General features: G+C 59.7%; 55 protein-coding genes and 1 pseudogene (1 of these 56 cut by a window edge). 38 read left to right on the top strand and 18 right to left on the bottom strand.

Annotation, left to right across the window (positions count from 1 at the left end):
• From BLT00_RS17595 to BLT00_RS17540, 12 genes and pseudogenes are all read left to right on the top strand, one after another.
• Positions 1–178: the end of a hypothetical protein gene (locus tag BLT00_RS17595; RefSeq protein ID WP_139199615.1), read on the top strand. It extends 959 nt beyond the left edge of the window; only the last 178 of its 1137 coding nucleotides appear in the window; its start codon lies beyond the left edge, outside the window; its stop codon occupies positions 176–178.
• Between the two features lie 168 nt (positions 179–346).
• Positions 347–475, top strand: a pseudogene (locus tag BLT00_RS32180) (IS5/IS1182 family transposase); the annotation flags it as partial.
• A 333-nt stretch (positions 476–808) separates the two neighbouring features.
• On the top strand, positions 809–1927 hold the full coding sequence (gene gmd, locus BLT00_RS17585) for a GDP-mannose 4,6-dehydratase (RefSeq protein ID WP_092145037.1): 1119 nt from the start codon (positions 809–811) through the stop codon (positions 1925–1927).
• A gap of 2 nt (positions 1928–1929) precedes the next feature.
• Positions 1930–2904, top strand: a complete 975-nt coding sequence (locus tag BLT00_RS17580) for a GDP-L-fucose synthase (RefSeq protein WP_092144877.1) — start codon at positions 1930–1932, stop codon at positions 2902–2904.
• Between the two features lie 101 nt (positions 2905–3005).
• A complete protein-coding gene (locus BLT00_RS17575) occupies positions 3006–4415 on the top strand; it encodes a mannose-1-phosphate guanylyltransferase/mannose-6-phosphate isomerase (RefSeq protein ID WP_092144875.1) in 1410 nt (469 codons plus the stop codon).
• On the top strand, positions 4416–5171 hold the full coding sequence (locus BLT00_RS17570; RefSeq protein ID WP_256572776.1) for a glycosyltransferase family 2 protein: 756 nt from the start codon (positions 4416–4418) through the stop codon (positions 5169–5171). It abuts the gene before it with no gap.
• Positions 5087–6130 carry an NAD-dependent epimerase/dehydratase family protein gene (locus BLT00_RS17565; RefSeq protein ID WP_256572775.1) on the top strand — a complete coding sequence of 348 codons (1044 nt, stop codon included), beginning with the start codon at positions 5087–5089 and terminating at the stop codon, positions 6128–6130. The genes BLT00_RS17570 and BLT00_RS17565 overlap by 85 nt, the downstream gene beginning before the upstream one ends.
• Positions 6131–6164: 34 nt before the next feature.
• On the top strand, positions 6165–7181 hold the full coding sequence (locus tag BLT00_RS17560) for an MraY family glycosyltransferase (RefSeq protein ID WP_092144872.1): 1017 nt from the start codon (positions 6165–6167) through the stop codon (positions 7179–7181).
• 113 nt (positions 7182–7294) lie between these two features.
• Positions 7295–9289, top strand: a complete 1995-nt coding sequence (locus tag BLT00_RS17555; protein ID WP_092144870.1) for a polysaccharide biosynthesis protein — start codon at positions 7295–7297, stop codon at positions 9287–9289.
• A 114-nt stretch (positions 9290–9403) separates the two neighbouring features.
• On the top strand, positions 9404–9739 hold the full coding sequence (locus tag BLT00_RS17550) for a ComEA family DNA-binding protein (protein WP_063322342.1): 336 nt from the start codon (positions 9404–9406) through the stop codon (positions 9737–9739).
• 154 nt (positions 9740–9893) lie between these two features.
• A complete protein-coding gene (locus tag BLT00_RS17545; protein ID WP_092144868.1) occupies positions 9894–10547 on the top strand; it encodes a GntR family transcriptional regulator in 654 nt (217 codons plus the stop codon).
• A 15-nt stretch (positions 10548–10562) separates the two neighbouring features.
• On the top strand, positions 10563–11414 hold the full coding sequence (locus BLT00_RS17540; RefSeq protein ID WP_092144866.1) for an urea carboxylase-associated family protein: 852 nt from the start codon (positions 10563–10565) through the stop codon (positions 11412–11414).
• 198 nt (positions 11415–11612) lie between these two features.
• Here BLT00_RS17540 and BLT00_RS17535 read toward each other — a convergent pair whose 3' ends face one another.
• Entirely contained in the window at positions 11613–11780 is a 168-nt protein-coding gene (locus BLT00_RS17535) for a DUF2897 family protein (RefSeq protein ID WP_014337248.1), read from the bottom strand.
• Positions 11781–11900: 120 nt separating this feature from the next.
• Positions 11901–13265: an ethanolamine permease gene (gene eat / locus BLT00_RS17530; RefSeq protein WP_092144864.1), complete on the bottom strand. Its 1365-nt coding sequence runs from the start codon at positions 13263–13265 to the stop codon at positions 11901–11903.
• Between the two features lie 393 nt (positions 13266–13658).
• Here eat and kdpF point away from each other — a divergent pair, with 393 nt between their 5' ends.
• The 6 genes from kdpF to BLT00_RS17500 all read left to right on the top strand — a co-directional run bounded on the left by kdpF (position 13659) and on the right by BLT00_RS17500 (position 21874).
• Entirely contained in the window at positions 13659–13748 is a 90-nt protein-coding gene (gene kdpF / locus BLT00_RS17525) for a K(+)-transporting ATPase subunit F (RefSeq protein WP_063322338.1), read from the top strand.
• 8 nt (positions 13749–13756) lie between these two features.
• On the top strand, positions 13757–15451 hold the full coding sequence (gene kdpA, locus BLT00_RS17520) for a potassium-transporting ATPase subunit KdpA (protein ID WP_092144862.1): 1695 nt from the start codon (positions 13757–13759) through the stop codon (positions 15449–15451).
• 10 nt (positions 15452–15461) lie between these two features.
• Complete coding sequence (gene kdpB, locus BLT00_RS17515) at positions 15462–17516, top strand: potassium-transporting ATPase subunit KdpB (RefSeq protein ID WP_092144860.1); 2055 nt, start codon at positions 15462–15464, stop codon at positions 17514–17516.
• A 204-nt stretch (positions 17517–17720) separates the two neighbouring features.
• Complete coding sequence (gene kdpC, locus BLT00_RS17510) at positions 17721–18266, top strand: potassium-transporting ATPase subunit KdpC (protein WP_092144858.1); 546 nt, start codon at positions 17721–17723, stop codon at positions 18264–18266.
• A gap of 193 nt (positions 18267–18459) precedes the next feature.
• Positions 18460–21111 carry a sensor histidine kinase gene (locus BLT00_RS17505; protein ID WP_092144856.1) on the top strand — a complete coding sequence of 884 codons (2652 nt, stop codon included), beginning with the start codon at positions 18460–18462 and terminating at the stop codon, positions 21109–21111.
• A gap of 64 nt (positions 21112–21175) precedes the next feature.
• Positions 21176–21874: a response regulator gene (locus tag BLT00_RS17500; protein ID WP_092144854.1), complete on the top strand. Its 699-nt coding sequence runs from the start codon at positions 21176–21178 to the stop codon at positions 21872–21874.
• Positions 21875–22052: 178 nt separating this feature from the next.
• On the opposite strand, the gene BLT00_RS17495 is transcribed toward BLT00_RS17500, so the two are convergent.
• Complete coding sequence (locus tag BLT00_RS17495) at positions 22053–23090, bottom strand: patatin-like phospholipase family protein (protein WP_003199314.1); 1038 nt, start codon at positions 23088–23090, stop codon at positions 22053–22055.
• 207 nt (positions 23091–23297) lie between these two features.
• Here BLT00_RS17495 and BLT00_RS17490 point away from each other — a divergent pair, with 207 nt between their 5' ends.
• The 3 genes from BLT00_RS17490 (at position 23298) to BLT00_RS17480 (ending at position 25601) form a co-directional block, all read left to right on the top strand.
• Positions 23298–23588: a hypothetical protein gene (locus BLT00_RS17490; protein WP_057448452.1), complete on the top strand. Its 291-nt coding sequence runs from the start codon at positions 23298–23300 to the stop codon at positions 23586–23588.
• A 105-nt stretch (positions 23589–23693) separates the two neighbouring features.
• Entirely contained in the window at positions 23694–24455 is a 762-nt protein-coding gene (locus BLT00_RS17485) for a CHAD domain-containing protein (protein WP_092144852.1), read from the top strand.
• A 348-nt stretch (positions 24456–24803) separates the two neighbouring features.
• Positions 24804–25601: an acyl-CoA thioesterase gene (locus BLT00_RS17480; protein WP_092144850.1), complete on the top strand. Its 798-nt coding sequence runs from the start codon at positions 24804–24806 to the stop codon at positions 25599–25601.
• Between the two features lie 27 nt (positions 25602–25628).
• On the opposite strand, the gene BLT00_RS17475 is transcribed toward BLT00_RS17480, so the two are convergent.
• The 3 genes from BLT00_RS17475 to BLT00_RS17465 form a co-directional block, all read right to left on the bottom strand.
• A complete protein-coding gene (locus BLT00_RS17475; protein ID WP_092144848.1) occupies positions 25629–26003 on the bottom strand; it encodes a terminase in 375 nt (124 codons plus the stop codon).
• 248 nt (positions 26004–26251) lie between these two features.
• Positions 26252–27733, bottom strand: coding sequence for a methyl-accepting chemotaxis protein (locus tag BLT00_RS17470; protein ID WP_092144846.1), 1482 nt, complete (start codon positions 27731–27733; stop codon positions 26252–26254).
• Between the two features lie 232 nt (positions 27734–27965).
• Entirely contained in the window at positions 27966–28772 is an 807-nt protein-coding gene (locus BLT00_RS17465) for a TatD family hydrolase (RefSeq protein ID WP_092144844.1), read from the bottom strand.
• A 236-nt stretch (positions 28773–29008) separates the two neighbouring features.
• Between BLT00_RS17465 and BLT00_RS17460 the strand changes: the two genes are divergently transcribed.
• The 3 genes from BLT00_RS17460 to BLT00_RS17440 all read left to right on the top strand — a co-directional run bounded on the left by BLT00_RS17460 (position 29009) and on the right by BLT00_RS17440 (position 32338).
• Complete coding sequence (locus BLT00_RS17460) at positions 29009–30430, top strand: MltF family protein (protein ID WP_092144842.1); 1422 nt, start codon at positions 29009–29011, stop codon at positions 30428–30430.
• A 100-nt stretch (positions 30431–30530) separates the two neighbouring features.
• Complete coding sequence (locus BLT00_RS17455) at positions 30531–30965, top strand: DoxX family protein (protein ID WP_092144840.1); 435 nt, start codon at positions 30531–30533, stop codon at positions 30963–30965.
• 1064 nt (positions 30966–32029) lie between these two features.
• Positions 32030–32338 (top strand): hypothetical protein, encoded by a 309-nt coding sequence (locus tag BLT00_RS17440; protein ID WP_063322325.1) that lies wholly within the window; start codon positions 32030–32032, stop codon positions 32336–32338.
• An 8-nt stretch (positions 32339–32346) separates the two neighbouring features.
• On the opposite strand, the gene greB is transcribed toward BLT00_RS17440, so the two are convergent.
• Genes greB through BLT00_RS17425 form a run of 3 tightly spaced genes read right to left on the bottom strand, consistent with a single transcriptional unit; the run spans position 32347 to position 36066 of the window.
• On the bottom strand, positions 32347–32844 hold the full coding sequence (gene greB / locus BLT00_RS17435) for a transcription elongation factor GreB (protein WP_092144836.1): 498 nt from the start codon (positions 32842–32844) through the stop codon (positions 32347–32349).
• A 34-nt stretch (positions 32845–32878) separates the two neighbouring features.
• Positions 32879–35383: an ABC transporter permease gene (locus tag BLT00_RS17430; protein WP_092144834.1), complete on the bottom strand. Its 2505-nt coding sequence runs from the start codon at positions 35381–35383 to the stop codon at positions 32879–32881.
• Positions 35383–36066, bottom strand: coding sequence for an ABC transporter ATP-binding protein (locus BLT00_RS17425; protein WP_063322323.1), 684 nt, complete (start codon positions 36064–36066; stop codon positions 35383–35385). Before BLT00_RS17425 ends, BLT00_RS17430 begins: the two co-directional genes overlap by 1 nt.
• A gap of 10 nt (positions 36067–36076) precedes the next feature.
• On the opposite strand from BLT00_RS17425, the gene BLT00_RS17420 reads away from it, so the two are divergent.
• The 3 genes from BLT00_RS17420 (at position 36077) to BLT00_RS17410 (ending at position 38170) form a co-directional block, all read left to right on the top strand.
• Complete coding sequence (locus BLT00_RS17420; protein WP_063322322.1) at positions 36077–36682, top strand: arylesterase; 606 nt, start codon at positions 36077–36079, stop codon at positions 36680–36682.
• A gap of 56 nt (positions 36683–36738) precedes the next feature.
• The gene (locus BLT00_RS17415) at positions 36739–37032 is read left to right on the top strand and encodes a hypothetical protein (protein WP_003199347.1); all 294 of its coding nucleotides are present in this window, start codon (positions 36739–36741) and stop codon (positions 37030–37032) included.
• 166 nt (positions 37033–37198) lie between these two features.
• On the top strand, positions 37199–38170 hold the full coding sequence (locus tag BLT00_RS17410) for a L,D-transpeptidase family protein (RefSeq protein WP_063322321.1): 972 nt from the start codon (positions 37199–37201) through the stop codon (positions 38168–38170).
• 141 nt (positions 38171–38311) lie between these two features.
• Here the strand turns inward: BLT00_RS17410 and oprI are convergent, their stop codons facing one another.
• Positions 38312–38563: an outer membrane lipoprotei OprI gene (oprI, locus tag BLT00_RS17405; RefSeq protein WP_003183784.1), complete on the bottom strand. Its 252-nt coding sequence runs from the start codon at positions 38561–38563 to the stop codon at positions 38312–38314.
• Positions 38564–39198: 635 nt separating this feature from the next.
• Here oprI and BLT00_RS17400 point away from each other — a divergent pair.
• Positions 39199–39480: a GNAT family N-acetyltransferase gene (locus BLT00_RS17400; RefSeq protein WP_003199362.1), complete on the top strand. Its 282-nt coding sequence runs from the start codon at positions 39199–39201 to the stop codon at positions 39478–39480.
• Between the two features lie 164 nt (positions 39481–39644).
• Here BLT00_RS17400 and BLT00_RS17395 read toward each other — a convergent pair whose 3' ends face one another.
• A complete protein-coding gene (locus tag BLT00_RS17395; RefSeq protein ID WP_003199364.1) occupies positions 39645–40721 on the bottom strand; it encodes a 3-deoxy-7-phosphoheptulonate synthase in 1077 nt (358 codons plus the stop codon).
• Between the two features lie 267 nt (positions 40722–40988).
• On the opposite strand from BLT00_RS17395, the gene BLT00_RS17390 reads away from it, so the two are divergent.
• The 4 genes from BLT00_RS17390 to cysB all read left to right on the top strand — a co-directional run bounded on the left by BLT00_RS17390 (position 40989) and on the right by cysB (position 44550).
• Positions 40989–41942, top strand: a complete 954-nt coding sequence (locus tag BLT00_RS17390; RefSeq protein WP_063322320.1) for a putative 2-dehydropantoate 2-reductase — start codon at positions 40989–40991, stop codon at positions 41940–41942.
• A 20-nt stretch (positions 41943–41962) separates the two neighbouring features.
• The gene (locus BLT00_RS17385; RefSeq protein ID WP_063322319.1) at positions 41963–42868 is read left to right on the top strand and encodes a 5'-nucleotidase; all 906 of its coding nucleotides are present in this window, start codon (positions 41963–41965) and stop codon (positions 42866–42868) included.
• 96 nt (positions 42869–42964) lie between these two features.
• The gene (locus tag BLT00_RS17380; protein WP_014337270.1) at positions 42965–43465 is read left to right on the top strand and encodes a universal stress protein; all 501 of its coding nucleotides are present in this window, start codon (positions 42965–42967) and stop codon (positions 43463–43465) included.
• Between the two features lie 110 nt (positions 43466–43575).
• On the top strand, positions 43576–44550 hold the full coding sequence (cysB, locus tag BLT00_RS17375; RefSeq protein WP_003199376.1) for an HTH-type transcriptional regulator CysB: 975 nt from the start codon (positions 43576–43578) through the stop codon (positions 44548–44550).
• Between the two features lie 7 nt (positions 44551–44557).
• Here cysB and BLT00_RS17370 read toward each other — a convergent pair whose 3' ends face one another.
• Both BLT00_RS17370 and BLT00_RS17365 read right to left on the bottom strand, forming a co-directional pair.
• Positions 44558–45040, bottom strand: coding sequence for a GreA/GreB family elongation factor (locus tag BLT00_RS17370; protein ID WP_025212614.1), 483 nt, complete (start codon positions 45038–45040; stop codon positions 44558–44560).
• Between the two features lie 2 nt (positions 45041–45042).
• Positions 45043–45429: a hypothetical protein gene (locus tag BLT00_RS17365; RefSeq protein WP_092144832.1), complete on the bottom strand. Its 387-nt coding sequence runs from the start codon at positions 45427–45429 to the stop codon at positions 45043–45045.
• A 120-nt stretch (positions 45430–45549) separates the two neighbouring features.
• Here BLT00_RS17365 and earP point away from each other — a divergent pair, with 120 nt between their 5' ends.
• Positions 45550–46683, top strand: coding sequence for an elongation factor P maturation arginine rhamnosyltransferase EarP (gene earP / locus BLT00_RS17360; protein WP_092144830.1), 1134 nt, complete (start codon positions 45550–45552; stop codon positions 46681–46683).
• A gap of 48 nt (positions 46684–46731) precedes the next feature.
• Entirely contained in the window at positions 46732–47301 is a 570-nt protein-coding gene (locus BLT00_RS17355) for an elongation factor P (protein WP_003199385.1), read from the top strand.
• A 222-nt stretch (positions 47302–47523) separates the two neighbouring features.
• On the opposite strand, the gene BLT00_RS17350 is transcribed toward BLT00_RS17355, so the two are convergent.
• The 3 genes from BLT00_RS17350 to BLT00_RS17340 all read right to left on the bottom strand — a co-directional run bounded on the left by BLT00_RS17350 (position 47524) and on the right by BLT00_RS17340 (position 49798).
• The gene (locus BLT00_RS17350) at positions 47524–48537 is read right to left on the bottom strand and encodes an alpha/beta hydrolase (protein WP_092144828.1); all 1014 of its coding nucleotides are present in this window, start codon (positions 48535–48537) and stop codon (positions 47524–47526) included.
• Positions 48538–48572: 35 nt separating this feature from the next.
• Positions 48573–48992, bottom strand: a complete 420-nt coding sequence (locus tag BLT00_RS17345; RefSeq protein WP_092144826.1) for an organic hydroperoxide resistance protein — start codon at positions 48990–48992, stop codon at positions 48573–48575.
• 344 nt (positions 48993–49336) lie between these two features.
• Positions 49337–49798, bottom strand: a complete 462-nt coding sequence (locus BLT00_RS17340; RefSeq protein WP_039010909.1) for a MarR family winged helix-turn-helix transcriptional regulator — start codon at positions 49796–49798, stop codon at positions 49337–49339.
• 147 nt (positions 49799–49945) lie between these two features.
• On the opposite strand from BLT00_RS17340, the gene BLT00_RS17335 reads away from it, so the two are divergent.
• Positions 49946–50695 (top strand): sulfite exporter TauE/SafE family protein, encoded by a 750-nt coding sequence (locus tag BLT00_RS17335; RefSeq protein WP_063322314.1) that lies wholly within the window; start codon positions 49946–49948, stop codon positions 50693–50695.
• Here BLT00_RS17335 and BLT00_RS17330 read toward each other — a convergent pair.
• Complete coding sequence (locus BLT00_RS17330; RefSeq protein ID WP_027912697.1) at positions 50685–51539, bottom strand: LysR substrate-binding domain-containing protein; 855 nt, start codon at positions 51537–51539, stop codon at positions 50685–50687. The two genes, BLT00_RS17335 and BLT00_RS17330, sit on opposite strands and share 11 nt — an antisense overlap.
• 97 nt (positions 51540–51636) lie before the next feature.
• On the opposite strand from BLT00_RS17330, the gene BLT00_RS17325 reads away from it, so the two are divergent.
• Both BLT00_RS17325 and BLT00_RS17320 read left to right on the top strand, forming a co-directional pair.
• Positions 51637–51855 carry a DUF1127 domain-containing protein gene (locus BLT00_RS17325; protein ID WP_063322313.1) on the top strand — a complete coding sequence of 73 codons (219 nt, stop codon included), beginning with the start codon at positions 51637–51639 and terminating at the stop codon, positions 51853–51855.
• 64 nt (positions 51856–51919) lie between these two features.
• Positions 51920–53149, top strand: coding sequence for a winged helix-turn-helix domain-containing protein (locus tag BLT00_RS17320; protein ID WP_092144824.1), 1230 nt, complete (start codon positions 51920–51922; stop codon positions 53147–53149).
• Between the two features lie 128 nt (positions 53150–53277).
• On the opposite strand, the gene BLT00_RS17315 is transcribed toward BLT00_RS17320, so the two are convergent.
• Entirely contained in the window at positions 53278–54624 is a 1347-nt protein-coding gene (locus BLT00_RS17315; protein ID WP_003199400.1) for a class II 3-deoxy-7-phosphoheptulonate synthase, read from the bottom strand.
• 142 nt (positions 54625–54766) lie between these two features.
• Between BLT00_RS17315 and BLT00_RS17310 the strand changes: the two genes are divergently transcribed.
• The gene (locus tag BLT00_RS17310) at positions 54767–55522 is read left to right on the top strand and encodes a spermidine synthase (protein WP_003199402.1); all 756 of its coding nucleotides are present in this window, start codon (positions 54767–54769) and stop codon (positions 55520–55522) included.
• Positions 55523–55648 lie beyond the last annotated feature (126 nt).

The raw sequence follows: 55648 nt of genomic DNA, 5'->3' as shown, positions 1-55648 counted from the left end.
CGGAGATGCGGTCAATATTTTACTTGGTTTGGCGGATGAGGTGGTGGGGCGCTCGGATTTTCCCGACAGTGATTATATGGCGTCCTACGATTCGTTCTTAGGATACGAGTATAGATCGTTAGGTAAACGAGTATTATTCCTGAAAGATGGGTGGTCTCTAAGCAATTTTTCTACGTAGTAAAAATTATATTTTTAAGACATAACGCGTGATTAATTGTGCTGTTTTTTTTCTGGAGTCGTTGTTGTTAAAATTTATCATTCTGCACTGCGGGGCTCTGAAAAAATCTTCCTCACCTTATGAGGTATTCACCTCGTGCCAATCGAACGGTTGAATTCCGATGAAAGAATGTCCTCCGTCGATGCCGAGTATACTTGCGAACGTACTCTGCCCCGCCGCGAGTGTTTCCTGATCGAAATGGATCAGAGCTTGCCGTGGAAGGGGTTGATTGCCTTGATGGAGCCGTACTATCGAAAAGTGAAGGTGATCGTTTTCTATATAAAACACATGAGCAAGGTTTTGATCGATCACCTGCGACGCAAGTAGAATACGACACGGCGCAAGTCAGGGCCAAAGAAACCTATTTCTAGCCCTCAAGCATCAGGTGCGCTTGCAATTCGGATCGTCGTCGTGAAACGGTGCAGCTTAGCGGGGATAGAGACTTAAGAGCAGAAATGGTCTGTTTATGATTGAGTCAGCATTTTTGGACCCGAGCAGAGGGGTTCAAGAATCGTGTACTGCGGACCTTCCTTAAGACGGATTCGTCTGTCGTTGCTGGAGTTAAATAAAATGGCTGGGAGAGTGAGGTGTATGAAAAAAGCTTTAATTACCGGGGTTACAGGGCAGGATGGCTCTTATCTGGCGGAGTTTTTGCTCGAAAAAGGCTACGAAGTCCACGGCATCAAGCGTCGTGCCTCATCCCTAAACACTCAGCGCGTAGATCATATTTACCAGGACCCCCACGTTGATAACCGCAACTTTGTCCTCCACTACGGTGATTTGAGCGATTCTTCGAACCTCACTCGCATCATCCAGGAAGTACAGCCGGATGAAGTCTACAACCTGGGGGCTCAATCCCACGTTGCAGTGAGTTTCGAGTCGCCTGAGTATACGGCTGATGTCGACGCCATGGGAACGCTGCGGATTCTGGAGGCCATTCGCTTGCTAGGATTGGAAAAGAAGACCCGTTTCTATCAAGCCTCGACATCCGAGCTATACGGTTTGGTACAGGAAATCCCGCAAAAAGAGACAACACCTTTCTATCCACGCTCTCCGTATGCGGTGGCGAAGCTCTATGCTTATTGGATCACCGTGAACTACCGCGAAGCCTACGGCATGTACGCCTGTAACGGGATCCTGTTCAACCATGAATCCCCGCGCCGTGGTGAGACTTTCGTAACGCGCAAAATCACGCGTGCTCTGGCAAATATTTCCCAAGGACTGGAACAGTGCCTGTTCCTGGGTAACATGGATGCGCTGCGAGATTGGGGGCATGCCAAGGATTATGTCCGCATGCAATGGATGATGTTGCAGCAGGAGCATCCTGAGGATTACGTGATCGCCACAGGTGTCCAGTATTCGGTACGCGAATTCGTGCGCTGGTCTGCCGCTGAGCTGGGGATTACGTTGCGTTTTGAGGGTGAGGGCGTAGAGGAATGCGCCATGGTGGAGCGCATTGATGGAGAGTTGGCACCGGCGTTGAACGTCGGAGATGTTATCGTCCGTGTGGATCCACGTTACTTCCGACCTACCGAGGTCGAAACCTTATTGGGTGATCCAAGCAAAGCTAAGAAAAATCTTGGTTGGATACCCGAAATCACCGTACAGGAAATGTGTGCGGAAATGGTCCGTGAAGACCTTAAGGTGGCTCAGCGTCATGCCTTGCTCAAGCTGCACGGCCATGATGTTCCGGTCGCTTTGGAGAATTGATAATGTCTCGCGAATTAAACCAGACCGTTTTCGTTGCCGGCCATAGGGGTATGGTGGGCTCAGCCATCGTGCGTCGGCTCCAAGCTCTAGGTTATCGCTCCATTCTTTGCGCCGGTCGTGACGAGTTGGATCTGTTGGATCAGCAGGCAGTACGTGCTTTTTTTGTAAAGAACAATATTGGTCAAGTCTATCTGGCGGCAGCAAAGGTGGGTGGGATTCATGCCAACAACACATTCCCTGCTGACTTCATCTACGACAATTTGATGATTCAGGCGAACGTGATTCGGGCTGCCCATGAGTCAAACGTTCAGCGGTTGTTGTTTCTCGGATCTTCCTGCATTTATCCCAAGCAGGCGGAGCAGCCGATGAAGGAAGAGGCCTTGCTTACGGGCATTCTGGAGCCGACTAACGAGCCGTATGCAATTGCCAAGATTGCCGGGATCAAGCTGTGCGAGAGCTATAATCGTCAATACGGTCGGGATTATCGCAGCGTTATGCCAACTAACCTTTATGGACCGCATGATAACTATCATCCGGAAAACAGTCATGTAATCCCTGCATTGCTTCGTCGTTTTCATGAAGCGGTTCAGACCGGTCAGGCCGAAGTGGTCATCTGGGGAAGTGGTAACCCGATGCGGGAGTTCCTGCATGTTGATGACATGGCCGCAGCCAGCGTTCATGTGATGGAGCTTGATAACGCCACGTATCAGGCCAATACCCAGCCGATGCTGTCCCATATTAATGTAGGGACGGGGAAAGACTGTACGATACGGGAGCTCGCGCAAACCATCGTCAAGGTCACTGGGTTCAAGGGGCAGCTGTCTTTTGATACTAGCAAGCCTGATGGCACGCCACGTAAATTAATGGATGTATCCCGGCTTGGCGCGCTGGGGTGGCAAGCAACGATTGATCTTGAGGAGGGGCTGACCGACGCCTATAAATGGTTCGTAGAGCATCGGCTGGAGGCCAGGTATTGATGGGATTCTAGTCTGGATTTGTATCGCCGCCAACGCCCTAAATCTATGAATAATAAAAACTAATAGCCAATCTTGATCGCAGCAGTAAAGGACACCCCTGTATGTTTCTTCCGGTAATCATGGCGGGCGGTTCGGGATCTCGCCTCTGGCCCCTGTCTCGCCAGCTCAATCCCAAGCAGTTTCTGCCTTTGGTTGATACCGAGCAATCGTTGCTTCAGTCGACAATCAAGCGGCTGGAGGGGCTTGATCATCATCTGCCGATACTAATCTGCAATGAACAGCACCGGTTCCTTGCTGCGGAACAATTGCGGCAACTGGAAATGGAGGAGGCCCGGATTCTGCTTGAGCCGGTGGGGCGCAATACTGCACCGGCTATTGCGCTTGCAGCATTGCAAGCGACTGCTTCCGGGGATGATCCGACTCTACTGGTCCTTGCTGCCGATCATCTTATTCAAGATGTTGAAGCGTTCCACACCTGTATTGGCCATGCCTTGGCGCTGGCTGAAACGGGTAAGCTGGTGACGTTCGCGATTTTGCCTACTCATCCAGAAACCGGTTTCGGATATCTGGAAAGGGGCAAGGAGCTTGCCCTCGGCGGTTACATTGTTAGCCGGTTTGTGGAAAAGCCCGACTCAGCAACTGCTCAGAGATACTTGGACAGCGGACAATATTTTTGGAACAGCGGCATGTTTATGTTTCGAGCCAGCCGTTATCTGGATGAGTTGGAGCGTTTTGCACCGGATATCCTCCGTGCTTGCCGTGCCTCATTTGCAGGTGCCCAGCAGGATATGCACTTCACCCGTGTCGATGCCCAGGCGTTCGGTGCATGCCCGGAGAACTCAATTGACTACGCGGTGATGGAGCGTACTTCCGATGCGGTGATGGTACCACTTGATGCTGGATGGAGTGACGTGGGGTCGTGGTCAGCACTTTGGGACACTGCCGATAAAGATGCCCATGGCAACGTGCTCAAAGGCGATGTGCTAACTGAAGGTACAAGTAGCAGCTACGTACATGCGACTCATCGACTTGTCGCAGCCATTGGTGTTGATGATCTTGTAATCGTTGAAACCAAGGACGCAGTGCTCGTTGCACATAAGGGAGACGTCCAGGACGTAAAAAAAATTGTCGATCAATTGAGACATTGTAAGCGCGCTGAATATGCGAATCATCGCGAAGTCTATCGTCCATGGGGCGTTTATGACTCCATAGACAATGGGCCGCGTTATCAGGTTAAGCGTATCACGGTCAATCCTGGTGCGAAGCTATCGGTACAAATGCACCATCATCGGGCAGAGCATTGGATAGTTGTAAGCGGGACTGCACGTGTAACCAATGGTGATAAGAGCTATCTTGTCACGGAAAATCAGTCTACCTATATCCCTGTGGGGCAGGTCCACGCGTTGGAAAATCCAGGCGTGATACCGTTAGAGTTGATTGAGGTTCAATCAGGCACCTATTTGGGAGAGGATGATATTGTCCGGTTTGAAGATATATACGGTCGGAGTTAGGTGGTATTGAAAATCTCGATAATTACTGTTTGCTATAATGGTGTCGATACGATTAGGGATACCATTGAGTCCGTTCTTGCGCAGCAATATAAAAATATCGAATACATTATCGTGGATGGCGCCTCGAAAGATGGAACTCTGGATATAATATCAGAGTATGAGGGGCGGATAGCTAAGGTGATAAGTGAGCCGGATAAGGGTATATATGATGCCATGAATAAAGGTGTCTGGGCCGCAACGGGTGACTACGTTGGTATATTGAACTCTGATGATTTTTTTGCCGGAGATAATGTTATCCAGGATCTGGTTGTGCATTTACAAAATAATCCGGATGCGGATGCCACTTACGCGGATCTTGTTTTTGTACAGCGTAAACAGACTGACGTTGTTACCCGGAAATATTCTTCGGCAGGTTTTTCTCCGTGGAAAATTCGTTTTGGTTTTATGATCCCTCATCCGACTTTTTATGCGCGACGCGAGCTTTTTCAGCGGTTCGGTGATTATAAATTGGGCTATCGCGTTTCAGCTGATTTTGAACTAATGGCGCGGTTTTTCTCTAAAAATGTAAAAATGGTAAGGCAGAACGCGGTCATGGTTAAAATGCGGGACGGCGGGATAAGTACAACTGGTTTTTGGTGGCGAATTCACCAGAATCTGGAAATAGTCAGGGCTTGCAAAGAAAATGGTATTTATACCAACATTCTGCTGGTGGCTATGAAGGTTCCGTTCAAATTGGCAAGCTATCTAAGAAAATGAGACCTACCAAACGGGTTTTACTTACAGGTAGTACGGGCTTTGTTGGAAGCAGACTACATGCAGTTCTCGGTTCTACCTATTCGGTTGTAGCGGCATCCCGCTCACCGCAGATCGCTTCGGACGGTTCCCAAACTATCGGTGTCGGTGATCTTTCGAGCGAAACTGGATGGGCTCACGTTTTACAGGGCGTTGATTGTGTTGTGCATGTCGCTGGTCGAGCTCATAAGCTGAATGATAAACGTGAAGATCCCTTGTTGGAGTTTAGGAAGGTAAATGTTGAGGCGAGTCTCAATCTGGCGCAACAAGCCTACGAAGCGGGTGTGAAGCGATTTGTTTTTATCAGTTCAATCGGCGTCCATGGAGCGAGTACTACGGCAGGGAGGTCTTTGGATGAGCTCTCTCCATTAATACCCCATGCCGATTATGCACTTTCAAAATTGGAAGCAGAGAAGGGGCTCAAGGATATTTCGATAAAAAATGGTATGGAGCTGGTTATTGTTCGTCCGCCATTGATTTATGCCGGGCATGCGCCAGGGAATTTCGGGGCTTTGTTAAAGTTAGTTTCTAGCGGCTTACCACTTCCTTTCTGGGGTGTCAAAAATAAGCGCAGTATGATTGCTTTAGAAAATTTGGTGGATCTGGTGTCGCTATGCGTTGTGCATCCGGCCGCTGCTAATCAAACCTTTCTCGCGTCTGATGGGATTGATGTGTCGACTCCTCAAATTATTCGTTATCTCGCAAAGGGAATGGGATATGAGGCGAGATTGTTCCCAGTGCCTGACGGAGTGATTAGTAGCGTCGCCCGATTATTAGGGCGTAAAACGACATATGATCAGCTCTATGGCTCTCTTGTCATTGACTCTAGTAAAGTCCGCAGTCTCTTGGGGTGGACACCTCCGATAGCTCCTGAAGAGGCGCTATTCAAGGCTGGGAGAGATTATTATTCTCGCGCTCGTTGAGCTTCCTAATGATATAACGGAAACTATTCATTCAATGTCTCCTTGGTTAATAATTCCTCTCGCGGCTGTACTATCGCTCTCCTTAACCGGTGTTTTGCGTAGATATGCCCTAGTTCGAAGCATTATCGACATTCCCAACGCCCGTAGCTCACATACAGTCCCCACCCCTCGCGGTGGCGGCTTGGCAATCGTCCTCAGCTTCCTATCAGCCTTGCCCATATTGGCAGCTACCGGCTTCCTGCCCTGGTCAACCATGTGGGCAATGCTGGGAGCGGGATTTGGGACCGCTGTGCTGGGATTCTTGGACGATCACGGTCACATCGCTGCCCGATGGCGGTTGATCGGTCATTTCGCGGCATCAATTTGGGCGTTGTATTGGTCAGGCGGTCTGCCGACAATCAGCTTGTTTGGTCTTGAACTTGAATTAGCTTGGTTTGGGCACGTGCTGGCAGTCTTCTATCTGGTCTGGATGCTTAACCTCTATAATTTCATGGATGGTATCGATGGCATTGCCAGCGTCGAGGCGATTTGTGTTTGTCTTGGAGTCTGCCTGCTTTATTGGTTGGGCGGCTTTGAGACCTTGATTGTTGCACCACTGGTACTCGCGATGGCGGTGTCAGGTTTCCTGTACTGGAATTTCCCTCCCGCACGCATTTTCATGGGCGACGCGGGAAGCGGATTTCTCGGTATCATCCTGGGTTTGTTGTCGTTGCAGGCGACCTGGGCGTCTCCCAAACTGCTTTGGGTCTGGCTGATTTTGCTCGGAGTCTTTATCGTCGATGCAACGGTTACCTTGATACGACGCCTGCTACGAGGCGATAAGGTGTACGAAGCTCATCGCAGTCATGCTTATCAGTTTGCTTCGCGTCAGTATGGCCGCCATTTGCCGGTGACTCTGGCGGTGGCGGTCATTAACCTGTTCTGGCTCCTGCCTCTGGCAGCATGTGTCGTGTTGTGGAACATGGATGGCGCGCTGGCATTGATAGTGGCTTACGTGCCATTGGTGCTGCTGGCTATCAAGTTTCATGCAGGCGAGCTTGAGAAGGCTTGATTTCAAGGTAAGGTCCGCGTTTTTCGTTTATCGATTGTCCAACGCTCGATGATGGAACCGCGTGCATCAGGAATGGATTAGTTTAGGAGCTGGCCAAGGTGCGTGAAGGTTTTATGGAAAAGTTAAGAACAGCTTTGCTGGGATTGCCAAGACGTCACAAGCGCGCAATCCAAGTGGCCACCGATGTCATCCTGGTCTGGATTGCCTTGTGGCTGGCATTTGTTGTTCGACTGGGCGTCGAGGCATTGGCCAGTCCGATTGCAACGCATCTTTGGCTTTTCGCTTCGGCTCCGCTGATTGCCATTCCGATTTTCATCCGCTTTGGCATGTATCGCGCCGTCATGCGTTATTTCGGAAACGATGCGCTAATCACTATCTGCAAAGCTGTCAGCCTTTCAGCGCTGTTATTAGCCCTCGTGGTGTATTGGTACAGCAACCATAAAACAGTGGTCCCACGCTCAATCATTTTCAACTACTGGTGGCTGAGCCTGATCATGATTGGCGGTCTACGGCTAATGATGCGGCAATATTTCCTGGGGGACTGGTTCACCGCCGCTCAGCATGTACCTTTTACCAACCGTGACGACGGTCTGCCTAAAGTCGCCATTTATGGCGCCGGGGCCGCAGGTAATCAGCTCGTAGCCGCATTACGCATGGGGCGGGTGATGCGGCCCGTCGCGTTCATCGACGACGACACCAGCATCGCTGATCGTGTCATTGCCGGGCTGCAGGTCTACCAACCCAAACACATTCAAAAAATGATCGATGCGACTGGCGCACAGGAGATCTTGCTGGCAGTGCCGTCCTCTTCACGCGGCCGTCGTCGGGAGATATTGACGCTGCTTGAACGGTTCCCACTGCATGTGCGAAGCGTTCCGGGTTTCATGGACTTGGCCAGCGGTCGGGTCAAGGTCGATGACATTCAGGAGGTGGATATTGCCGACCTTCTTGGGCGCGATCCGGTACCTGCGCAAGCAGATTTGCTTGAGCATTGCGTCGCCGGGCAGTCAGTGCTGGTGACCGGTGCTGGCGGTTCGATCGGCTCGGAACTTTGCCGGCAGATCCTGGCACTTAAGCCAACCACACTTCTGTTGTTTGAACACAGCGAATTCAACCTTTACAGCATTTTGTCCGAACTTGAACCTCGTATAGTTCGGGAATCGTTGTCTGTTCGCTTGTTGCCTATCTTGGGATCAGTACGGGATCAGAGCAAGTTATTGGACGTGATGAAAACCTGGAGTGTCGACACGGTCTATCATGCCGCTGCTTATAAACATGTCCCGATGGTTGAGCACAATATCGCCGAAGGCGTCCTGAACAATGTGATTGGGACGTTGAATACGGCGCAGGCTGCGTTGCAGGCAGGTGTGTCTAACTTCGTCTTGATCTCCACAGACAAGGCCGTGCGTCCGACCAATGTAATGGGCAGTACCAAGCGGCTTGCGGAAATGACGTTGCAGGCCCTTAGTCGCGAGCTTGCCCCGGTGCTGTTTGGTGATAAGGCCAACGTATCCCGTGTCAATAAAACCCGTTTTACGATGGTCCGATTCGGCAATGTGCTAGGATCGTCCGGATCGGTTATTCCGTTGTTCCATAAACAGATCAAATCCGGTGGGCCCCTGACTGTCACGCATCCGAAAATTACGCGTTATTTCATGACCATCCCCGAAGCCGCTCAGTTGGTGATTCAGGCGGGTTCCATGGGGTTGGGTGGGGACGTGTTTGTGTTGGATATGGGCGAACCGGTGAGGATTGTCGAGCTAGCGGAAAAAATGATTCATTTGTCTGGCTTGAGTATCTGTTCGGAGAAAAACCCCCACGGCGACATTTCTATTAAGTTCACAGGCCTTCGTCCAGGAGAGAAGCTTTACGAGGAGTTGCTGATTGGCGACAACGTCGTTGCGACCCAGCACCCGATGATCATGAGTGCTAACGAAGATCATCTGCCTTGGGATGTGCTCAAGGCTAGCCTGTCTGAGCTGCTCGCTGCCATCGAACTCGATGACTATGCCAGAGTTCGTCAACTGCTTAGGAATACTGTCAGTGGCTACGCCCCGGACGGTGAGATTGTCGACTGGATCTACCAGCAACGCCGTCTCGAACCCTGATTGTTACATACGCTGTAACGTACACATTTTTGACAGCGACACCTCATCGCCTAAGTTTGAGAGGCAGCTTCGGAAAAGCTGCTTCTCTCTTAACGATGTCATGGAGCGTCATTTATGCGTACAGGCTATTTCTACTCTCTGGTTTTTGCCTTTCTCACCAGCGCCTCGATTGCTGCTATCGCCGCCCCAGTGGTCAAGCCTGAGGTGGTCGCTACGCCGCAAGCAGTGGAGCAGCCAGCCAAAACGCAGAGTACCAAGGTGGATTTAAACGGGGCGGATGCTGCCACGCTGCAGCGCGAGCTGTCAGGAATAGGGAAGGGCAAGGCCGAGGCGATTGTTGCGTATCGGGAGAATAATGGGCCGTTCTCTTCGGTGGAGGAGTTGTTGGAGGTCAAGGGGATCGGCAAGGCGATTCTCGACAGGAACCGTGACAAGCTGGAAGTGAATTGAGTTTGTGATTGAAGAAGGCCGGTCGTATTGACTGGCCTTTTTGCTGTCTGGCGGATGCACATTTTTGCACGCATTCTGGAGGCATCCCGCCGTTGGCATAAATAATGATTATCTACAGCCAACCGATTGTTCAACAATCCGAGGCCCTTCTTCCATGATCCATACACTTTCCTTGGCCGACCAGATCACTCTGGAGCTACGCGCCGACATCATCGGTGGCCGCTTGCTGCCAGGCATGGCGCTGGTGGAAAACAACCTGGTCTCGGCCTACAACGCCTCGCGCAACACCATCCGTGAAGCCTTACACCGCCTGGGCCAGGAAGGGTTGACCCGTTACGTGCGCAACAAAGGGGTGATGGTCCGCAGGTTAGGTGTCGATGACGTGCGAGATCTGTTCAAGGTCCGTCGCACTCTGGAGCTGCAAGCCATCATGGGCAGTCAGCCACTGCGCGAGTATCAATCTGACCGGATGCTCGAAGCCATCGAAGCGGCGGATTTGGCTCGGGAGCGTGAAGACTGGCGTTCGGTCGGCACCCATGGCCTGGCGTTCCATCAGCACATCGTCGGATTGATGCGCAGCCCATTACTTGATGAGTTTTTCACCAATGTGGTTGCACAACTGCGCCTGGTATTTAGCTCCGCGCCCGATGAGGCACGTTTCCAAGCGCCGTGGCTGACCCGTGACCGCTATATCCACGATTGCCTGGCCGAGGGCGACAAGCTTGCGGCCCACGAAGCCATGAGTCTTTACCTCGACGATTCCGAGCAACTGCTTCTGCAACTGCTGACTCCCACCCATCACCCCTGATCAAGGACCCGCGCCATGTACAAAGACTACCCAGCCGCCTACCAGGTCAGCAAAGGTTCAGCCCTGCAGGTGGACAAACCCTTCTACGACCGCATCCGCACCCAGCAGGACAAGCGCACCCTGATCGAGCAGTTCGAAGTGCCGATCCGTACCGGTAAGGCCTGGCACGTACCCGCCGGTCATGTGTTCCGAGTCACGACTCCGGTGGGCCCGCAGGTAGGAGACTTCAACGTCTGGAACGCCCACGATCCACGGGAACGCCTGTGGGCGGCGCGCACGCGTCAGCTTCAGGGCGCCCACGTCAGTACCCATGATCGGTTGTGGTCGAACCTGCCATTCCTGCGGCCATTGGTGACCATCACCGATGACAGTCTGGCCGGTTATGGCATCGATGAGCATGGTGGCCGACTGCACGATCTGCTGGGTACGCGCTGTGATCCCTATGTGAACAAGATGCTGACGGGGGAGGATTTTCATCATCACTGTCACTCGAACCTGACCCGTGCGGTGTTGCCTCACGGCCTGACTGAGTTCGATGTGCACGACGTGCTGAATATCTTCCAGTGCACCGGGCTTAATCATGACGACATGTACTTCATGAAGGCCTGTCCGGCGCAGAAGGGCGATTACCTGGAGTTTTTTGCCGAGATCGATCTGTTGTGCGCCCTGTCCACCTGCCCGGGTGGTGACTTGTCGCTGGCGATGTGGGGGCCGGATGCGCAGGATCCCCTTAGCGTCTGTCGTCCTCTGGGGGTGGAGATCTATCGGTTGGAGGATTCATTGCTGGAGGGCTGGAGCCAACCTGAGCGGGCGGCATACAAAGGGTTGCATGGCTTGCAGATTGCCAAGGCGGATTGGGAGAAGTAAGGCGGCAGGGGCTCTTGTGGCGAGGGAGCTTGCTCCCGCTGGGCTGCGCAGCAGCCCCCAAATCATGACTCAATCAGCCTGGCGCACCGCGTCGGCAGGTTTGAGGGGGCGCTTCGCGCCCCAGCGGGAGCAAGCTCCCTCGCCACGGGTACGGTGTGTGAAGCTTCCTCACCACAAGAGTGGTGTGTGAGGCAGCGGTTAACGATCCTTGGCCTCCTTCGCATCCATTTCCGCATTGCGCTCGGCAACGCGCTTGCGTTGCTCATCGGTCAACTCGACCTTGTGGGCGGTGTCGCGCAGCATCATCAGACCACCAACGATCGAGCCGATTGCAACAATCAGAATCAACCAGGCATACCAGGGCATAGGGCTCTCCTTGAGGGGGCGATGGACGGACGAACATTTCGCCGGTCCATCGCACCTACCACTTATGAGCGAAGGTTGCTCGCAGTGGTTCAATACTACGCCCGTTCGGTCGGCTTCACCTCAAAGCCCGGTCAGCATCGCATCGGCGGGAGCGTCTGCACGCAACTGTGCGGTGAGGATGAAGTAGACGAAACCCACCACCATGAAGCCAAGGAAGATCAGCCCGATCAGCGCGTTGAACCAGGCCATCGCCACCAGGCACACCACGGCCAATACCAGGGCGATGCCGGGTACCAGCGGATAGCCCGGTGCGCGGAAGGTGCGTTCCAGGTTGGGTTCGGTTTTACGCAGTTTGAACAGGCTGAGCATGCTCATGATGTACATGACGATGGCACCGAACACGGCCATGGTGATCATCGCCGCAGTCAGGGTCATGCCGCCGAGGTTGATCAGGCCGTCGCTGTAGATCGCCGCGATGCCGATCAGCCCTCCGGCGATGATCGCCCGGTGCGGCGTCTGGAAGCGTGACAGCTTGGCCAGGGAGGCGGGCAGGTAACCGGCGCGGGCCAGGGCGAAGAACTGGCGCGAGTAGCCAAGGATGATGCCGTGGAAACTCGCCACCAGGCCGAACAGGCCGATCCACACCAGCATGTGCAGCCAGCCGGAGCTTTCGCCAACCACGGTTTTCATGGCTTGGGGCAGGGGATCGTTGATGTTCGACAGGGTGCGCCAGTCGCCGACGCCACCGGCAAAGAACATCACGCCCATCGCCAGGATTACCAGGGTCAGGATGCCGCTGATGTAGGCCTTGGGAATCGTGCGTTTCGGGTCCTTGGCTTCTTCGGCGGCCATGGCCGCGCCCTCGATGGCCAGGAAGAACCAGATGGCGAAGGGGATCGCGGCAAACATGCCGGCGATGGCCGGTGCGCCGAACACATCGGAACCGGCCCAGCCGTTCAGGGCAAAGCTGCTGAAACTGAACGCCGGGGCCACGACGCCCATGAACACCAGCAGTTCGGCCACCGCCAGGACGCAAACAATCAGCTCGAAGGTCGCGGCCAGTTTGACCCCGAGGATGTTCAGGCCCATGAACACGATGTAGGCGCCGACCGCTGCGTGTTTCGGGTCCAGGGCCGGGAACTGCACGTTCAGGTAGGCGCCGATGGCCAGGGCAATGGCTGGTGGGGCGAAGACGAATTCGATCAGTGTCGCCAGGCCGGCAATCAACCCGCCTTTCTCGCCGAAGGCGCGACGGCTGTAGGCAAACGGCCCGCCGGCATGGGGAATGGCGGTGGTCAGCTCGGTGAAGCTGAAAATGAAGCAGGTGTACATGGCCGCCACCATGAAGGACGTCACCAAAAAGCCCAGTGTCCCGGCCACGCCCCAGCCATAGCTCCAGCCGAAATACTCGCCGGAAATCACCAGGCCGACGGCAATACCCCATAAATGCAGGGTGCCCAGGGTGGGTTTGAGTTGTGTGTTCATCGGTGGCTCCCCTCGATCCATAGCAAAAGCGCTGGGGAGGGCAGTGCAGTGGGCGTGCCAGGGTGGCGGGGGCGGTCGTAATGGGTGAAATCGTGTCGTATCGGGGATGTTCCTTACTTGATGTGCCCCTGTTGTGCGCCAGTTGGGGGCGTTGGCGCTGGTAATGCCGCCTTCGCGAGCAAGCCCGCTCCCACACTGGACTTGCGGTGAGCTCACACCGCGACCTCCTGTGGGAGCGGGCTTGCTCGCGAAGAGGCCCGCCCAGCCAATCATCCAGCCGATTTTTTTACAGATTCTTTATCCCCCAACCGATCTCTCGATCTCGTTCCTTTACAGCCTACCTGCCGACAATCACTCCACACACGGCACGACGCCGTACCACGGAGAAATCCCATGAATGTTCTGGACGGGGTGTCGCTGCTGCTGGCAGGGGCGCTGTTCATTTATCTGCTGGTTGCGCTGTTGCGCGCCGATCGGAACTAGGAGCGGCTATGCACGGTTATGACTACGGGCTGATCCTCGGCTTTTTCGCCCTGGTGCTGATTCCGGCACCGTTTCTGGGGCGTTTTTACTACCAGGTGATGGAGGGCCAGCGCACTTGGCTTTCACCGATCCTCGGTCCGGTGGAGCGCGGTTGCTATCGCCTGGCCGGTGTCGATTCCACCGCTGAGCAGAGCTGGCAGAAATACACCCTGGCCCTGCTCGTGTTCAACCTGGCGGGTTTTTTCTTGCTGTTCGCCATTCTGCTGCTGCAGGGATATCTGCCGCTCAATACAGAACAATTGCCCGGCATGGAGTGGACCCAGGCTTTCAACACGGCCGTGAGTTTCATGACCAACACCAACTGGCAGTCCTACAGCGGTGAAGCGTCCCTGAGCTACCTGAGCCAGATGGTCGGCCTGACCGTGCAGAACTTTGTCAGCGCCGCAACGGGACTGGCCGTGCTGGTGGCGCTGTGTCGCGGTATCGGGCGCAAGTCCGCCGCAACGCTGGGTAACTTCTGGGTCGACATGACCCGCGCCACCCTCTATGGGCTGTTGCCGCTGTGCCTGCTGCTGGCATTGTTCCTGGTCTGGCAGGGCGTGCCGCAGACCTTTGCGCACTATGTGCACGGGGTCACGCTGCAGGGCGCCGACCAGGTCATCCCGTTGGGGCCGGCCGCCAGCCAGATCGCGATCAAGCAACTGGGCACCAACGGTGGCGGTTTCTTCGGCGTCAACTCGGCGCATCCGTTCGAAAACCCGACGGCCTGGAGCAACCTGTTCGAAGTCGCCTCGATCATCCTGATTCCCGCCGCGCTGGTGTTCACCTTCGGCCATTACGTCAAGGACTTGCGCCAGAGCCGGGCGATCATCGCCTGCATGCTTGCTTTGTTCCTGATTGGCGGCGCCACGTCGCTGTGGGCCGAATACCAGCCCAACCCTGCCTTGGACAACCCGGCCGTCGAGCAAGCCGCGCCGCTGGAAGGCAAGGAAGCACGCTTCGGCACCACGGCCACGGTGCTGTGGTCGGTGACCACCACGGCAGCGTCCAACGGCTCGGTCAACGCCATGCACGACAGCCTCAGCCCGCTCAGCGGCATGGTGTCGCTGGTGAACATGATGGTCGGCGAGGTGATCTTCGGCGGCGTCGGGGCCGGGCTCTACGGGATGCTGTTGAACGTACTGATCGCAGTATTCCTGGCCGGCTTGATGATCGGTCGCACCCCGGAATACCTGGGCAAGAAGCTGGGCGCCCGGGAGGTGCAGCTGTTGGTGGCAACCCTGCTGGTGATGCCCGTGAGTGTGCTGGTGTTGGGTGCCGTCGCCGCGAGTCTGCCGGGGCCGGCCGCAGCGGTGAGCAACCCGGGTGCCCACGGTTTCAGCCAGTTGTTGTACGCCTACACCTCGGCGGGAGCGAACAACGGTTCGGCATTCGCCGGGTTCGGCGCCAACACACCTTTCCACAACCTGATGCTGGGCCTGGGCATGTTGATCGGTCGGTTCGGCTACATCCTGCCGGTGCTGGCGTTGGCCGGCAGCCTGGCCTTGAAGAAGACCGCGCCGATTGGCCAGAACAGCTTCCCCACTCACGGCCCGCTGTTCGTGACCTTGTTGACCGTGACCATTCTGTTGGTGGGCGGCTTGACCTTCTTGCCGACCCTGGCGCTGGGGCCGATTGCCGAACACCTGAGCATGGGCTTCTGAGGACCTGATGATGAATATGCCGATGAGCAAAACCGTCGCCGCCAAGGCACCGGAACAACCGAAGACCCACCTGTCGGCCCTTTGGCGGCCGGCGCTGGTGCAAGCCTTCGTCAAGCTCGATCCACGCCAGTTGCACCGCGCGCCGGTGATGCTGGTGGTGGAACTGACCGCGATCCTCACCACTGTGTTGTGCTTCATCCCCGACAGCGCCGTGCCGACATTTGTGGCTGCGCAAATTGCGTTGTGGCTGTGGTTCACCGTGCTGTTCGCCAACTTCGCCGAAGCCTTGGCCGAAGGCCGCGGCAAAGCCCGGGCCGACAGCCTCAAGGCCGGCAGCGAAGGTCTCAACGCACGTCGCCAGACCGCCAGCGGCTTTGAAATCATCCCCGCCACCCGCCTGCGCAAAGGCGACGTGGTGCGCGTCGAGGCCGGCGACATGATCCCCGGCGACGGTGAAGTGATCGAAGGCATCGCTGCGGTCAACGAGGCGGCGATCACCGGCGAATCGGCACCGGTCATCCGCGAGTCCGGCGGCGATCGCTCGGCCGTCACCGGCAACACGCGGCTGGTCTCCGACTGGTTGCTGATACGCATCACCAGCAATCCCGGCGAGTCCACCCTGGACCGCATGATCGCCTTGGTCGAAGGTGCCAAGCGCCAGAAAACGCCGAACGAGGTGGCGCTGGATATTCTGTTGATCGGTCTGACGCTGATCTTCCTGTTGGTGGTGGTGACGCTGCAACCGTTCGCCCATTTCGCCAACGCCAACCTGCCGCTGGTGTTTCTGGTGGCGCTGTTGGTGACGTTGATTCCCACCACCATCGGCGGGCTGCTGTCGGCCATCGGCATCGCCGGGATGGATCGGCTGGTGCGCCTGAACGTGATCGCCAAGTCCGGCCGCGCGGTGGAGGCGGCGGGGGACGTGCATGTGTTGATGCTGGACAAGACCGGCACCATCACCTTTGGCAATCGTCGCTGTACAGCGGTCTATGCCGCCCCCGGTGTGAGTACCAAGGAACTGGCCGAAGGCGCGCTGTTCGCCTCGTTGGCTGATGACACGGCCGAGGGCAAGTCCATCGTCGAGTACCTGCGAGGTTTGCATCCACAGTCCGAGCCTGGCGTCGAAGCGCTGAGGGCTGTGCCGTTCAGTGCTGAAACCCGTTTGTCCGGCGTCGACTATCAGGGCCGCATCTACCGCAAGGGCGCCGTGGATTCGTTGCTGGACTTCATCGGCCTTGCACGCAATGAGTTGCCACAGGCATTGGCGCGGGAGGTCGACAAGATCGCCCAGAGTGGCGGCACGCCGTTGCTGGTGTGCGTGGACGGCAAGTTGCTCGGCGCGATCCATCTCAAGGACGTGGTCAAGCCGGGCATTCGCGAGCGCTTTGCCGAGTTGCGCAAGCTGGGGATCCGCACGGTGATGGTCACCGGCGACAACCCATTGACCGCTGCGGCGATTGCCGCCGAGGCCGGTGTCGATGACGTGCTGGCGGAGGCCACGCCGGAGAAAAAACTGGCGCGTATCCGTCATGAGCAAAATGACGGTCGGCTGGTGGCCATGTGCGGCGACGGTGCCAACGACGCCCCGGCCCTGGCCCAGGCCGATGTCGGCATGGCGATGAACGACGGCACCCAGGCCGCGAGGGAAGCGGCCAACATGGTCGACCTCGACAGCGACCCGACCAAGTTGCTCGATGTGGTGCAGATCGGCAAGGAACTGCTGGTGACCCGTGGCGCACTGACCACCTTTTCCATCGCCAACGACATCGCCAAGTACTTCGCGATCCTGCCGGCGCTGTTCGCTTCGATTTATCCACAGCTCGGCGTGTTGAATGTGATGCACCTGAGCAGCCCCCAGAGCGCGATTGTGTCGGCCATCGTCTTCAACGCCTTGATCATCGTCGTGCTGATCCCCCTGGCCCTGCGTGGCGTGCGCGTGCAAGCGGCAAGTGCGGCGGCGCTGTTGCGACGCAATCTGCTGATCTATGGCCTGGGCGGGATCGTGGTGCCGTTCGTGGGGATCAAGGCGATCGATATGTTGCTGACGGCGCTGCACCTGGTTTGAGCCGGATGTTCGGCCCACGGATTTTTTGTGCCAGGAGAGGTTTTGTGGCGAGGGAGCTTGCTCCCGCTGGGTTGCGAAGCAACCCCCAGGAAATTGACTGCAACCCGCCTGACACACAGTTGTGGCTGGTTTTGGGGCTGCTTCGCAGCCCAGCGGGAGCAAGCTCCCTCGCCACGATGAATTTTTTGATTCGAGGATTTTGAAATGTCCACTTTGATTCGCCCGGCCTTGAGCCTGTTACTACTGATGACCCTGATCACCGGTGTCGCGTACCCGCTGGTGGTCACCGGCGTGGCGCAAGTCGCGTTTCCCGCCCAGGCCAACGGCAGCCTGGTCGTCGATGCCGACGGCAAGGTCCGTGGCTCGACGCTGATCGCCCAGGATTTCACCGGCGATGCGTGGTTTCATCCACGGCCGTCGGCCGGTGCCTTCGCCACGGTTGCCAGCGGCGCCAGCAACTTCTCTCCAAGCAATCCGGCTCTGGCCTCGCGGGTGATCGATGACGCCCAAAAACTCCAGGTGCCCGGCCAGGGCCCGGTGCCGCTGGCCTTGCTGACCACCTCCGCCAGCGGGCTGGATCCGCACTTGCCTCCGGCGGCGATTGCCTATCAACTGGCGCGTGTCGCCGCAGCGCGCAACCTGCCGGTCTCGACCTTGCAGCAACTGCTCGACGACAACACCGAGCAATCCTTGGTGGGCTCGCCAGTGGTGAATGTGCTGGCGCTGAACCTGGCGTTGGAAAAACTGTAGAACCTGTGGGGAGCCGGGCCTGTGGGAGCAAAGCTTGCTCGCGATGAACGATAACGCGGTCCATCCGTTGAACTGTGTCGTCTTGATCGCGAGCAAGCTTTGCTCCCACAGGTCCAGTGCTCATATGCTTTGCTTCCACAGGTCCGGCTCCCCACAGGGTGTTTGATCAATATTTGAAAGAGATTTCCACGCCATGAGCGACTCCGGCCGCGCCGACGCACTGTTAGCCAATCTGCCCCGTAACGATCGTGGCCGGCTCAAGGTCTTCCTGGGCGCGGCGCCCGGTGTCGGCAAGACCTACGCCATGCTGCAAGCGGCCCACACTCAACTGCGTCAAGGCGTGAAAGTCGTCGCCGGCGTGGTGGAAACCCACGGTCGTGCCGAAACCGAAGCACTGCTCGGCGGTCTGGTGCAGCAACCGTTGGTGCGTTCGGAATATCGCGGCGTCATGCTCGAAGAAATGGATCTCGACGGCCTGCTCGCGGCCCGCCCGGCCCTGGTGTTGGTGGACGAACTGGCCCACAGCAACGCCCCCGGCAGTCGTCATGCCAAACGCTGGCAAGACATTCAGGAACTGCTCGCCGCCGGCATCGATGTCTACACCACCGTCAATGTCCAGCACCTGGAAAGCCTCAACGACCAGGTGCGCGGCATCACCGGAGTGCAGGTGCGCGAGACGCTGCCGGACTGGGTCTTGCAGGAAGCCGATGAACTGCTGTTGATCGACCTGCCATCGCGCGAGCTGCTGGAGCGCCTGCGTGATGGCAAGGTCTATGTGCCGGAGCAGGCGCGAGCGGCGATCGATGCGTTTTTCACCCAGACCAACCTGACCGCGTTGCGTGAGCTGGCCATGCAGACCGCCGCCGCCCAGGTGGACAACGATTTGGCCCAGGGTTATCGGCAACTGGGCCAGGCCGCGCCGGCGGTGCGCGGACGCTTGCTGGTGGGGGTAGGCGCCGACGTGCAGGCCGAGCGTCTGGTGCGCCACGCCAGCCGCGTCGCCCAGCGCCGGCATCTGCCGTGGAGCCTGGTCCACGTAGACAGTGGCGTCGCGCACGACGAGTCATCGCGACAGTATCTGCAAAATGCCCAGCAGTTGGCTGAACGCCTCGGCGGCGAAGTGGTGCTGTTGCGGGCCGGCGAAGTCGCCAAGACCTTGATCCAGCACGCCACCGAACGTCGCGCCACGCTACTGTTGGTGGGCCAGTCCCGGCCGCGTTTGCGGCGACGGTTGTTCGGCGGTGGCTTGGCTTCACGCTTGCTGCGCGATGCCCGGGGACTGGAAATCAACGTGCTGGACAGCGATGAACAGCCCCGTCCCGCCCGCGTGCGTTCGAACGCCGTCCAGACTGGGTTCGACTATGCGCTGGCGTTGATGGCGACCGTGGCGGCCAGCGCGTTGGCCTGGGGTATTTCAGGGTGGCTGGCGCTGCCCAATATCTCCCTGGTTTTCCTCATGGCAGTGTTGCTGGTGGCGGTACGCAGCAGCCTCGGTCCGGCGCTGGCCTGCGCGGCGCTGTCGTTCCTGGCCTATGACTTCCTGTTCATCCCGCCGAATTTTTCCTTCACCATCCAGCGCGAAGAAGACGTGCTGACCCTGGTTTTTTTCCTGCTGATGGCGGCCCTGACCGGCAATCTGGCGGCCCGTCAGCGCCGACAATTGCAAGCCTTGCGCGACACCCAGCAGGAAACCGGCGAACTGCTCGACCTGTCGCGCAAACTCACTGCCGCCACCGACCGCCAGGCGGTGATCAGCGCCGCCGCGCAGCACCTCAACGGCCTGCACGACTTGCAGCTTTGCCTGCTCAATCGCGACGGCCAGCACGATTGGAAGGTCGAGACGGGCGAGCCGTTGACATTCACCGAGGCCGAACGTGCGGCGGCCGATTGGGCTTGGCAGCATGACCAGCCCGCCGGTGCCGGCACCGGGACGTTGCCCTCCGGACGCTGGTGGTGGTGGCCGCTGTCGGCGGAAGGTGGGCCACTGGGGTTGCTGGGGGTGTGCCCGAACGAAGGCAAGCCGCTGAGCGGCCAGCGTCGGCGTTTACTGGCGGCGCTCAGTCAACCATTGGCCCAGGCGTTGGCCCGGGCGCAACTGGCCCAGGACCTGGAAGCGGCGCGCCTGCACGGTGAAACCGAGCAACTGCGCAGCGCCTTGCTGGCTTCGGTGTCCCATGACTTGCGCACGCCGCTGACGTCCATGCGCGGCAGCATCGACAGCCTGTTGGCGCTGGGGGAGGCGATCCCTCTGGCCGATCGCCGTGAACTGCTCGAAGGCACCCGCGATGAGGCCGAGCGGCTGGATCGCTACATCCAGAACCTGCTGGACATGACCCGTCTTGGCCACGGCGCTCTGAAGCTGGCGCGAGACTGGGTGTCGCCAGCCGATATCGTCGGCAGCGCGCTGAACCGCCTGCGGGCGGTGTTGGCACCGCTGGCGCTCAGTGTCGAGGTGCCCGCTGAATTGCCCTTGCTGTATGTCCATGCGGCGTTGATCGAACAGGCCCTGGTAAACGTGCTGGAGAACGCTGCGCGATTCTCACCCGTTCACGGGCGACTGCTGCTGAGCGCCGGCGTGACCGACAGCGAAGTGTTTTTTGCGGTGGCTGACGAGGGGCCCGGGATCCCTGAGCAAGAGCGAGAGAACATCTTCGACATGTTCTATACCGCCGCGCGCGGCGATCGGGGCGGGCAGGGCACGGGGTTGGGATTGGCCATCTGCCAGGGCATGGTCGGTGCCCATGGCGGGCGAATCAGCGTGGCCGATGGCCTCGACGGGCTCGGCACCTGCATCACGTTGCACCTGCCCTTACAGGCACAACCGGGCATGGACGATGAAGCTTGAGCGGCGCTGCGTTACTCTCGTCCTACCTGCTTGCCTTTTCACCTGATTGCAACGAACGAGCGCCATGAGCCAGACCGCGACCCTTTTGGTCATCGATGACGAACCGCAGATCCGCAAATTCCTGCGCATCAGCCTGAGTTCCCAAGGTTACAAGGTGCTGGAAGCCGGCACCGGCGCTGAAGGGCTTGCCCAAGCGGCGTTGAACAAGCCCGATCTGCTGATACTCGACCTGGGCCTGCCGGACATCGACGGCCAGCAAGTGTTGCGCGAGTTTCGCCAATGGTCGACGGTGCCGGTGCTGGTGCTCTCGGTGCGGGCCAGCGAAGCGCAGAAGGTCGAGGCGTTGGACAATGGTGCCAACGATTACGTGACCAAGCCGTTCGGCATCCAGGAATTTCTCGCCCGCATCCGCGCCTTGTTGCGCCAGGCCCCGGCTGGCGAGCCGCAGGAAGCCGCGCTGAAGTTCGGCCCGCTGACGGTGGACCTGGCGTATCGACGCGTGCTGCTGGACGGCAGCGAAGTGTCCCTGACTCGCAAGGAGTACGCCGTGCTGGCGCAACTGGCGCGGCACCCGGGGCGGGTCATTACCCAGCAGCAACTGCTCAAGGACATCTGGGGCCCGACCCACACCGAAGACAGTCACTACCTGCGGATCGTGGTCGGCCACCTGCGCCAGAAACTGGCCGACGACCCGACCCGACCGCGGTTCATTGTGACCGAGGCGGGGGTGGGGTATCGGTTGTTGGGGGAGGGTGGGGCTTAGCCTCGAACAGGCTTCAAGTCGTGCACTCATGTGGCGAGGGAGCTTGCTCCCGCTGGGCTGCGCAGCAGCCCCGATACAGCCAACTCAATGAACCTGATACACCGAGCGTGCGGTTTTGGGGGCGCTTCGCACCCCAGCGGGAGCAAGCTCCCTCGCCACAAGGGCTCAGCGATCGTGCTCAGTTCTGGTCACTCTCATACCGATCCAAAGTATCGCTGGCAATCTCCCGCCCCAGTGCGATCAACTCCGGTGCCTTGTAGAACTCGAAGAACCGGCACACCCGTTTCGGCACGTTGATCAGCACGTCCGGCGGGTAACCGGCGATCTTGTACTGGGCCAGCGAGGTCTGCATCACTTCGAAGCTCTGGTTGATCAAGTCCAGCAACGAGGCCGGGCCGACGTTGTCGATGATGAACGAACCGGTGGCGGATTTCGGTGCGCCTTCGTTCTCTGGCGCGGCGGCCGGTTGTTGGCCTTCGGGCTCGGCCGAGTCGATCCACGGGTTGATGTCAGCGGCTTCGGCCTTCAAGGCTTCCTGCTCCAGCAGCAACAGCTGCTCGGCCTGCTTGCGGCGAAACGGCAGGCGCGATCCCAGGGAGCTGACCAGGGTGTCGAAGCGCCGCCGGAACGCGGCGGGGCGCGGGATCACCGGTAACCGATATTGTTTCTGGTTGGTGGCGTTGAGGTTGACCGCGATGATCAGGTCGCAGTGGCTCGATACCACCGGCACGATCGGCAATGGGTTGAGCAGGCCGCCATCCACCAACATGCGGTTGCCTTGCATCACGGGCGTGAACAGGCTGGGAATCGCCGCCGAGGCGCGCATTGCCTGATGCAGGCAACCTTCCTGGAACCAGATTTCCTGCTGGTTGGTCAGGTCGGTCGCGACGGCGGTGTAGGGGATACGCAATTGTTCAATGTTGATTTCGCCGACGATCTTGCGGATCTGTCCGAAGACCTTTTCGCCACGGATCGCCCCCAGGCGAAAACTGACGTCTACCAGGCGCAGGACGTCCAGATAATCCAGGCTTTCAATCCAGTTGCGGTACTCCTCAAGCTTGCCCGCCGCATAGATCCCACCCACGACCGCGCCCATGGAACAACCGGCGATGCAGGCAATGTCGTAGCCACGTCGTTCGATTTCTTCGATCACCCCGATATGGGCATAGCCCCGGGCGCCACCCGAACCCAATACCAATGCGACACGTTTTGTCATGACCCGGCCTCTTGTCGAACAGATTTCAACAATGCACCCATCGACGACTTGGCTCAATCGTTGTGGCGCACGCGTCGTTTTTTGACACGCCGTGACGGCATTTGCGTATGCTCGGCCACACTTGAATTTACGCGGTCAAGCAAGGCACTTTTCGCCGTTGCCACCGTCTTAATAGCACGACTGTTGACCTGACTTGAGGTGTTATTGATGAAAGCTCGGATCCGCCTGCCCTTGGTGGCTTCTTTGATGGTTTTGGCCCTGGCCGGTTGCGCAGGCAAAACCGCTTACCGCGACAGTTGTGGCAGCCAGCTCGACAGCGCCTGGCGTGAACTGGACCTGGCCAAGGCCGAAGGTTTTGCCGGCACCGTCAGCTACTCCAAGGCCCTGTCCCTGCTGACGGGCGCCAAGACCCAGCAGCAATTCGAAGCGTTCGAAGGCTGCGCCAAGAAAGCCGAGAAGGCGCGTTTCTACATTCGTGAGTCCCGCGCAGGACGATAACGGCAGCGACAAGCCATGAGCTGCAAGCTACAAGTGAAGGGCGCACACCGCTCCTCTCTTGAAGCTTGCAGCTCGACGCTTGGAGCTGCGTACGGAGTACGCCCCATGATCGATCGGCTGGTGGCCCGGATACTGGGCCTGGAAGTCCGCCTGTTGGCCTGTCAGGCCCGCTTGAATGCCCATACCGACAGCGAAGCGCTGCATGACTTGCGGACCACGGTACGCCGTTTGCGCAGCCTGCTTCGTCCATTGCGTGGTTTGCCCGGCGTCGAACAGCTGGAAACGGCTGCTTCGGCGGTCGGCAGCCTGACCACGCCATTGCGCGACCGGGAAGTGTTGGCCGCCTACCTGGAGCAGCATGGCCAGGCCGAGGCGGCGCGGCGACGCCAGGTGCAAATGGCCGAGGCTTACCCCGCCGTGGCCGCGAGTGTTGAACTGGCGCAGTTGCTGATGATCCTCGATGCCTTCCCGCGCTTCATTCGTGCCTCCCAGCGCGAGGGGTTGCTGAAGGGTTTGCGCAAACGCATCGAAAAGCGCTTGGAAAAACAGTGGAAGAAACTCGGCGAAGCCCTGCGCGATCCGGCCCATGACCGCCATCGATTGCGCCTGCTGATCAAGCGCGTGCGCTACGCCATCGAAGCCTACCCTGAACTCGACCGACTGCCCGAAGCGGCCCTGCCCCGGCTCAAATCCGCCCAGGCCGCACTGGGCGACTGGCACGATTGCTGGCAGTGGCTGGCCAGGGCCAAGGAAGAAACCGATCTGCACGCTTGTGTGCCAACCTGGCACGCTGCCATGGAAAAGGCCGAGGCCAAGTCCGACAAGGTGCTCGACAAGCTGATTGCCAGTTGCTTCGAAAAATCCTGAACCCAGCACATCCCCGCTCCCAGCGGTAATGCTGTTCACTTAAGAAAATGATGCACCTGTGGCGAGGGAGCTTGCTCCCGCTCGGCTGCGAAGCAGTCGTAAACCGGCGGGTGCGGTGTGTCTGATGCTGCGCATTTGGCAGATTCAGGGGCCGCTTCGCAGCCCAGCGGGAGCAAGCTCCCTTGCCACGGGTTTGTTGATTGCCTTAAGTGAACACCATTACGCTCCCACAGGGGAAATTCAAGATCCTCGGCTTTTCTGTCAGTCTCTTTGGCCGGAATGAGCCCTGTGCCGCCAGCCCGGGCTGGTTAAGATCCCTTCATCCTTTTCCCTGTTTTCGAGGTCGTCATGCGCTTTTCCGATTTGATCGATGCCGTGCGCCGGCAGCCAGGTGCGGTGAGCATCGCGCCTGAATGGGGCCAGGGGCGGGCCAGTTTTGGCGGGTTGGTGGCGGCGCTGCAATATGAGGCGATGCGTGCCCAAGTGCCGGCGGATCGCCCGGTGCGCTCGCTGGCGATCACCTTTGTCGGCCCGGTCGAACCCGATGTGCCTGTGAGTTTCGAAGTCGACGTATTGCGTGAAGGCAAGGCAGTGAGCCAGGTGCTGGGGCGCGCGGTGCAGAACGGCCAGGTGGTGACCGTGGTGCAAGGCAGTTTCGGCGCATCGCGCTCATCCGTGGTGGCAGTGCAGGCCGATCCCGCGCCAGAATTCAAAAGTGTGGAGCAATGCCAGGAACTGCCTTATGTCAAAGGCGCTACGCCGGAATTCATGCGTCACCTGGCAATGCGCTGGAGTGTTGGCGGCTTGCCGTTCAGCGGCAATAAATCCCGGAGCATGGGCGGCTGGGTGCGCTTGCGCGGTGATGTGCGGGAGGAGCCGCTGAACGAAAGTCATATCCTGGCCTTGGTGGACGCCTGGCCGCCAGCCTTGTTGCCGCACCTTTCGCAAATGGCCCCGGGCAGCACGCTCACGTGGACCATCGAGTTCGTCCAGCCGCTGCTGGCGCTCACGACACTGGACTGGTGCAAGTACCTGGCCGAGATCGAACATGCCCAGGACGGTTACGGCCATGTCGCCGCGAAGTTCTGGAGCGCCGATGGCCGCTTGATCGCCCTGAGTCGGCAGACGGTCACGATCTTTGGCTAAGGCTGCTCCGATCAAGATTTGCTTCGGTCAAGGCTTGCGGTTGTGACGGTGGCGCTCCCGCCAGGCGCGCCACCAGCCACCGCTGAGAAAGAACCGCGGAAAAGTCAGGAACTGTTCCACCAGCAGGCGTGACACGGCATCCTTGCGATCGCTGAACGGCTCGGAGGCTTGGGTCTCCAGGCTGTGTCCGTGACGTTGCAAGCCGAGTGCCGCGAGCAGACCGATGATGCCGATGGCGACATCGCCCAGGCTCAAGCTGAACACCCCCGACACAATCAGCAGAAAAGCGATGATGAACAGCGGCACGGCAATCAGGTGCAACACCAGGTTGGTGGGGTGGCGATGATTGTCTGGGTAGGCGCGCCATTGCCAGGCCGGAAGATTGGGGTGACGTTTGCCCATGATGCTATTCCTTGAACGAAACCGAGTAACCCAAGGATAGGTCCGTGCGACCGGGGCGGCGAATGGCGGTTGGCTATCGAGGCGATAGGTGGCCATACAGTTTTGCTGTTGTGGCGAGGGTGGGGGAAAGGCTTGCCCGCGATGCAGGCGCCTCGGTTCACCAAGGACCGCATCGCACCCATCGCGGGCAAGCCTTGCTCCCACAGAGGGAGTCCCTTCACCACAAGGGAGTCGGGCAAGCCGGCGTTCTACAGTTTGAGCTGCCCGATCGCCTTGCTCAACTCGCCCGCCAAGGTCGCCAGTTCATGGCTGGTGGTGGCTGAGTCGACGGTTTGGCGCACGGTGTTCTCGGTCACGTCGCGAATACTCACCACCGCCCGGTTCATTTCCTCGGCGACATGGCTTTGCTGTTCGGCCGCGACAGCGATCTGGGTGTTGCTCTCGCGCATTTGCGCCACCGCTGCGGTGATCTGTGCCAACGCATCGCCGGCCTCGCGGGCCTGTTGCACGCAATCGTCGGCCTTGAGCGAGCTCTCCTGCATGAAGTCCACCGCGTCTCGGGTCCCGGCCTGCAGGGCCGAAACCATGGTGGTGATTTCATCCGTGGAGGTCTGTACCCGCTTGGCCAGGTTGCGCACCTCGTCGGCCACCACGGCAAAGCCTCGGCCCATTTCTCCGGCCCGCGCCGCTTCGATGGCCGCGTTCAGGGCCAGCAGATTGGTTTGTTCGGCGATGCTGTGGATCACACTGACCACGCCATTGATCTTCTGGCTGTCTTCGGCCAGGCGCTGGATCATTTCGGCGGTCTGCTGCACACCCGAAGACAGCCCGGTGATCGACTGTTGCACCCGGGCGACCACGTCGTGACCGTTGCCGGCCAGGGTGTCGGCGGTTTTCGACAGGTCGCGGGTGGCGCCGGCATGCTGGGCGATGTGATAAACCGTGGCGGACATTTCGTTGATCGCCGTGGCTGCCTGATCGGTTTCGCTTTGCTGGCCGAGCATGCCGTGGCGAACATCGTTCATGCTCGACGCCAGGCGCGCGGCACCACTGTCCAACTGCCGGGCGGTGCTGGCAACGGTGTCGACCACCCGTTGATAACCGGCCTGCATGGCGTTGAACGCCGCCGCCATCTGGCCCACTTCGTCCTCGCAGGCCAGGGGCACGCGGGCGGACAGGTCGCCGGTTTTTTCCACGTGCAGCATCACGTCTTTGAGTGTGTTGAGCTGGCTGAGCAAAAAACGGATCAACAGCTGCGAAGCGCCGAGCATCGCCAGCATCAACACGAACACGGCCGCGGCGTATTGACTGAAGCGTTCACTGAACACTTGGCTCAGGCTCACACCTTGGGCCAACACGGCGAGTCGTTGGCTTTCACCTCGATGGATCACTTGGGCGCCCAGCAGCGGGTCGTCGCCAAACAGCAGCCCGGTATCGAGTTCGACCCAGCCCTTGGCCTGGGCCAGCGAAGGCAACGGTTGTTCGTTGAGAACGGGGACCTGGTCGCGCGGGAATGCCAGGAGATAGTCGACCTTGGGCAAGGGCGTTCCGGCAGGCCAGGCATCCAGCAGGTGCGCCTGGGCCTGGGCGTTCGCCTGGGCCGCGTGGTTACGCGCCTGCTGTTCGAGGTGCACCGCGTAGAGCACCAGCAGCAAGGTGGTGACAAAGGCGACCGCATTGACCGCCCAGAATTTGTATTTCAGCGAGATATTGCTAAGCCAGGCACCCATGGAAGGTCTTCTCTGATAGCGGAAACAGCATTGGCAAGGTGCCATTATTCTGCCGCTACTCAGGTGACGGGATTTTGATGTGGGTCAACAGGCAACGAAGTCCCTGGGTTTTGATGTGGGCCAACAGACAACGAAGTCCTCTTGTGGGAGCGAGCTTGCTCGCGATAGCGGTGTCTCAGTCAGCCAATGTGCAGGTTGGTGCGCCACTATCGCGAGCAAGGATTTGCAGGATTCACGAGATCGTGGGTAACCCAAAGAACGCCCGGGCGCAGGCGGTGCTGTGGGCTGCCAGGTCTTCCTGGGTTTCGCCCCGGTGCAAGGCTACTTCACGCAGGACCTCCGTCAGGTAGGCCGGTTCGTTGCGGCCATTCTTGGGTTTGGGCCGCAGCGTGCGGGGCAGCAGGTACGGCGCGTCGCTTTCGAGCATCAGTCGACCGCGGGGAATTTCGCGCACCAACGGGTGCAGGTGCGTGCCCCGGCGTTCGTCACAGATCCAGCCAGTGATGCCGATGTGCAGGTCCAGGTCGAGATAGCTGAACAACGCCTTCTTTTCACCGGTAAAGCAATGCACCACGACTGCCGGCAACTGATCGCGAAAATCCCGGAGGATGTCCAGCAAGCGCTGATCGGCATCGCGCTCATGCAGGAACACCGGCAATTGCAATTGGATCGCCAAGGCGAGGTGTTCTTCCAGGACCTTTTCCTGTTGTGGCCGGGGGGAGAAGTCTCGGTTGAAATCCAGCCCGCATTCGCCCACCGCGCGCACGCGGCTGTGCATCAGCAGATCCTTGAGGTGTCGGGCGCTGTCGGCGGTCCAGTCGCTGGCGCTGTGGGGGTGAATGCCGGCGGTGGAAAACAGCCGCTCGCCCGTTTCGTCGAGGCGTTGGCACAGCTCCAGAGCCTGTTCGCTGCCCTCGATACTGGTGCCGGTCAAGACCAGTTGGCAGACCCCGGATTCATAGGCGCGCTCGAGCACCGCCTGATGTTTGTCGGCGAAACTGGGGTTGGTCAGGTTGACGCCGATATCGATGAGTTGCATGGTGCTACCTCGGCCCAAAGGCTGGAAAGCATATCAGAGCTGTAGATTTATAAGAAAAGCCAAGAACTACAACGAGTTGAGGCTGTCTGTTAAGGCCGCGAGACACATCGGGTTGGTATAAAAGCCATCACTGTGCCAGTCTTCCGCACTTTTTCAGCGCCCCAGGCGCTCTGTTTCTGTCGACTCAGCCTCGTTTTTCAAGGGAGGCGGTCCGCAGTATTCCTTCCGGAGAGTGGATGACACGTCCCCAGGTATTGCTACTGTTGTGTTGTTCGCTGTTGTTGCCAATGCCGGCCGAGGCGCGGCTGCCCGGGCCGGTGCAGGCGGTGGCGCCGGGCACGGTGCGCGACCTGGCGCAAATCCGCAGCAGCCGTGTGTTGAAGGTTTTGGTCAACCAGAGCCGCAACAGCTCCGGTGAAGTCCAGGGCCAACCCATTGGCGTCGAATACCATCGGTTGCGAGCCTTCGAGCAATACCTCAACGGCCACGCGCGGGATGGCCAGGAAATCACCCTCAAGATCATCCCCATGGCCAAGGACCAACTGCTCGGCGCTTTACAGCGCGGGGAGGGCGATCTGGTAGCACCGGGTGAGTTGCTCGAACTGCAGGCCGGCCATGCGGTCAGCGCCAGCGATCCGATTCGTACCGACGTGCCGTTGCTGCTGGTGGGTATCAAGGGCGAGAAGCGCTACACCCGTGTGGAGCAACTTTCCGGCAAGACCCTGGCCCTGCCCAACGGCAGCGCTGCGGGAGACTCGGTGAGCCAGATCAACCAGAAACTGGCGCTGCTCAAACTGCCGCCGGTGAAGGTCGAATGGGTCGATCCCACCTTGGCTGTAGAGGATGTCCTGGAAATGGTCCAGGGTGGGATTTTCCATTTGACCATCGTCGAGCAGCCCATCGCCGAGCGCTGGAGCAAGATCCTGCCCAGGTTGCGCTTCGACCGGCAGGTGCTGATCGGCGAGCCGAGTGACGAGTATTGGTTCGTTCGCCGTGACGCCGCCATGCTGCGGGCGAGCATCGACCGCTTCCTGGCGACCTACAAGGTGCCCGCCAACGAGGACGCGGCATTCCTGCGCATCTACCGGCGTTTGTACCAGGTCCACTATCCGCTGGCCCGGGCTGATCGCCAGCGTCTGGAAAAACTGCGCCCGGTGCTGCAAAAACATGCCAATGCCCAAGGCATGGACTGGCTCAACCTGGCGGCCCTGGCCTTCAAGGAATCAGCCCTGCAACCTAACGCCCGCAGCGGCACAGGCCCCACCGGCCTGATGCAGATCACCCCCTCGGCGGCTCAGCGGGTCGGCGTCGATAACATCCAGAACCTGGACGCCAATGTGCAGGCTGGCGCCAAGTACCTGGCCCTCATCCGCCGCAAGTTCTTTGCCAGCCCCAAGCTCAACGAGCGCGAACGCATGGCCTTCGTCCTGGCCGCTTACAACATGGGCCCCGAGCGCGTCCAAGGCATGCGAGCCGAGGCCCGACGGCGTGGACTGAACCCCAACCAGTGGTTTTTCCAGGTCGAACGCATTGCCATGGAGCAGGTGGGGATGGGCGCCGTCAGCTACGTTAATAGTGTCAATAAGTACTACTTGGCGTTTGATCGTGAACGAGAGTCGCTGGAACCTGGAGATCAAAAGGTCGCCCAGCGAAAATAATCGATAAATTCGATTTGTATCTCGTATTTTTTGCGCTTTTTGTATAAGTTTATTTGATTAATATGGCGACCAACAACCACACACCTAGGGATGAACCCGCATGAGCTCGTTGATCAATAAAGTCTTGTTTACCCGCGCTGGCTACGGCCTGACTGTCCTGCGCATCGCCGTTGGTGTCATATTCGCTGCCCACGGCTCGCAGAAACTCTTCGGCCTGTTCGGTGGCTACGGCCTTGCAGGCACGGCGCAGTGGATGGAAAGCATCGGCCTGACCCCGGGCTACGTGATGGCGACACTGGCGGGCGGTACCGAGTTTTTTGCCGGGCTGGCGCTGATCATCGGCCTGCTGGCGCGTCCTGCTGCACTGGGCCTGGTCTTCCTGTCGCTGGTGGCGATTTTCTCCGTGCACATCGGTAACGGCTTGTTCATGGCCAACAACGGTTATGAGTTTGCCTTGGCGTTGCTGGCGGGCAGTATTGCCGTGTTGATCGAGGGTGCGGGCAAGCTATCGGTCGATCGCGCCATCGCGGGTTGATTGCTCGATTTGAATTCGAGGCCCGTCTTGTACGTAATGCTGCTCACTTAGAAAAACGGCGCTTCTTCCAGAAATGGGAAGCGCCTTTTTTTTTGGGGTTTTTTTGGTGTGTATATCCGTTGCTGCGGTAACGGCGGCTTAGGGTTCCGCTCTTACAGCGGCTCACTTTTGAGAAGCGCAAAAGTAAGCAAAACGCTTCATGCCCCACCACTCGGTGCCTCGCCTAGGCTCGGCATGCCTGAACGAAGGCATTGCTCCGTGGGCCGCCGCGAAGGGCCATCCATGGCCCAGCGCGGCTATCCCGGCATCCATGCCGGGATGCCCACTGCGCAATACCTTCGTTCAGCCAGCGTGGTTAACGGGGCGCCGAGATCAACGTCCACCGCGAGGCGGCCTAACAGCCGACCTGGTTCTTGGTGGGACCGCGTTTCTCCTGTGGGAGCGGGCTTGCTCGCGATAGCAGTGTCCCAGCCACATAGATGCCGACATGTGCCTGCTCTTGCTCTTGCCGTTGCTTTAGATCTTGATCTGGGGCGCCCCGTTAACCACGCTGGCTGAACGCAGGCATTGCGCAGTGGGCACCTCGGCATGGATGCCGAGGTAGCCGCGCTGGGCCATGGATGGCCCTTCGCGGCGGCCCACGGAGCAATGCCGGAGTGAGGGCACACCGAGCCTAGGCGAGGTGCCGAGTGGTGGGGCAAAGCGCTTTTGGTTACTTTTGGCGCTCTTCCAAAAGTGACCCGCTGTAAGAGCGGAACCCTTAGCCGCCGTTACCGCAGCAACGGATATACACACCAACCCACACCTCTCGGAACAGATAATCAGAAAACAGCATTACCGTCTTGTACGGGCCTTTTTTATGGGAAGTGATTCTTGACACTGGCCAGTCAGCTTCTCTAGGATGCCGCTCATGCGCCGATTTAAACAGCTACTTGCGGGGCGCCAGGTGACTCAACCCAGTCGCCGATAGAAGCCGAAGACAAGGCTTCGAAATACCGCTAAAGCGCTGGTTCGGTGTTGCCTCTCACCTGCCATGCAGACTTTTGAGGCAGAGACACGACACGATGAACGCACCCAGCCCCCTAGTACGTCTTGCGCCGATCACGGCGAACCTTGTGCAACGCAACCCGAAAATTCTCCTGGGCGGCACTCACCAGCCAACGCTCTTGCGCTATCTCGACGGCTGGCCGCGTCGTAACCATGGGCCCGCAGCTTTCCTGATCCAGTTTGTCGAAGACGGCGAGTCACTGGCGCGGTTCGCCAATGACAGTTTCGACCTGGCCGTCATCCAGTCCCCCAGTGCGGCGGACGCTCCTCAAATGATCCGGCAGTTGACCCGTGTCGCCCGGCAGGGATTGATCACGCGCCGCTGAGGCGAGGATTACGGATACGAGATGTCCACGATGTAGACCCGTTTTTCGCCGGTAGGCGTCTGGACGCTGACCTCGGCATCCAGGGCCTTGCCGATCAGGGCCCGTGCCAACGGTGAGTCGATACTGATCAGGTTCTGTTTCAGGTCCAGCTCGTCCGGGCCGACGATGCGATAGCGTGATTCCTTGCCGTCCTCATCTTCGACCGTCACCCAGGCGCCGAAATACACCTTGTTCGGATCGCTGGGTTTTTCACTGACCACTTTGAGCGCTTCAAGGCGCTTGGTGAGGAAGCGCACGCGACTGTCGATTTCCCGTAGCATTTTCTTGCCATAGGTGTATTCGGCGTTTTCCGAACGATCACCCTGGGCCGCCGCCTCGCTGACCGCCTGGGTCACCTGTGGACGACGCACATGCCACAGCTCATGGAACTCAGCGCGCATCCGCGCTTCACCCTCGGGGGTGATCAGCGCGGTGCCGGCAGTGCGGGGTGGGCGATAACGGCTCATGGCAACTTCTTGTAATAGCGAAACCGGGAGTCTATCAACCCTCGCGCAATACTGTCAGCGGGCTGGCATTGAGCGCTCGACGGGTGCCGAACACACCGGCCGCGCCGATCAACAAGGCCCCCAGCAGCGGCAATGCCAACAGCCAAGGATGCGGATGCCAGGGCAGGTCGAAGGCGTACCGATAAAGCACCAGGCTCACCAGCTCCGACCCCAGGGCCGCGAGCAGGCCGCTGACGGCGCCCAGCAGGCCGAACTCGATGCGCCGGGCCTTGACCAGCAGGGGCCGTTCGGCGCCCAGTGCGCGCAATAGCGCGCCTTGGCGAATGCGCTCGTCGAGGGTCGCCTGCAGGCCGGAAAACAGCACCGCCATCCCCGCTGCTAGCACGAACAGCAACACATACTCCACCGCCAGGGTCACCTGGGCCAGGATGCTGCGCAGTTGCTCGAGCAGGGCCTCGACTTGCAGGATCGTCACCGCCGGAAAGGCCCGGGACAGGTCGACGATCTGTTGGTCGTGGCCCGACGCCAGGTAGAAACTGGTGAGATAAGTCGCTGGCAGATCCTTCAATGTGCCGGGCTGGAAGATCATGAAGAAGTTGGGCTGGAAATTGTCCCAGTTGATCTCCCTCAGGCTGGTGACCTTCGCTTCACGATTGACGCCGCCCACGCTGAATACCAGGCGGTCGCCCAGCTTGATCTTGAGGTTCTCGGCCACTTTGCCTTCCACCGAAACCCCCGGGATATCGTCCGGTGGCTGCTGCGGCCACCAGGTCCCTGCGGTGACAACGTTGCCCGCCGGCAGGTCGGCAGCCCAGGTCAGGCTCAGGTCACGTTGCAGCGCCCGGTCACCCGCCGAGTCCTTGGTGACGAACTCCGTGGCCGGCTCGCCATTGATGCTGATGAGGCGACCGGGGACCACGGGGTAGAGCGGGGCAGATTGTGCGGACAATTCCAGCAGTTTGTCGGTGAAGGCCTGTTTGTCGTTGGGCAGGATATTCAGGGCGAAATAGTTCGGCGCGTTTTTCGGCAACTGGTTTTGCCAGGTGTCCAGCAATTCACCGCGCAACAACGCGATCAACGCCATGGACAACAGGATCAGGCCGAACGCCAAGGCCTGACCGGCGGCGGCCAAGGGATGGCGCAGCAATTGGCCGAGGCCCAGCCGCCAGGGCAGGGAAGCGCGGGCCAGCAGGCGACGCAGGCTCTGGAGCAGCAGCAACAACAAGCCGCCGAGCACCAGGGCGGCAACGACGCCACCGCCCAGCAGTGCGAAGGTGAGGATCAGGTCCAGGCTCAGGCGCCACATGATCAGGCCCAGGGCACCCAGCGCGGCACCGTAGATCACCCAGGAGCTGGAGGGGATCGGCAGCATATCCCGGCGCAGCACCCGCAACGGTGGTACCCGCCCCAGTGCAGCCAATGGCGGCAGGGCGAACCCCGCCAGGGCCACCAGCCCGGTGCCGATCCCGGCGACTGCTGGCAGCAGGCCACCCGGCGGAACGGTGGTGGGCAGCAGGTCGTGCAGCAGGGCGAACAGGCCCAGTTGGGCGATCCAGCCGAGCAGGGCGCCACTGATGCTGGCGAGCAGGCCCAGCACCGTCAATTGCAGGCTGAACAGCACCATGGTTTCCCGGCGTGACAGGCCCAGGCAACGCAGCAGTGCACTGGCATCGAAACGTCGGGTGGCAAAGCGGTTGGCCGAGAGCGCGACGGCGACTCCGGACAGCAATACGGCCACCAGGCTGGCCATGTTCAGGTAGCGCTCGGCCTTGCCCAGGGCACCACCGATCTGCCGGTTGCCGTCGCGGGCATCCTGCAGGCGCTGGTTGGCTTCAAGGCCAGGCTTGACCAGGTCGCGGTAGGTTTGCAGCGCCGATGCCGGGCCGCGCCACAGGTCGCGATAGCTGACACGGCTGCCCGGCTGGACCACGCCGGTGGCCTCCAGGTCTTTGAGGTTGATCAGCACTCGCGGGGTGAGGCTGTAGAAATTGCCGGCGCGATCCGGTTCATAGGTCAGCACTCGGGCCAACCGCAGGGTTTGGTTGCCAACGTCGATGCTGTCGCCGATCTTCAGGTCCAGTGCCGTCAGCAACCGTGCTTCGACCCAGGCCTCGCCAGGGTTCGGGCGTCCGCCGGTTTCTTCCGGCGCGAACGGGGCGGGGCTGCTTTTCAGTTCGCCGCGCAATGGGTAGCGGTCATCGGCCGCCTTGACGCTGGACAGCTGGATGCCATTGTCGGTGGCCACGACACTGGAGAACTCCACGACCTGGGCGTGTTCCAGCCCCAGGTCGGTGCCGTTGCGGATCTGCTCCGGGCGGGCGGGGGAACTGCCTTCGAGCAACAGGTCGGCACCGAGGAATTCGGTGGCGCGCATCATCATCGCGCCGTTGAGGCGGGCACCGAAGTAACCGATGGCGGTACTGGCCGCCACCGCCACCAGCAGGGCGAAGAACAACACCCGCAACTCACCGGCGCGGGCATCGCGAAGCAATTGACGGACAGCGAGACTGAACAGGCGCAACAGCGGCAAGCGTGCCATCAAGGCTCCAGAGGGGCGACCATCTCGCCGGCTTCAAGTCGGATTAGGCGCCGGCAGCGATGGGCCAGGCGTTCATCATGGGTCACCAGCACCAGGGTCGTGCCGCGTTCCTTGTTCAATTCGAACAGCAGGTCGCTGATGCGCTCGCCGGTGTGGCTGTCGAGGTTGCCGGTGGGTTCGTCGGCAAACAGCACGTCGGGTTCGGCGGCAAAGGCGCGGGCAATCGCCACGCGTTGCTGTTCGCCGCCGGAGAGCTGGCGCGGCGAGTGAGTCAGGCGCTGGCCCAGGCCGACGCGCTGCAACAGTTGCGTGGCGCGTTCGCGGGCATCCTTGCGCCCGTCCAGTTCCAGCGGCAGCATGACGTTTTCCAGTGCATTGAGACTGTCGAGCAACTGGAACGACTGGAAGACGAAACCGACGTGCTCGGCGCGGATCCGCGCACGCTGGTCTTCATCCAGAGTACTGAGGGCCCGGCCGGCGAGCGTCACCTCGCCGCTGCTGGGCAGGTCGAGGCCGGCCAGCAGGCCCAGGAGGGTGGATTTGCCGGAACCGGACGCGCCGACGATGGCCAGGCTATCGCCTTTGTTCAGTTCCAGGCTGAGTTCGTGCAGGATGGTCAGTTCACCTTCCGCGCTGGAGACCACTTTGCTAAGGTCCGTCGCGGTGAGAATGCTTGAGCCCATGGAGAATCCGATGCGTGTGTGGTTTTTGAGTGCCGGCCTGGCCTTGATGTGCATGGCCCAGAACGCAGCGGCGGGTACAGTCCTGATCGTTGGCGATAGTATCAGCGCGGCTTTCGGCCTGGATACCCGGCAAGGGTGGGTGTCGTTGCTCGAACAACGGCTCAAGGCCGAGGGTTTTGACGATAAAGTGGTCAATGCCTCCATCAGTGGCGACACCAGCGCCGGAGGCCAGGCGCGGCTGCCGGCGCTGCTTGCAGCCCATAAGCCGGACCTGGTGATCCTGGAGCTGGGCGGCAACGATGGCTTGCGCGGTCAACCGCCAACACAATTGCAACAAAACCTTGCAGCGATGATCGACAGCGCTCGCGCCAGCGGTGCCCAGGTGCTTTTGCTGGGTATGCAACTGCCACCCAATTACGGACGGCGCTACACCGAAGCCTTTGCCCGGGTCTACAGCACCCTGGCCGAGGAGAAAAAAGTCCCCCTGGTGCCGTTTTTTCTCAAGGACGTCGGTGGCATCCCGACCATGATGCAAGGCGACGGATTGCACCCGTCCGTCGCGGCCCAGGGCAAGTTGCTGGAAAATGTATGGCCGACACTGAAACCGCTGCTTTGACGCTTTTCTACCGGCGGGCTTTCGGCTAATGTGGCGCCCCCGATTTGGAGCCCCCGATGCCGCGTCCCGCCTGGTCCCTGTTTGCCTACCAACTGATCGAGCCTGACGAGCAGCTGGATCTGTTCGCCTGCCAGGAAGTGCGGGTGCACCTGGTGACCCGGCAGTTGGAACTCGGTGGCTCGGCCGATCGGACTCTCTGCGGCAGCCTGCTGCCGGCCCAACCGCGCTGGTCGAGCGTCGATCGCAAGATTTTCCAGGATCATCGCCTGTGCTCGTTGTGCCGGGCGATCCTGGAATCCCAGAAGCGCGGCACATCGCCGATCTGGCCGGAGCTGCGGTTCGAGTTGTAATCCCTTCGCGCGTGCCATGACCCGCGGCTCCCACAGGGCGCGGGGTGAATGCCGAACAAAATGCTGTGCATCGGACGCTTGATTGCCGCTCTCCCCGAAATAACAGGTGGCAGTGTACAATCGCATGTTTCATAACCCCTTGTTCGATCTGCGAAGGATTTCCCGGATGTTGCCGCGCTTGCCTGCCGTCGCCCGCTGCCTGTCTCTTGCCGCCCTGTGTATGGCGGGCCACGTTGCCGCCCTGGAGCTGCCTCTGCCACCACCGGGTGAAGACATCGTTGGCCAGGTGCAGGTTATCAAGGCCAAATACGAAGACACCTTCGCCGACCTGGGCACCACCTATGACCTGGGCTACAGCGAGATGGTCGCCGCCAACCCGGGGGTCGATCCCTGGTTGCCGGGCGCAGGCACCGAGATCGTGCTGCCGACTCGTTTCATCCTGCCGCCGGGCCCGCGCGAAGGCATCGTGATCAACCTTGCCGAGTACCGTCTCTACTATTTCCCCAAGGGGCGGAACGTGGTCTACACCTTCCCGCTGGGGATCGGGCGTGAGGGCTGGGGATCGCCGATCGCCCACACCAGCATCATCGCCAAGACGCCGAACCCGACCTGGACCCCGCCGGCATCGATCAAGGCCGAACACGCCGCCGACGGCGACCCGCTGCCAAACGTCGTGCCCGCCGGCCCTGATAACCCGCTGGGGCCCTTCAAGTTCACCCTGGGCACCCCGGGCTACCTGATCCATGGTTCGAACAAGAAGTTCGGCATCGGCATGCGCACCAGCCACGGCTGCTTCCGCATGTTCAACAATAACGTGCTGGAAATGGCCGGCATGGTGCCGGTGGGCACATCGGTGCGGATCATCAACGACCCCTACAAGCTGGGCTTGAGCGGTGGCAAGGTGTACTTGGAGGCTCACACACCGCTGGACGACAAGGGCAACCCTTCGGTGGTGGACAAGCACACCTCAGTGATCAACGCGATGCTCAAGCGTGAAGACATCACCAGCAACTTGCGCATGAACTGGGACGTGGTGCGGGACGTGGTGGCGGCCGAAGATGGCATGCCGGTGGAAATCGCTGTTCCGAATACCTCGGCACCGATGGTCACGAGCGCGCCGATCGACTTGCAGCAATAAAGGACTCGACAATAACCCGCCGACGTTTCGCGATGTCGGCGGGTTTTTTATTGCTTGGGAAAACACCGGGCAGCCGCTCTCGAATCCAAAAAAAAAGCCGACCCAAAAATGGGTCGGCTCGATAACAATCCCGGGGGACTATTACTTGCGGCTAGCTTTTTCCAGCATGCGCAGAGCACGCTCGTTAGCTTCGTCAGCAGTCTGTTGTGCTTTTTGAGCAGCAGCCAGAGCTTCATCAGCTTTACGGTAAGCTTCGTCTGCACGAGCCTGGGAGCGAGCTGCTGCGTCTTCGGTAGCAGTCAGACGTGCTTCGGTTTCTTTCGATGCGCTGCTGCAACCGGTAGCCAGAACTGCGGCCAGGGCCAGAGCAGAGAATTTCAGAACGTTGTTCATCGTGTTCCCCTTCAAGGACATTCTATTAGTGACTGTCTCCCCAGACTGAGGAGTTAGCCGGCGTACATACTACCCATTACTTGTAGTAAGTAAACTGACGTAGCGCAAGAAGCAAAAAAATTGTAGGCGGTGATTCTTTTTCGAGCAACTTTTCTAAGGGGTGTTTAAAAAATATACAGCCCAAAGCCCTTGGCTGGAGCACGTCGACGAAAAAAAGTTCCGTGGCGGCGGAGAACTCTAGCAGCCCTCGCTAACGTCGTTGTTTATTGATTCACCTACACTTTTGTACATTTTTTGTGCAATGCCCCAGGCATCTTTATTGGTATTGGCGGTGACTTTAACTACGCGCGCTCGTCTCAAGACTCAACAACTGGCGATGTTCAGCTATTGCACCGTGACCGACTACAGCGCGACGATGGCGCTCAATCGATAAACCCGACGAGGTTTACCCCTTCGATGACAGGCGTGCCTTGAGCATTTGCGTCATTGGTGCCTACTATTCACGACGTGCTCGGGTTTGAGCGGATCGATTTTGGCGCTCGGTGACCAGGAAGGCACGGGGTGGCGTAGATGTTCCTTCGCCGGAAAAACATCGGTAAGGTAGGGGTCGGCATTCAGACCCGCGAGGAGTAGTGATGAGCGAGGCGGTTACCATCCACCATGACCAGGCTGGTCATCAGTTCGAGACCAACGTGGACGGTCATCGTGCTTATCTGACCTATATGGACCTGGGCAAGCAGACCCTGGATATCTATCGCACCTTCGTGCCCAACGCCTTGCGCGGCCGGGGCATCGCGGCGGCGTTGACCGAAAGTGCGCTGCAGTACGCCGAAGAAATGGGCTACACGGTGATCCCATCCTGCTCCTACGTGGAGCGCTACATGGAGCGTCACCAGCGGCACGCGGCGAAACTCTGAGAAAAAGGATTCCCAATAAAAAACGCCGGGCTGAAGAGCACGGCGTTTTTTTATGCCTTGAGGAAAGTAAAGGATCGCAGGCTTCGCCAGCTCCTACATCCCCGCTCCAAACATGTGCAGGAGCTGTGTAGGAGCTATCGAGTGAAACGAGGCTGCGATGTTTTTTAACCGCGCTGACGCTTCGGCAGAACATCCTTGAGCTTGGCATGCATGCTGCGCAGGGTGTTCTCGGTGGCACTCCAGTCGATGCAGGCATCGGTGATGGAGACGCCGTACTGCAAGTCGGCGAGGTCTTTCGGGATGGCTTGGCAGCCCCAATTCAAGTGGCTTTCGACCATCAGGCCGATAATCGACTGGTTGCCTTCCAGGATCTGGTTGGCCACGTTCTCCATCACCAGCGGCTGCAGTGCCGGGTCCTTGTTGGAGTTGGCGTGGCTGCAGTCGACCATGATGTTGGGCTTGATCTTGGCTTTGTTCAGCGCCTGTTCACACAGCGCGACGCTGACCGAATCGTAGTTCGGCTTGCCGTTGCCGCCGCGCAGTACCACGTGACCATAGGCGTTGCCCTTGGTGGTGACGATCGACACGCCGCCTTCCTGGTTGATGCCCAGGAAACGGTGTGGGCTGGAGACCGACTGCAAGGCGTTGATCGCCACGGTGAGGCCACCGTCGGTGCCGTTCTTGAAGCCCACCGCCGACGACAGGCCGGAGGCCATTTCGCGGTGGGTCTGGGATTCTGTGGTGCGCGCGCCGATGGCCGACCAACTGATCAGGTCCTGCAAGTATTGCGGCGAGATCGGGTCCAGGGCTTCGGTGGCCGTCGGCAGGCCCATTTCCGCCAGGTCCAGCAGCAACTGACGACCGATGTGCAGGCCGTCCTGGATCTTGAAGGAGTCATCCAGGTACGGGTCGTTGATCAGGCCTTTCCAGCCGACGGTGGTCCGGGGCTTCTCGAAATACACCCGCATGACCAGGTACAAGGTGTCGGAGACTTCCGCAGCCAGCACCTTCAGGCGCTCGGCGTATTCGTGGGCGGCCTTGATGTCATGGATCGAGCAGGGCCCGATGACCACGAACAGGCGATGATCGGTGCCGTCCAGGATGTTGCGGATGACTTCCCGGCCCTTGGTCACGGTGCGCAGGGCAGCGTCGCTCAGGGGAATATCGCGCTTGAGCTGGTCAGGCGTGATGAGGGTCTCGTTGGAGGCGACGTTAAGGTCGTTGATCGGTAAATCAGCCATCGTGTTACTCGTCAGGTCACGGGTGCCGGCCGCCAGCGATCCCCGCGCGGCGGTGCACAGCGGATTTTAAGCGCGTCGGGGAGCCGAACCTTATCGCGTTACGAGGGGGCTCGACAATGGGCTGGGACGGGTTTAATGCCCTATAGGCGGGGGAAAAGGCCTTGGCGATGGCTCAGCAGCAGATTCGTGAGCAGATGTAATGATGATTGCATGCCATGCTGCTCGCGCTGATAGTGTGCAGGGACTTTTACCAGGAGAGTTGCAAAGATGCAGGCAGGCGTGAAACCGCGGATCGGGATGATCGGCACCGGGGCGATCGGTGGGTTCTACGGCGTGATGCTGGCGCGTGCCGGTTTTGACGTGCACTTTTTACTGCGCAGCGAATTTGCCGCCGTGGCCGAAGCCGGTTTGCGGATCGACAGCGCGGTCCACGGTACGCTGGCCCTCAACCCCGTCCAGGCGTATCGCTCGGCAGCCGACATGCCGCCCTGCGACTGGCTGCTGGTTGGCGCCAAGACCACCAGCAATACCGAGCTGGCCCCGGTCATTACCCAGGCTGCCGCTGAGGGGGCAAAAGTCCTTTTGCTGCAGAACGGCCTGGATGTCGAAGACGATCTTCGCCCTTTGTTGCCCGATTCGTTGCACCTGTTGGGCGGCCTGTGCCTGATCTGCGTGCATCGCGTCGGCCCTGGTGTCGTCACCCACCAGGCCCTGGGCGCGGTCAACGTCGGTTATCACAGTGGGCCTTGCGCCGATCAGGCACAACGCATGGTGATCGTCGAAGAGGCGGCGACGCTGTTCCGCAGCGCCGGTATCGACGCCCAGGCCATGCCGGGCCTGCAACAGGCCCGCTGGCAGAAGCTGGTGTGGAATGTGCCGTACAACGGGCTTTCGGTCCTGTTGGGCGCCAGTACCACGCCGTTGATGGCCAACGACCATAGCCGCGAATTGATCCAGGCACTGATGGGGGAGGTGGTCCGCGGTGCGCAAGCCTGCGGGCATCATATCGCGCCGGGTTATGCCGAGTATCTGTTCACGATGACCGAGAAGATGCCCGACTACTGGCCGAGCATGTACCACGATTATTCCCACAAGCGTGTGCTGGAACTGGACGCGATCTACGGCCGGCCATTGGCGGCAGCGAAAGCGGCAGGATGTGAGCTGCCGAAAATCGAAGCCTTGTACCAGGCGTTGGCGTTCGTGGACCGATATAACCGCTGAGCGGGCAAAAGGGGAGCGGTATGGCAAACAACATCGACGACAAACTGGTGCTGGCGATTTCGTCGCGGGCGCTGTTCGACCTGAGGGAAAGCCACAAGGTGTACTTGTCGAGTGGTGTCGAAGCCTATCGGCAATACCAGATCGAGCATGAAGACGAAGTCCTGGCACCCGGCGACGCCTTCGCCCTGGTGCAAAAGCTGCTGAGCCTTAACGAGCACCTGGGGCGTGCCCGGGTCGAAGTCATCCTGGTTTCGCGCAACAGCGCCGACACCGGCCTTCGGGTGTTCAACTCGATCCATCATTATGGGCTGGCGATCTCGCGCGCGGCTTTCGTGGGCGGTCGCAGCCCGTACCCGTACCTCAAGGCGTTCGGTTGTGATCTCTTTTTGTCCACCCACGCTGAAGACGTGCGCAGTGCCCTGGACGCCGGGTTTGCCGCCGCGACCATCCTGTCGGGTGGTGCCAGTCGCGCGGCCAGCGAGGAACTGCGCATTGCCTTCGACGGCGATGCCGTGCTGTTTTCCGATGAGTCGGAACGCGTCTATCAGGCCGATGGGTTGGAGGCCTTCCAGGCCAGCGAGCGACAGGCCGCCCGCGAGCCGCTGCGAGGCGGGCCGTTCAAGGGGTTCCTGGCGGCGCTCAATGCACTGCAGCGTGAGTTTCCCGAGGACGCCTGCCCCATTCGTACGGCGTTGGTGACGGCCCGTTCGGCACCGGCCCACGAGCGGGTCATCCGGACCTTGCGTGAGTGGGATATTCGCCTGGACGAGTCGTTGTTCCTGGGTGGCCTGACCAAGTCGGCCTTCCTCGAAGCCTTCGCCGCCGATGTTTTTTTCGATGACCAGACCGGCCATTGCGAACTGGCCCGGGAGGTGGTCGCCACCGGTCACGTGCCCCACGGTATCAGTAACGAAGTGAAGCCCTGACTGCCCTTGGTCCGGGACGTCAAGCCGCACGTCGCAGTCCCCTGGGCGCTGCTAAGCTGAATCAATCTCCGCCATTTTGGCACGCGAGGAGGTCACATGATTCGTTCGATGCTGTACGCCACAGACCTGGGCCTGTACGCCCCTTATGTGATGCAGCATGCCTTGGCGTTAGCACGGACGTTTGAAGCCGAGTTGTATGTGGTGCATGCGGTAGAACCGATGGGGCTGTTCGCCGAGTCGGTGTTGCAAAGCTATCTCGACGAGCAGGCGCTGAACGAATTTCACCGCCAAGGTCTGAATACGGTGATGGCCAATATCGAACAGCGGGTGCTCGACAGTTTCCGCGAGGAGTTGGGGGAAGGGCAGCAGGACTTGAAACTGATCAAGTCGGTCAGGGTGTACCAGGGCGATCCTTCCCAAGTCATCCTGGAGCAGGCTGCGAAACTCTCCGTCGACTTGCTGATCGTAGGCAGTCATTGCCAAGGGGCAAGCGGTGAAACCCCCTTGGGCAGAACCGCTGCACGGGTATTGCAGTTATCCCGGGTGCCGGTCTATCTGGTACCGCTGGTACAGCGCCGACGCCAGGGAGAGGCCTGAGGCGAAACGATGGCTTTTTATAAAAAGTTCTAGATTTATTGTCGAAACCTTTCATATAGTTATATACCGTCGCTGATGCCCGTGGCGTCCAACTGCTTTGAGGGATACATATGAAGCTTCAACAACTGCGCTACATCTGGGAAGTGGCGCACCACGACCTCAACGTTTCCGCTACTGCCCAAAGCCTCTACACATCGCAACCCGGCATCAGCAAGCAGATCCGCCTGTTGGAAGATGAACTGGGCGTCGAAGTCTTCGCCCGCAGTGGCAAACACCTGACCCGCGTGACGCCGGCCGGTGAGCGCATCATCACCACCGCTGGCGAGATCCTGCGCAAGGTCGAAAGCATCAAGCAGATCGCCCAGGAATTCTCCAACGAGAAAAAAGGCACCTTGTCGATCGCCACCACCCACACCCAGGCCCGTTATGCGCTGCCGCCGGTGATCAGCAACTTCATCAAGCAATACCCGGACGTGGCGCTGCACATGCACCAGGGGTCGCCGATGCAGATCGCCGAAATGGCCGCCGACGGTACCGTGGACTTTGCCATTGCCACCGAGGCCCTGGAACTGTTCGGGGACCTGGTGATGATGCCGTGCTATCGCTGGAACCGCTGTGTGGTCGTGCCCCAGGGCCATCCGTTGACCAAGCTGCCGAAGCTGACCCTCGAAGCCCTGGCCGAATACCCGATCGTGACCTACGTATTCGGTTTCACGGGTCGTTCCAAACTTGACGAAGCCTTCAGCCATCGTGGCCTGACGCCCAAGGTGGTGTTCACCGCCGCCGACGCCGACGTGATCAAGACCTACGTTCGCCTGGGCCTGGGTGTGGGCATCGTCGCGAAGATGGCCGTCGATACCAAGCTCGACAGCGACCTGGTGGTACTGGATGCCAGTGAGTTGTTCGAATCCAGCGTGACCAAGATCGGTTTCCGTCGTGGCACTTTCCTGCGGGGGTTCATGTGCGATTTTATCGAGAAGTTTGCACCGCACCTGACCCGGGAAGTGATGGCCAAGGCCATCCAGTGCCACAACAAGCAAGAACTTGAAGAGTTGTTCGACGGCGTCGAGCTACCGGTGCACTAAGACCCTTCTAGATCGCCTCGGTGACAGCGAACTGTTGCCGGGCGCCCGCTACCACGATCTCTACTTCATCCCCTTCGAACTTGCCCAAAAGGCCGCGGCCCAGCGGTGAGCGAGGGGTGATGACGGTGATCGGCTGGCCCACCAGCGAGACCTTCAAGCCCGCCGCATCCGGCCCCAGGAACAGCCATTGCTGGCGACCGTCCTCATCCTCTAAACCAATCAACGTGCCCACCTGAATGCCGCGCTGTTCGTCGTATGGCCTTAGTGTCAGGTTCTGGCAGAGGGCGAGGGCCTGGCGTATTTCTTCCACGCGCCTGGCTTGCCCGGCAGCGAGGTAAGAAGCTTCAAGGCCCAGGGTGTCGTACTTGTTCTCGGCGATGTTTTCTTCGTGGGTCGCGGTTTCGTAGGCGGTCTGCGCGGCGCGTTCGGCGATGTCGAGATCAATTTTGAGCTTGTCGAGAATCAACTGGTGGACGGTCTGTTTGTTCATGGTCATTCGCAGAATTGCAGGACGTTGGCGCGGCTTTTCTCACTGGGTGCATTCTGGTCCTGTTGCAGCCAGAACTGGCACTTGGGGTTGGACTGGTTGCGCGGATTGTTGCGGGACTGATCGAGCGCCTGGCGCTGCTCGTTCCTCTGCAGGTTCTGCTGGTACTGCTCGAACATCGGCGTGGGCGGCTCTGGTGGTGGTTGCACCACCGGTGGTTGCGCCAGTTGATGGACGGCGGCGGCCACGGGTGCCAGTTGTTCGTTGAACAGAAATCTGGACAGTAGCCAGCCCGTCAACACGATGGCGAGGAACCCCAGCCACAGGCCCAGGGCGATGCTGAAGGTCAATTGCAAAGCCGTGAGGCGCGAGGGTGTCGGGTGATCGGGCATGGCTGCTTCCTGGCAGGGGCATGGGCAGGCGATATTGTCGCATGAAGATTAATCGCCGTCGGCTCTTCTGCGTGATCGGTTTATTCGGGACAATCAGGCCTTTGCCACAGGGAGTCGGGAATGACTGTGCGTTGGGATATTTTTTGCACCGTCGTCGATAACTTTGGCGACATTGGTGTCACTTGGCGCCTGGCTCGGCAGTTGGTGGCCGAGCATCGATGCGCGGTGCGGCTATGGGTTGACGACCTGCGTGCCTTCGAACGAATTTGCCCGGAAATCGACATCACCCTGTCCGAGCAATGGCAGCAGGGCGTGCAAGTGCGTCACTGGCCCGGGGAGTGGGCGCCCACCGAAGCCGCCGACGTGGTAATCGCCGCATTTGCCTGCCAACTGCCGAGCGCCTACATGGATGCGATGGCTGCGCGCCAGACGACGCCCCTGTGGATGAACCTCGATTATTTGAGCGCCGAGGACTGGGTGATCGGTTGCCATGGCTTACCGTCAGTCAAATACAAGCACGTGCAGAAATATTTCTTTTTCCCGGGCTTTCGGGAGGGAACGGGTGGCTTGCTGCGCGAGGCCGGCCTGCTGGAGCGCCGTCGGCAATTTCAGCAGGATGCCGAAGCGCAACGCAGTTTCCTGCAAGGATTGGGCGTGGAGCGGGCGCCGCAAGCCTGCCTGATCTCGCTGTTTGCCTACGAGAACGCTGGGCTGGCGAGTTGGTTTGACGCGATGGCAGCCGATACCCAGGCATTTCATGTGCTGGTTCCCGAAGGGCGAGTGTTGGGCGACGTCGAGTGTTGGCTCGGTGTCGAAGGCCTGAAGGTCGGTGCGCTGCATCGATGCGGTGCACTGACGGTGCAGGTGCTGCCGTTCGTTCGCCAGGATCAGTACGACCAGTTGCTATGGTGCTGTGATTTCAACGCCGTGCGTGGCGAAGACTCCTTCGTGCGCGCGCAATGGGCTGGCCGGCCGTTGCTCTGGCACATCTACCAGCAGGAAGAAGACGTCCACCTGGAAAAGCTCGAGGCATTTCTCAGGCTCTACAATCAGGGGCTTTCACCGGCTGCGCAAAACGCGATCAGCGGTCTTTGGCGGGCCTGGAATGCCGGCCAGGACATGACCGAATATTGGAAAGCCACCCGTGAACAGCAGCAGGAACTGGCCGAACATGCCCAGGCGTGGTGTCTGGAACAGGCCTCGCGAGCCGATCTTGCCGCAGCGCTGGTGAAGTTTTATGTAAATTGGATATGATACGCGGCCTAGATTTTTGTAAATCCCATCCAAATTCGGATATTCGCAATGAAAACTGGTAAAGAACTGAAACCCGGGACCGTGATCCGTCTCGAAAACGATCCTTGGCTGGTTCAGAAAGCTGAGTTCACCAAGTCGGGTCGTAACAGCGCGATCATGAAGACCAAGCTGAAGAACCTGCTGACCGGTTACAAGACCGAGATCGTCTACAGTGCCGATGACAAACTGGACGATGTGATCCTCGACCGCAAAGAAGCGACCCTGTCCTTCATCAGCGGCGACACCTACACGTTCATGGACACCACTGACTACACCATGTACGAGCTGAACGCCGAAGACATTGAAAGCGTTCTGCCGTTCATCGAAGAAGGCATGACCGACGTCTGCGAAGCCGTGTTCTTCGAAGAACGCCTGGTTTCCGTAGAACTGCCGACCACCATCGTGCGTCAGGTTGACTACACCGAAGGCTCCGCTCGCGGTGACACTTCCGGCAAGGTGATGAAGCCTGCCAAACTGAAGAACGGTACCGAGCTGTCGGTCGCTGACTTCATCGAAATCGGCGACATGATCGAGATCGATACCCGCGAAGGCGGTTCCTACAAAGGCCGCGCTAAATAAGCGAAGCCTTGTGTATGAAAAAGCCCGACCATTGAGTCGGGCTTTTTTATTTCAAAGTGCCACAGCAGACCCCTGTGGCGAGGGAGCTTGCTCCCGCTGGCTGTACAGCAGCCCCAAACCCAGACAACGCAATTATCCAGTCATACCGCATTTGCCCATTTTACAACTGTTGCGCAGCCGAGCGGGAGCAAGCTCCCTCGCCACAAAGGCTCCGGGGCCCAGTTATTTCAAGTGCTGCTTGAGCTCTTCGGACACCTGCAACATCGCCGAACGCACCGCTGGCACCTGGCTGACCACGTTGAGCAAGCCATAGTCGTGGATCATGCCGTTGTAGCGCACGGCGGTGACGGGTACACCGGCCGCGTCCAGCTTGCGGGCATAGGCTTCGCCTTCATCGCGCAAGACATCAGCCTCGGCGGTCTGCACCAGTGCTGGCGGCAGACCCTTGAGTTGTGCGGTGCTGGCCCGCAGCGGCGAGGCATAGATCTCGCCGCGTTGCCCGGCATCGGTGGTGTAGTTGTCCCAGAACCATTTCATCATGTTTTTACTGAGGAAGTGCCCTTCGGCGAACTGGTTGTAGGACGCCGTCTCGAAGCTGGCGTCGGTCACCGGCCATAGCAACGCCTGGAAACGGATCGCCGGCGTGCCTTTGTCTTTCGCCATCAGGGCCACGACCGCCGCCATGTTGCCGCCGACGCTGTTGCCCACCACGGCCAGGCGCTTGCCGTCGACGTTGATCTGCTTGCCGTGTTCGGCCACCCATTTCGTGGCGGCGTAGGCCTGGTTGATCGCCACCGGGTAATGCGCCTCGGGTGAGGGCGTGTAGTTGACGAACACCGCGACAGCGCCCGAGCCCGCCACCAGATCTCGAACCAGGCGTTCGTGGGTCGGGAAATCACCCAATACCCAGCCACCGCCGTGGAAGAACATGAACACGGGCAACTCACCCTTGACCCCGGCCGGGCGAACGATGGTCAGGCTGATCGGCTGACCATCGACCTGGATGGTTTTCTCGCTGACGTCGGCCTTGGGCAAAGTCAGTTTCACCCCCGCCTGGGCGCCCACCAATACGGCGCGGGCGTCCTTGGGCGACAGTTGCTCCAGGGGCTTGCCAGTGCCGGCATTCAGCACGTCGAGAAACGCCTGGGTGTTGTGTTCGACGATGCCGTCGGCGAAGGCACTGCTGACGCTGAGGGCGAGAAGGGTGCCGGCAAAGGCTTTGCTGAGCGTGTTCATGTGCATCTCCTTAGGTTCGGGTCCAGGGTTGGTGGTCAGACGGTCACGTGCAGGCGCACATCAACGTTGCCGCGGGTGGCGTTGGAGTACGGGCAGACTTGGTGAGCCGCATCCACCAGGCTTTGCGCGTCGGCCTGGTCCAGCCCTGGCAGGCTGATGTGCAGGTCGATGTCGAGGCCGAAACCGCCGGGGATCTGGCCGATACCGACATGGGCGGTAATCGAGGCGTCGTCCGGGATCTTGCGTTTGCTCTGGCTAGCCACGAATTTCAGTGCGCCGATGAAGCAGGCCGAGTAGCCGGCGGCGAACAGTTGCTCAGGGTTGGTCGCCACACCGCCTGCACCACCGAGTTCCTTGGGCGTGGCGAGTTTGACGTCGAGGATGTTGTCACTGGAGATCGCACGACCATCACGGCCGCCGGTGGAGGTTGCGATTGCGGTGTAGAGAGTTTGCATGATGAGAGCCTCGTTTCTAGGGTGGTGTTATCGCGCTAAATGTTTGCGCGCTAATTAGGTGTGATGCAAATGTATAGCGCTAATATTTTGCGCGCAAGACAATTTTTTGAAGCGAGTTGGGTGGGCGCCACTAAAAGGGCGTGTAACCCTTGAGCTAGAGCGTTTCAGCGCAGCAAAAAAAAATTTAGATGGGCGAGTTAGAGATCAAGGAGCTGCAGGATCCCCACTATCGCGAGCAAGCTCGCTCCCACATTAGATTTGCGTCGAACGTAGATTTATAGCCACTGAGCATCAAGTGTAGGAGCGAGCTTGCTCGCGATAGCGGTGGGTCAGTTGGAGGTCAGTCAGAGGCTGTCTTGCAAATGCCCGCGCAGTGCCTGCAGGTCAAGTTGCAGCTTCTTCAACTGCTCCAGGGTCAGGCCGCTGGCGGCGAGGATGCATTGGGGGATGTCGAGGGCTTTTTCGCGCAGGGCGCGGCCCTGTTCGGTGAGTTCGACAATCACCACACGTTCGTCTTCACGGCTGCGGGTGCGGCTCAGCAGGCCCTCGACCTCCAGGCGCTTGAGCAGTGGCGTCAGCGAGCCGGGGTCTGTCAGTAGGCGCGTGCTGATTTCGCCGACGGTCAATCCGTCCTTTTCCCACAACACCATCATCGCCAGGTATTGCGGATACGTCAGGCCCAGGGCCTGTAGCAGCGGCTTGTAGACTTTGGTCATCAGCAGCGACGTGGAGTGCAGGGCGAAACAGACCTGGTTGTCGAGTAGTAGGGCTTCGCAGGCTTCGGGGGTGTCGCGCAGGGTGTTCATGGCAGAACCTTCAATCAATGATCGATACGAATCTAGCGGGCGAATCTTTAATGCACCAGATAATTCTGATATTTCGGATGGATGTTACGTTTCCCCGCTGGCGCCGACTGCGTAGGATAAGCGCCCTGAGGAAAAGGGGAGTCTTCTGTGTTCGAATTTGCACTGTTCTTGGTCTTTGGTGCCGTGTTGGGCACCTTGGGGGGATTGTTCGGGATCGGTGGTGGCCTGATTGCCATTCCGGTGCTGGGCGTCTGGTTCGGCCTCGACCAGCAAATGGCCCAAGGGACAGCGCTGGTCATGGTGGTGCCCAATGTGATGCTTGCGTTGTGGCGCTATCACCAGCGCAATCGCATCGAATTGCGCCATGTCCTGCCGTTGGCTTCCATGGGGTTCTGCTTTGCCTGGCTGGGTTCGATCTGGGCCGTGGGGATCGACGCGAACAGCATGCGGATCGGCTTCGTCGCGTTCCTGATCGCGCTGACACTCTACAACATGGCCCGCATGTTCGCCGCCAACGCACCGGCTTCGGCGCAGATGCGTTATGGCTGGCCATGGCTCGCCGTGCTTGGGGCGGCGTCCGGTACCATGGGCGGCCTTTTCGGTGTTGGCGGGGCCGTGGTCGCGACGCCGATCCTGACCAGCATTTTTGGCACCAGCCAGGTGGTCGCCCAAGGGTTATCCCTGGCACTGGCCTTGCCCAGCACCGGCGTGACCCTCGCCACTTATGCGTTTCACCATGAGGTGGACTGGAGCATCGGCCTGCCGCTGGCCGTCGGTGGCCTGCTGAGCATCAGTTGGGGGGTGAAAGTCGCCCACGCCTTGCCGGAGCGGCTGTTGCGCGGGCTGTTTTGCGGTTTCCTGGTGCTGTGCGCGGTGCTGCTCGCCTTTAAAGTTTGAAGCCTTCGACGATGTGCTCGGCCAGGCACTCGGTGATCGGCGATGGGTTATGCAGGTTGCGGATCAGCATGATGCTGGCCTCGGGCAGTTCCGGCAGGTCTTCAGCTTCGCCCAGTACGCGCATGTCCGGGGTCAGCAGGCTTTCCAGTTGCGCCGTGATTGCCAGGCCGGCGCCCACCACCGCCATGAGCGCCGACAGGCTCGAGCTGTTGTATGCCACGCGATAATCGCGACCCATGGCATCCAGCGCATTGCAGGCCCATTGCCGGCAGAAACAGTCACTGTTGAACATCGCCAGCGGCAGCGGTGTTTGTTCATGGACATTGAAGCAAGCGGCTTCGGCCCAGACAAAGCGTTCCTTGCGCAGCAACTGGCCGATTTCGTCCCCCGGTTTGCGGGTGACGATGGACAGGTCCAGGTCCTGGCGCAGCAGCAACTGCTTGGACGACTCACAGTGCACTTCAATTTCGATCAGCGGGTAGAACTGGGCGAAGCGTTGCAGGATGCCTGGCAGAAAGCGCATCACGTAATCGTCCGGCGTGCCGATGCGCACCGTGCCAACCATGTGCGGTTCACGCAGGGTATTGAACACTTCGCTGTGCAGCTTGAGGATCCGCCGCGCGTAACCCAACAGCACCTGGCCTTCAGCGGTGAGCTTGACCTGGCGTCCGTCACGCTCGAACAACCGTCGTTGCAACACGTCTTCTTCCAACCGCTTCATCTGCATGCTGACGGCAGACTGGGTGCGATTGACCAATTCCCCGGCCCGGGTGAAACCGCCTTGGTCGGCGATGGCGACAAAGGTACGCAGCACTTCCGTATCGATGCTCGGGTAACTCGACAATTGATCAATCTCCGAGATGTATTGCATAAGAAACATTCGTTGGATTGATCTTATCGTTAGCGCGAGACTTGATCCATCCCCAACGGAGGACATCACGATGAAAGGTCAAAAAGGTTATCTACTGATAGACAAACTCTCCCACGGCTTTTCCGTCAGCGCCCTGCTGCACAAGTTTAGCCGCTGGTACGAATTGCACCACGAGCGCGAACTGCTGGCCGGAATGAGCGACGAGGCGCTCAAGGACATTGGCGTGAGTCGTGCCGATGTGGAGCGGGAAGTGGTTCGGCCATTCTGGGACGACCCAATGCACAAATGAGCCATCCTTTCCTACACAAACCCCTTATTGGTGAGGTAGGTTGCGAGCAGACAAGGAGATCTCCATGCCCGCGACTCTGTCCTTTAGCCTCAAACAGGCCCGGCGTCTGGCGTTGGCCGCCCAAGGATTCGATGGGCGCTCACCGCCAGCTTCGGTGCAACCCTCACGCCTCAACCGCCTGATCGAACGCCTCGGCGTCCTGCAGATCGACTCAGTCAATGCGTTGGTGCGCTCGCATTACCTCCCGCTGTTCTCCCGTCTCGGCCACTACAATCGCGATTTGCTTGATCAAGCAGCCTGGAGCCAGGGCCGACGTCGTACGCTGTTCGAGTACTGGGGGCATGAAGCCTCGCTGCTGCCGATGTCGATGTATCCGCTGATGCGCTGGCGCATGAATCGGGCGTCGGGTGGCGAAGGGATTTATCAGCAGTTGGCGCGTTTCGGCCAAGAACGCCAGGATGTCATCCGCCGCGTTCTGGCGGCGGTCCAGGAGCAGGGCGCCCTGGGTGCTGGCAGCTTGTCTACGCGTCAGGAAAAGGCCGGGCCTTGGTGGGACTGGAGTGCGGAGAAACATGCGCTGGAGTGGCTGTTCGCCGCAGGCGAAGTCACGGTGGCGGGGCGGCGCGGGTTCGAACGGCTCTACGACTTGCCCGAACGCGTACTGCCGGCCTCGATCCTGCAGCAACCGTTGCCGGACGAGGCCCAGGCCCAGCGCGCCTTGCTGCTGCATGCAGCTGACGCCTTGGGCATTGCGACAGAGAAAGACCTGCGCGACTACTTTCGCCTCGCTCCGGCCGACAGCCGCGGGCGCCTGGCTGAGTTGGAGGAGGCCGGAGAGCTGCTGCGCTGCCAGGTGCAGGGCTGGAAACAACCGGCCTGGTGTCGACCCGCGGCGAAAATCCCTCGCAAAGTCGCCGCCAGTGCCTTGTTGTCGCCGTTCGACTCGCTGGTCTGGGAGCGCGACCGCACCGAGCGGTTGTTCGACTTTCGCTACCGGTTGGAGATCTACACGCCTGTCCACAGGCGGGTGTATGGCTATTACGTGTTGCCGTTCCTGCACAATGAACGCATCGCCGCTCGGGTGGACCTGCGGGCGGAGCGGGCCCTGGGCCGGTTGGCGGTGCATGCGGTGCACGAGGAAGAGCCGGGGTTGGACGAGGAGGGGGTGCAAGCCTTGGCGGTGAACCTGCGGCGCATGGCCGATTGGTTGGGGTTGGAAAGGGTCCAGCTCAATTGTCAGCGGGTGGGTGGGGTTCGGTTGGCGGTGGCATTGGCCCAGTTAAGTGGTGACTGACCCGACGCTATCGCGAGCAAGCTCGCTCCCACATTGGATCTGTTGTGAACACAAAACCTGTGGTCACCCGGGACCCTCTTGTGGGAGCGAGCTTGCTCGCGATAGCAGTCCAACCGGCGAAGAAGAACCTACCGCCGAACCTGCTTCAATGTCTCGGCAATCAAAAACGCCAGCTCCAGCGACTGATCGGCGTTCATCCGCGGGTCGCAGTGGGTGTGGTAGCGGTCCGATAGCCCATCCTCGGTAATCGGGCGCGCGCCGCCGATGCATTCAGTGACGTTTTGCCCGGTCATCTCGATGTGAATTCCGCCGGCATAGGTGCCTTCGGCTTCGTGGACCTGGAAGAACTGCTTCACTTCGCCGAGGATCTGCGCAAAGTCCCGGGTCTTGTAGCCGCTGCTGGCCTTGATGGTGTTGCCATGCATCGGGTCGGAGCTCCACAACACTTGCTTGCCTTCACGCTGCACGGCGCGCAATAGCGGCGGCAAGTGTTCGCCGACCTTGTTGGCGCCCATCCGGGCGATCAGGTTCAGTCGGCCGGGGTCGTTCTGCGGGTTGAGCACGTCGATCAGGCGGATCAGGTCGTCCGGGTCCATGCTCGGGCCGACCTTGACCCCGATCGGGTTGTTCACCCCGCGCAGGAATTCGACATGGGCGCCGTCCAACTGACGGGTACGGTCGCCGATCCACAGCATGTGGGCCGAGCAGTCGTAATAGTCGTTGGTCAGGCTGTCACGGCGCACGAAGGCTTCTTCGTAATTGAGCAGCAACGCTTCGTGGGCAGTGAAAAAGCTGGTTTCACGCAGTTGCGGCGAGCTGTCCATGCCGCAGGCGCGCATGAATGCCAGGGTTTCGTCGATGCGGTCGGCCAGGTGGCTGTATTTTTCCGCCAGGGCCGAGTTGGCGATGAAGTCCAGGTTCCACTTGTGCACCTGGTGCAGGTCGGCGAACCCGCCCTGGGCGAAGGCGCGCAGCAGGTTCAAGGTGGCGGTGGACTGGTGGTAGGACTGCAGCAACCGCTCCGGGTCCGGTACGCGGCTTTTCTCGTCGAAACCGATGCCGTTGACGATGTCGCCCCGGTAGGCCGGCAGGGTCACGCCGTCGATGGTTTCGTCGTTGGCCGAGCGCGGCTTGGCGAACTGTCCGGCCATGCGCCCAACCTTGACCACCGGGCAGCCGGCGGCAAAGGTCATGACGATCGCCATCTGCAAAAGGACCTTGAAGGTGTCGCGGATCTTGGCCGCCGAGAACTCGGCAAAGCTTTCGGCGCAGTCGCCGCCTTGCAGCAGGAACGCCCGGCCTTGGGTCACCTCGGCGAACTGACGGCGCAACTCCCGGGCTTCACCGGCAAACACCAGTGGCGGATAGCTGGCCAGGGTCTGCTCCACTTGCAACAGGTGCGCGGCGTCGGGGTAGCGGGGTTGTTGCTGGATCGGCAAGGCGCGCCAGCTGTCAGGGCTCCAGGGTTGGCTCATCGTGATCTCTAGGTGATTTACGCTCGGACGGCCATGTTATCAGCAAATTAGTGCGTGACCTGCTCCGGTTGCTTCGCGGACAATCGCGCCTTTGTCCCGTATCCGCAGGCTCAAGCCGGCACGGTCACCATCAGGAGATGAAATGACAGAGGAGCGCGTCGAGCATTTGCTCGCCGAGGTGCACGACGAGTTCGGCATGATTCGCGTATTCGAAGTGGCCGATTATCGGTTTCTCGAGTTTGGCGATGCCATCGAGCAGAGTTGCGTGTTCACAGCCGATCCGAGCTGGCTCGAATATGACTATACCCGCGCCATGCTCATTGGCGCGTTGTGTCACGAGCAGCCGGAAAGTGCACTGTTTCTGGGGCTGGGCGCTGGTACGTTGACCCAAGCCTGCCTCAAGTTCCTGCCGTTGGAAGATGTCGAGGCCATCGAATTGCGCCCCGACGTGCCGCGCCTGGCCATCGAATACCTGGGGCTGGATGACGATCCGCGACTGTACATCCGTGTTGGAGATGCACTGGAACTGCTTGAAAGCGCTGAGCCTGCGGACCTGATTTTCGTCGACCTCTATACCGATGTCGGTCCTGGCGTCGGGCACCTGGCCTGGGGCTTCCTGGAAAACTGCCAGAAACGCCTCAACCCGGGCGGCTGGCTGGTGATCAACCAATGGGCCACCGACGACGGCAAGCCATTGGGCGCGGCGCTGTTGCGCGGTTTGTACCACCGGCATTATTGGGAGCTGCCGGTGAAGGAGGGCAATGTGATCCTGATCGTGCCGGCGGACCTGGATCAGGAGCTGGACATGCAAGGACTGGTGGCCAGGGCCGAAGGGCTGGCGCCACGCTTGGGGTATTCGTTGCAGTCATTGATCAAGGCGATCCGGCCGGCGACCTGATCAAAGGCCCCCAAAACCTTTTGACAAGTGAGTTCCCCTGTGGCGAGGGAGCTTGCTCCCGCTGGGCTGCGCAGCAGCCCCTCTCAAGCTCACTCAATCAACCTGATCCACCGCGTCGCCGGGCTC

Origin of the sequence: Pseudomonas sp. NFACC51, assembly GCF_900103575.1 — a bacterium.
GTDB classification, from domain to species: Bacteria; Pseudomonadota; Gammaproteobacteria; order Pseudomonadales; family Pseudomonadaceae; genus Aquipseudomonas; species Aquipseudomonas fluorescens_Q.
Note: the sequence above shows the minus strand (reverse complement) of the source record. Positions and strands in the feature narration are given on the sequence as shown.

What these genes read in the sequence shown, in the direction of transcription:
- gmd (WP_092145037.1), top strand. Translation starts at nt 809, where the DNA reads ATGAAAAAAGCTTTAATTACCGGGGTTACAGGGCAGGATGGCTCTTAT.
- BLT00_RS17580 (WP_092144877.1), top strand. Translation starts at nt 1,930, where the DNA reads ATGTCTCGCGAATTAAACCAGACCGTTTTCGTTGCCGGCCATAGGGGT.
- BLT00_RS17575 (WP_092144875.1), top strand. Translation starts at nt 3,006, where the DNA reads ATGTTTCTTCCGGTAATCATGGCGGGCGGTTCGGGATCTCGCCTCTGG.
- BLT00_RS17560 (WP_092144872.1), top strand. Translation starts at nt 6,165, where the DNA reads ATGTCTCCTTGGTTAATAATTCCTCTCGCGGCTGTACTATCGCTCTCC.
- BLT00_RS17555 (WP_092144870.1), top strand. Translation starts at nt 7,295, where the DNA reads ATGGAAAAGTTAAGAACAGCTTTGCTGGGATTGCCAAGACGTCACAAG.
- BLT00_RS17550 (WP_063322342.1), top strand. Translation starts at nt 9,404, where the DNA reads ATGCGTACAGGCTATTTCTACTCTCTGGTTTTTGCCTTTCTCACCAGC.
- BLT00_RS17545 (WP_092144868.1), top strand. Translation starts at nt 9,894, where the DNA reads ATGATCCATACACTTTCCTTGGCCGACCAGATCACTCTGGAGCTACGC.
- BLT00_RS17540 (WP_092144866.1), top strand. Translation starts at nt 10,563, where the DNA reads ATGTACAAAGACTACCCAGCCGCCTACCAGGTCAGCAAAGGTTCAGCC.
- BLT00_RS17535 (WP_014337248.1), bottom strand. Translation starts at nt 11,780, where the DNA reads ATGCCCTGGTATGCCTGGTTGATTCTGATTGTTGCAATCGGCTCGATC.
- eat (WP_092144864.1), bottom strand. Translation starts at nt 13,265, where the DNA reads ATGAACACACAACTCAAACCCACCCTGGGCACCCTGCATTTATGGGGT.
- kdpF (WP_063322338.1), top strand. Translation starts at nt 13,659, where the DNA reads ATGAATGTTCTGGACGGGGTGTCGCTGCTGCTGGCAGGGGCGCTGTTC.
- kdpA (WP_092144862.1), top strand. Translation starts at nt 13,757, where the DNA reads ATGCACGGTTATGACTACGGGCTGATCCTCGGCTTTTTCGCCCTGGTG.
- kdpB (WP_092144860.1), top strand. Translation starts at nt 15,462, where the DNA reads ATGAATATGCCGATGAGCAAAACCGTCGCCGCCAAGGCACCGGAACAA.
- kdpC (WP_092144858.1), top strand. Translation starts at nt 17,721, where the DNA reads ATGTCCACTTTGATTCGCCCGGCCTTGAGCCTGTTACTACTGATGACC.
- BLT00_RS17505 (WP_092144856.1), top strand. Translation starts at nt 18,460, where the DNA reads ATGAGCGACTCCGGCCGCGCCGACGCACTGTTAGCCAATCTGCCCCGT.
- BLT00_RS17500 (WP_092144854.1), top strand. Translation starts at nt 21,176, where the DNA reads ATGAGCCAGACCGCGACCCTTTTGGTCATCGATGACGAACCGCAGATC.
- BLT00_RS17495 (WP_003199314.1), bottom strand. Translation starts at nt 23,090, where the DNA reads ATGACAAAACGTGTCGCATTGGTATTGGGTTCGGGTGGCGCCCGGGGC.
- BLT00_RS17490 (WP_057448452.1), top strand. Translation starts at nt 23,298, where the DNA reads ATGAAAGCTCGGATCCGCCTGCCCTTGGTGGCTTCTTTGATGGTTTTG.
- BLT00_RS17485 (WP_092144852.1), top strand. Translation starts at nt 23,694, where the DNA reads ATGATCGATCGGCTGGTGGCCCGGATACTGGGCCTGGAAGTCCGCCTG.
- BLT00_RS17480 (WP_092144850.1), top strand. Translation starts at nt 24,804, where the DNA reads ATGCGCTTTTCCGATTTGATCGATGCCGTGCGCCGGCAGCCAGGTGCG.
- BLT00_RS17475 (WP_092144848.1), bottom strand. Translation starts at nt 26,003, where the DNA reads ATGGGCAAACGTCACCCCAATCTTCCGGCCTGGCAATGGCGCGCCTAC.
- BLT00_RS17470 (WP_092144846.1), bottom strand. Translation starts at nt 27,733, where the DNA reads ATGGGTGCCTGGCTTAGCAATATCTCGCTGAAATACAAATTCTGGGCG.
- BLT00_RS17465 (WP_092144844.1), bottom strand. Translation starts at nt 28,772, where the DNA reads ATGCAACTCATCGATATCGGCGTCAACCTGACCAACCCCAGTTTCGCC.
- BLT00_RS17460 (WP_092144842.1), top strand. Translation starts at nt 29,009, where the DNA reads ATGACACGTCCCCAGGTATTGCTACTGTTGTGTTGTTCGCTGTTGTTG.
- BLT00_RS17455 (WP_092144840.1), top strand. Translation starts at nt 30,531, where the DNA reads ATGAGCTCGTTGATCAATAAAGTCTTGTTTACCCGCGCTGGCTACGGC.
- BLT00_RS17440 (WP_063322325.1), top strand. Translation starts at nt 32,030, where the DNA reads ATGAACGCACCCAGCCCCCTAGTACGTCTTGCGCCGATCACGGCGAAC.
- greB (WP_092144836.1), bottom strand. Translation starts at nt 32,844, where the DNA reads ATGAGCCGTTATCGCCCACCCCGCACTGCCGGCACCGCGCTGATCACC.
- BLT00_RS17430 (WP_092144834.1), bottom strand. Translation starts at nt 35,383, where the DNA reads ATGGCACGCTTGCCGCTGTTGCGCCTGTTCAGTCTCGCTGTCCGTCAA.
- BLT00_RS17425 (WP_063322323.1), bottom strand. Translation starts at nt 36,066, where the DNA reads ATGGGCTCAAGCATTCTCACCGCGACGGACCTTAGCAAAGTGGTCTCC.
- BLT00_RS17420 (WP_063322322.1), top strand. Translation starts at nt 36,077, where the DNA reads ATGCGTGTGTGGTTTTTGAGTGCCGGCCTGGCCTTGATGTGCATGGCC.
- BLT00_RS17415 (WP_003199347.1), top strand. Translation starts at nt 36,739, where the DNA reads ATGCCGCGTCCCGCCTGGTCCCTGTTTGCCTACCAACTGATCGAGCCT.
- BLT00_RS17410 (WP_063322321.1), top strand. Translation starts at nt 37,199, where the DNA reads ATGTTGCCGCGCTTGCCTGCCGTCGCCCGCTGCCTGTCTCTTGCCGCC.
- oprI (WP_003183784.1), bottom strand. Translation starts at nt 38,563, where the DNA reads ATGAACAACGTTCTGAAATTCTCTGCTCTGGCCCTGGCCGCAGTTCTG.
- BLT00_RS17400 (WP_003199362.1), top strand. Translation starts at nt 39,199, where the DNA reads ATGAGCGAGGCGGTTACCATCCACCATGACCAGGCTGGTCATCAGTTC.
- BLT00_RS17395 (WP_003199364.1), bottom strand. Translation starts at nt 40,721, where the DNA reads ATGGCTGATTTACCGATCAACGACCTTAACGTCGCCTCCAACGAGACC.
- BLT00_RS17390 (WP_063322320.1), top strand. Translation starts at nt 40,989, where the DNA reads ATGCAGGCAGGCGTGAAACCGCGGATCGGGATGATCGGCACCGGGGCG.
- BLT00_RS17385 (WP_063322319.1), top strand. Translation starts at nt 41,963, where the DNA reads ATGGCAAACAACATCGACGACAAACTGGTGCTGGCGATTTCGTCGCGG.
- BLT00_RS17380 (WP_014337270.1), top strand. Translation starts at nt 42,965, where the DNA reads ATGATTCGTTCGATGCTGTACGCCACAGACCTGGGCCTGTACGCCCCT.
- cysB (WP_003199376.1), top strand. Translation starts at nt 43,576, where the DNA reads ATGAAGCTTCAACAACTGCGCTACATCTGGGAAGTGGCGCACCACGAC.
- BLT00_RS17370 (WP_025212614.1), bottom strand. Translation starts at nt 45,040, where the DNA reads ATGAACAAACAGACCGTCCACCAGTTGATTCTCGACAAGCTCAAAATT.
- BLT00_RS17365 (WP_092144832.1), bottom strand. Translation starts at nt 45,429, where the DNA reads ATGCCCGATCACCCGACACCCTCGCGCCTCACGGCTTTGCAATTGACC.
- earP (WP_092144830.1), top strand. Translation starts at nt 45,550, where the DNA reads ATGACTGTGCGTTGGGATATTTTTTGCACCGTCGTCGATAACTTTGGC.
- BLT00_RS17355 (WP_003199385.1), top strand. Translation starts at nt 46,732, where the DNA reads ATGAAAACTGGTAAAGAACTGAAACCCGGGACCGTGATCCGTCTCGAA.
- BLT00_RS17350 (WP_092144828.1), bottom strand. Translation starts at nt 48,537, where the DNA reads ATGAACACGCTCAGCAAAGCCTTTGCCGGCACCCTTCTCGCCCTCAGC.
- BLT00_RS17345 (WP_092144826.1), bottom strand. Translation starts at nt 48,992, where the DNA reads ATGCAAACTCTCTACACCGCAATCGCAACCTCCACCGGCGGCCGTGAT.
- BLT00_RS17340 (WP_039010909.1), bottom strand. Translation starts at nt 49,798, where the DNA reads ATGAACACCCTGCGCGACACCCCCGAAGCCTGCGAAGCCCTACTACTC.
- BLT00_RS17325 (WP_063322313.1), top strand. Translation starts at nt 51,637, where the DNA reads ATGAAAGGTCAAAAAGGTTATCTACTGATAGACAAACTCTCCCACGGC.
- BLT00_RS17320 (WP_092144824.1), top strand. Translation starts at nt 51,920, where the DNA reads ATGCCCGCGACTCTGTCCTTTAGCCTCAAACAGGCCCGGCGTCTGGCG.
- BLT00_RS17315 (WP_003199400.1), bottom strand. Translation starts at nt 54,624, where the DNA reads ATGAGCCAACCCTGGAGCCCTGACAGCTGGCGCGCCTTGCCGATCCAG.
- BLT00_RS17310 (WP_003199402.1), top strand. Translation starts at nt 54,767, where the DNA reads ATGACAGAGGAGCGCGTCGAGCATTTGCTCGCCGAGGTGCACGACGAG.